The organism is Aeromonas sp. QDB56 (genome assembly GCF_027705505.1).
GTDB classification, from domain to species: Bacteria; Pseudomonadota; Gammaproteobacteria; order Enterobacterales; family Aeromonadaceae; genus Aeromonas; species Aeromonas caviae.
In genome coordinates this window covers 1-47,405 of record NZ_JAPDBZ010000013.1, presented here as the reverse complement: position 1 = coordinate 47,405, position 47,405 = coordinate 1, and the positions used below count along the sequence as shown (strand labels likewise).

The 47,405-nt window shown below is 61.9% G+C and carries 42 protein-coding genes and 4 pseudogenes; 19 read left to right on the top strand and 27 right to left on the bottom strand.

Annotated features, from left to right (window positions below; genetic code table 11):
* Window positions 1-107 precede the first annotated feature (107 nt).
* A pseudogene (locus tag OKB81_RS03855) lies at window positions 108-986 on the bottom strand (HAMP domain-containing protein); the annotation flags it as partial.
* A 164-nt stretch (window positions 987-1,150) separates the two neighbouring features.
* Between OKB81_RS03855 and OKB81_RS03850 the strand changes: the two are divergent.
* The gene (locus tag OKB81_RS03850; RefSeq protein WP_029314220.1) at window positions 1,151-1,783 is read left to right on the top strand and encodes a LysE family translocator; all 633 of its coding nucleotides are present in this window, start codon (window positions 1,151-1,153) and stop codon (window positions 1,781-1,783) included.
* 126 nt (window positions 1,784-1,909) lie between these two features.
* Here OKB81_RS03850 and OKB81_RS03845 read toward each other — a convergent pair whose 3' ends face one another.
* The 6 genes from OKB81_RS03845 to OKB81_RS03820 form a co-directional block, all read right to left on the bottom strand.
* Window positions 1,910-3,013, bottom strand: a complete 1,104-nt coding sequence (locus OKB81_RS03845) for a beta-N-acetylglucosaminidase domain-containing protein (RefSeq protein ID WP_160836882.1) — start codon at window positions 3,011-3,013, stop codon at window positions 1,910-1,912.
* A 45-nt stretch (window positions 3,014-3,058) separates the two neighbouring features.
* On the bottom strand, window positions 3,059-4,786 hold the full coding sequence (locus OKB81_RS03840) for a potassium/proton antiporter (protein WP_270805128.1): 1,728 nt from the start codon (window positions 4,784-4,786) through the stop codon (window positions 3,059-3,061).
* A gap of 271 nt (window positions 4,787-5,057) precedes the next feature.
* Complete coding sequence (locus OKB81_RS03835) at window positions 5,058-5,204, bottom strand: hypothetical protein (protein WP_010674048.1); 147 nt, start codon at window positions 5,202-5,204, stop codon at window positions 5,058-5,060.
* Window positions 5,204-5,890, bottom strand: coding sequence for a M15 family metallopeptidase (locus tag OKB81_RS03830; RefSeq protein ID WP_128342928.1), 687 nt, complete (start codon window positions 5,888-5,890; stop codon window positions 5,204-5,206). Before OKB81_RS03830 ends, OKB81_RS03835 begins: the two co-directional genes overlap by 1 nt.
* A gap of 29 nt (window positions 5,891-5,919) precedes the next feature.
* Window positions 5,920-7,047, bottom strand: coding sequence for a succinyl-diaminopimelate desuccinylase (gene dapE, locus OKB81_RS03825; protein WP_010674050.1), 1,128 nt, complete (start codon window positions 7,045-7,047; stop codon window positions 5,920-5,922).
* A gap of 22 nt (window positions 7,048-7,069) precedes the next feature.
* Window positions 7,070-7,444: an ArsC family reductase gene (locus OKB81_RS03820; RefSeq protein WP_029314225.1), complete on the bottom strand. Its 375-nt coding sequence runs from the start codon at window positions 7,442-7,444 to the stop codon at window positions 7,070-7,072.
* 243 nt (window positions 7,445-7,687) lie between these two features.
* Here OKB81_RS03820 and OKB81_RS03815 point away from each other — a divergent pair, with 243 nt between their 5' ends.
* The 5 genes from OKB81_RS03815 to OKB81_RS03795 all read left to right on the top strand — a co-directional run bounded on the left by OKB81_RS03815 (window position 7,688) and on the right by OKB81_RS03795 (window position 12,164).
* A complete protein-coding gene (locus tag OKB81_RS03815) occupies window positions 7,688-9,391 on the top strand; it encodes a recombinase family protein (RefSeq protein WP_171280323.1) in 1,704 nt (567 codons plus the stop codon).
* Entirely contained in the window at window positions 9,388-10,359 is a 972-nt protein-coding gene (locus OKB81_RS03810) for a hypothetical protein (protein ID WP_043851303.1), read from the top strand. Before OKB81_RS03815 ends, OKB81_RS03810 begins: the two co-directional genes overlap by 4 nt.
* A gap of 378 nt (window positions 10,360-10,737) precedes the next feature.
* Window positions 10,738-10,875, top strand: a complete 138-nt coding sequence (locus OKB81_RS03805; RefSeq protein WP_010674054.1) for a hypothetical protein — start codon at window positions 10,738-10,740, stop codon at window positions 10,873-10,875.
* 113 nt (window positions 10,876-10,988) lie between these two features.
* Complete coding sequence (locus OKB81_RS03800) at window positions 10,989-11,528, top strand: recombinase family protein (protein ID WP_043851304.1); 540 nt, start codon at window positions 10,989-10,991, stop codon at window positions 11,526-11,528.
* A gap of 69 nt (window positions 11,529-11,597) precedes the next feature.
* The gene (locus tag OKB81_RS03795) at window positions 11,598-12,164 is read left to right on the top strand and encodes a hypothetical protein (protein ID WP_043851305.1); all 567 of its coding nucleotides are present in this window, start codon (window positions 11,598-11,600) and stop codon (window positions 12,162-12,164) included.
* A gap of 533 nt (window positions 12,165-12,697) precedes the next feature.
* Here the strand turns inward: OKB81_RS03795 and OKB81_RS03790 are convergent.
* Complete coding sequence (locus tag OKB81_RS03790) at window positions 12,698-12,967, bottom strand: hypothetical protein (RefSeq protein ID WP_270805127.1); 270 nt, start codon at window positions 12,965-12,967, stop codon at window positions 12,698-12,700.
* Window positions 12,968-13,252: 285 nt separating this feature from the next.
* On the opposite strand from OKB81_RS03790, the gene dcuC reads away from it, so the two are divergent.
* Together dcuC and OKB81_RS03780 are read left to right on the top strand one after the other, a co-directional pair.
* Window positions 13,253-14,629 carry a C4-dicarboxylate transporter DcuC gene (gene dcuC, locus OKB81_RS03785; protein WP_119196835.1) on the top strand — a complete coding sequence of 459 codons (1,377 nt, stop codon included), beginning with the start codon at window positions 13,253-13,255 and terminating at the stop codon, window positions 14,627-14,629.
* Window positions 14,630-14,769: 140 nt separating this feature from the next.
* Window positions 14,770-15,909 (top strand): M20 family metallopeptidase, encoded by a 1,140-nt coding sequence (locus OKB81_RS03780; RefSeq protein WP_124813947.1) that lies wholly within the window; start codon window positions 14,770-14,772, stop codon window positions 15,907-15,909.
* A 70-nt stretch (window positions 15,910-15,979) separates the two neighbouring features.
* Here the strand turns inward: OKB81_RS03780 and OKB81_RS03775 are convergent, their stop codons facing one another.
* The 3 genes from OKB81_RS03775 to asnS all read right to left on the bottom strand — a co-directional run bounded on the left by OKB81_RS03775 (window position 15,980) and on the right by asnS (window position 19,802).
* A complete protein-coding gene (locus OKB81_RS03775) occupies window positions 15,980-16,636 on the bottom strand; it encodes a hypothetical protein (RefSeq protein WP_010674060.1) in 657 nt (218 codons plus the stop codon).
* A 124-nt stretch (window positions 16,637-16,760) separates the two neighbouring features.
* Entirely contained in the window at window positions 16,761-18,104 is a 1,344-nt protein-coding gene (locus OKB81_RS03770) for an anaerobic C4-dicarboxylate transporter (RefSeq protein ID WP_124813852.1), read from the bottom strand.
* A 297-nt stretch (window positions 18,105-18,401) separates the two neighbouring features.
* A complete protein-coding gene (gene asnS, locus OKB81_RS03765; RefSeq protein WP_119196832.1) occupies window positions 18,402-19,802 on the bottom strand; it encodes an asparagine--tRNA ligase in 1,401 nt (466 codons plus the stop codon).
* A gap of 251 nt (window positions 19,803-20,053) precedes the next feature.
* Between asnS and OKB81_RS03760 the strand changes: the two genes are divergently transcribed.
* Window positions 20,054-20,338 (top strand): hypothetical protein, encoded by a 285-nt coding sequence (locus OKB81_RS03760; protein WP_270805126.1) that lies wholly within the window; start codon window positions 20,054-20,056, stop codon window positions 20,336-20,338.
* On the opposite strand, the gene OKB81_RS03755 is transcribed toward OKB81_RS03760, so the two are convergent.
* Both OKB81_RS03755 and bioA read right to left on the bottom strand, forming a co-directional pair.
* Window positions 20,326-21,147, bottom strand: a complete 822-nt coding sequence (locus OKB81_RS03755) for a HAMP domain-containing protein (RefSeq protein ID WP_119196830.1) — start codon at window positions 21,145-21,147, stop codon at window positions 20,326-20,328. The two genes, OKB81_RS03760 and OKB81_RS03755, sit on opposite strands and share 13 nt — an antisense overlap.
* Window positions 21,148-21,282: 135 nt before the next feature.
* The gene (bioA, locus tag OKB81_RS03750; RefSeq protein WP_270662115.1) at window positions 21,283-22,557 is read right to left on the bottom strand and encodes an adenosylmethionine--8-amino-7-oxononanoate transaminase; all 1,275 of its coding nucleotides are present in this window, start codon (window positions 22,555-22,557) and stop codon (window positions 21,283-21,285) included.
* 193 nt (window positions 22,558-22,750) lie between these two features.
* On the opposite strand from bioA, the gene bioB reads away from it, so the two are divergent.
* From bioB to htpX, 5 genes are all read left to right on the top strand, one after another.
* Window positions 22,751-23,839, top strand: a complete 1,089-nt coding sequence (bioB, locus tag OKB81_RS03745) for a biotin synthase BioB (protein WP_270805125.1) — start codon at window positions 22,751-22,753, stop codon at window positions 23,837-23,839.
* A complete protein-coding gene (bioF, locus tag OKB81_RS03740) occupies window positions 23,836-25,032 on the top strand; it encodes an 8-amino-7-oxononanoate synthase (RefSeq protein ID WP_119196827.1) in 1,197 nt (398 codons plus the stop codon). The genes bioB and bioF overlap by 4 nt, the downstream gene beginning before the upstream one ends.
* Window positions 25,022-25,825, top strand: a complete 804-nt coding sequence (gene bioC / locus OKB81_RS03735; protein ID WP_160836876.1) for a malonyl-ACP O-methyltransferase BioC — start codon at window positions 25,022-25,024, stop codon at window positions 25,823-25,825. The genes bioF and bioC overlap by 11 nt, the downstream gene beginning before the upstream one ends.
* Before the next feature lie 108 nt (window positions 25,826-25,933).
* On the top strand, window positions 25,934-26,614 hold the full coding sequence (gene bioD / locus OKB81_RS03730) for a dethiobiotin synthase (protein ID WP_141116465.1): 681 nt from the start codon (window positions 25,934-25,936) through the stop codon (window positions 26,612-26,614).
* Between the two features lie 113 nt (window positions 26,615-26,727).
* A complete protein-coding gene (gene htpX, locus OKB81_RS03725; protein WP_160836874.1) occupies window positions 26,728-27,600 on the top strand; it encodes a protease HtpX in 873 nt (290 codons plus the stop codon).
* A gap of 80 nt (window positions 27,601-27,680) precedes the next feature.
* Here htpX and OKB81_RS03720 read toward each other — a convergent pair whose 3' ends face one another.
* Window positions 27,681-29,483 (bottom strand): hybrid-cluster NAD(P)-dependent oxidoreductase, encoded by a 1,803-nt coding sequence (locus OKB81_RS03720; RefSeq protein ID WP_160836872.1) that lies wholly within the window; start codon window positions 29,481-29,483, stop codon window positions 27,681-27,683.
* A 350-nt stretch (window positions 29,484-29,833) separates the two neighbouring features.
* Here OKB81_RS03720 and OKB81_RS03715 point away from each other — a divergent pair, with 350 nt between their 5' ends.
* Together OKB81_RS03715 and nifJ are read left to right on the top strand one after the other, a co-directional pair.
* Window positions 29,834-31,480: an NAD(P)-binding protein gene (locus OKB81_RS03715; RefSeq protein ID WP_160836870.1), complete on the top strand. Its 1,647-nt coding sequence runs from the start codon at window positions 29,834-29,836 to the stop codon at window positions 31,478-31,480.
* Window positions 31,477-35,052, top strand: coding sequence for a pyruvate:ferredoxin (flavodoxin) oxidoreductase (gene nifJ, locus OKB81_RS03710; RefSeq protein WP_270805124.1), 3,576 nt, complete (start codon window positions 31,477-31,479; stop codon window positions 35,050-35,052). The genes OKB81_RS03715 and nifJ overlap by 4 nt, the downstream gene beginning before the upstream one ends.
* Window positions 35,053-35,214: 162 nt before the next feature.
* Here the strand turns inward: nifJ and OKB81_RS03705 are convergent, their stop codons facing one another.
* The 6 genes from OKB81_RS03705 to OKB81_RS03680 all read right to left on the bottom strand — a co-directional run bounded on the left by OKB81_RS03705 (window position 35,215) and on the right by OKB81_RS03680 (window position 40,502).
* Window positions 35,215-35,430, bottom strand: coding sequence for a YdcH family protein (locus tag OKB81_RS03705; protein ID WP_005313020.1), 216 nt, complete (start codon window positions 35,428-35,430; stop codon window positions 35,215-35,217).
* 276 nt (window positions 35,431-35,706) lie between these two features.
* A complete protein-coding gene (locus OKB81_RS03700; RefSeq protein WP_160836866.1) occupies window positions 35,707-36,297 on the bottom strand; it encodes a hypothetical protein in 591 nt (196 codons plus the stop codon).
* A gap of 11 nt (window positions 36,298-36,308) precedes the next feature.
* Complete coding sequence (locus tag OKB81_RS03695) at window positions 36,309-37,655, bottom strand: MATE family efflux transporter (protein WP_160836864.1); 1,347 nt, start codon at window positions 37,653-37,655, stop codon at window positions 36,309-36,311.
* Window positions 37,656-37,776: 121 nt separating this feature from the next.
* On the bottom strand, window positions 37,777-39,600 hold the full coding sequence (locus tag OKB81_RS03690; RefSeq protein WP_041212698.1) for a SulP family inorganic anion transporter: 1,824 nt from the start codon (window positions 39,598-39,600) through the stop codon (window positions 37,777-37,779).
* A 70-nt stretch (window positions 39,601-39,670) separates the two neighbouring features.
* Window positions 39,671-40,255 carry a nucleotidyltransferase family protein gene (locus tag OKB81_RS03685; RefSeq protein ID WP_160836862.1) on the bottom strand — a complete coding sequence of 195 codons (585 nt, stop codon included), beginning with the start codon at window positions 40,253-40,255 and terminating at the stop codon, window positions 39,671-39,673.
* Complete coding sequence (locus OKB81_RS03680) at window positions 40,245-40,502, bottom strand: GNAT family N-acetyltransferase (protein WP_053288626.1); 258 nt, start codon at window positions 40,500-40,502, stop codon at window positions 40,245-40,247. Before OKB81_RS03680 ends, OKB81_RS03685 begins: the two co-directional genes overlap by 11 nt.
* Before the next feature lie 154 nt (window positions 40,503-40,656).
* Here OKB81_RS03680 and OKB81_RS03675 point away from each other — a divergent pair.
* Window positions 40,657-41,106: pseudogene (locus OKB81_RS03675) on the top strand (pyridoxal-phosphate dependent enzyme); the annotation flags it as partial.
* A 60-nt stretch (window positions 41,107-41,166) separates the two neighbouring features.
* Here the strand turns inward: OKB81_RS03675 and OKB81_RS03670 are convergent.
* A pseudogene (locus OKB81_RS03670) lies at window positions 41,167-41,430 on the bottom strand (SdiA-regulated domain-containing protein); the annotation flags it as partial.
* Between the two features lie 118 nt (window positions 41,431-41,548).
* Between OKB81_RS03670 and OKB81_RS03665 the strand changes: the two are divergent.
* A complete protein-coding gene (locus OKB81_RS03665; RefSeq protein WP_270670095.1) occupies window positions 41,549-42,574 on the top strand; it encodes an IS630 family transposase in 1,026 nt (341 codons plus the stop codon).
* Between the two features lie 11 nt (window positions 42,575-42,585).
* Here OKB81_RS03665 and OKB81_RS03660 read toward each other — a convergent pair whose 3' ends face one another.
* The 4 genes and pseudogenes from OKB81_RS03660 to OKB81_RS03645 form a co-directional block, all read right to left on the bottom strand.
* Window positions 42,586-43,287 (bottom strand): SdiA-regulated domain-containing protein, encoded by a 702-nt coding sequence (locus OKB81_RS03660; protein ID WP_270670093.1) that lies wholly within the window; start codon window positions 43,285-43,287, stop codon window positions 42,586-42,588.
* A 45-nt stretch (window positions 43,288-43,332) separates the two neighbouring features.
* Window positions 43,333-43,692, bottom strand: a complete 360-nt coding sequence (locus tag OKB81_RS03655; protein WP_003090764.1) for a TraR/DksA family transcriptional regulator — start codon at window positions 43,690-43,692, stop codon at window positions 43,333-43,335.
* Window positions 43,692-44,543: a universal stress protein gene (locus OKB81_RS03650; protein WP_003152676.1), complete on the bottom strand. Its 852-nt coding sequence runs from the start codon at window positions 44,541-44,543 to the stop codon at window positions 43,692-43,694. The genes OKB81_RS03655 and OKB81_RS03650 overlap by 1 nt, the downstream gene beginning before the upstream one ends.
* Window positions 44,544-44,557: 14 nt before the next feature.
* Window positions 44,558-45,004, bottom strand: a pseudogene (locus OKB81_RS03645) (STAS domain-containing protein); the annotation flags it as partial.
* Between the two features lie 157 nt (window positions 45,005-45,161).
* Between OKB81_RS03645 and OKB81_RS03640 the strand changes: the two are divergent.
* Window positions 45,162-46,361, top strand: coding sequence for a tyrosine-type recombinase/integrase (locus OKB81_RS03640; protein ID WP_270670091.1), 1,200 nt, complete (start codon window positions 45,162-45,164; stop codon window positions 46,359-46,361).
* A 96-nt stretch (window positions 46,362-46,457) separates the two neighbouring features.
* Here OKB81_RS03640 and OKB81_RS03635 read toward each other — a convergent pair whose 3' ends face one another.
* Window positions 46,458-46,712, bottom strand: a complete 255-nt coding sequence (locus OKB81_RS03635; RefSeq protein WP_442865979.1) for an IS30 family transposase — start codon at window positions 46,710-46,712, stop codon at window positions 46,458-46,460.
* Between the two features lie 158 nt (window positions 46,713-46,870).
* A partial coding sequence (locus tag OKB81_RS03630; protein ID WP_270668420.1) for an IS1634 family transposase occupies window positions 46,871-47,405 on the bottom strand: 535 nt, incomplete at its 5' end.

Genomic DNA, 47,405 nt, shown 5'->3' with positions numbered 1-47,405 from the left:
AGGTGTTCAATCAACGTCATAGCGCGTGCCTCCTGCATGGAGACGCGATTAGATCACAGACGATCTGCCTGTTCAAATTTCATTAACAAAGTGCGATCCCGCCCTGGCTGCTGCTGGGCGTTGACCTCTGCCTGGGTCATCACAGCGGCAAGCTCGGTGGCGGCGGAGGCCACATTGCCGCTGATGCCGGTCAGGGTCTGGATGGTGTTGGCAAGCTGGCTCAGGGTCCGGTTGATATCCCTGGCGAGCTGGCCCAGCTCGTTGTTGCCTTCGGCATTGGCACGCACGTTGAAGCGGCCGAGGGCGACGGCGTGCATCACCTCCTGCAACTGGCCGATGGGCTGCACGATGCGCCCGGAGATCCACCAGCCACCCAGCAGGGCCGCGATCAGGGTGCCCCCCATCAGCAGCAGGGTGCGCAGCAGGGTCGCGCGGTCGTGGGCCTGCTCCTCGGCAATCTCAGTCTGGGTCAGCTGATTGATGTGGACGGACATGGCATCGATCTGCTTGATGAGCGCCTCCCCCAGATCGCGAAAGTGCAGGCGGGCCTGCTCATAGGCGGCGGGATCGCCACTGCCTTGGTACTTGGCGGTCAGCAGGGGCAGCATGCTGCTGCGGGTATGGCCGAGGTAGGCCTGCAGGGCGGCCGCGACCTGACGGTTGTCCTGCTCGGCACCGGTGACAACCAGTCTGGTCAGGATGGCGCCAATCTCCTGTTCGGCGGCGGAGAGCTGGGCCGGCAACTGGGCGAAGAGGGCCTCATCGTAGAGGCCTTAGATGGCGTTGGTGCGCAGCCGGTAGGTGGCGTGGATCAGGGCCGCAATGTCGTCCTTGTGGCGGGTGACGCTGGCGGTGGTTTCATTCATGTCCTGAATGGCACCGTCGATTTCCTGTTTGCTGATCACGGCCATCAGCAGCATCAACAGGCTGGCGAGCAGGAGAGGGATAAGCACTTGAAGACGAATGGACAGATTATTCAATGACATGAAAGATCCTAACCCGAAAGAGGAGTGAGGCGGTATCTTACACAGACGCGACAATCCTTGTCACAGGGTTTTTAATGCTGAATTCTTGCTGAATGAAAAGGTTTTTCTTGTGTTAAAAGAGTGTGATAGGCAAGATCGTCTGCTTGTTACCCTGGAGGTGTAGTGTGTCCGACTGGATTGATCCCGCCATCTTGGCGCTCTTTATTCCCACGTTCTTTTTTGTCTCAGTAACCCCCGGTATGTGCATGACCCTGGCGATGACCCTGGGCATGAGTCTGGGGGTGCGCCGTACCCTGCACATGATGTGGGGGGAGCTTGTCGGCGTCGGCCTGGTCTCCGTGCTGTCGGTGGTCGGGGTGGCGGCAGTCATGCTCAACTACCCGGCCCTGTTCTCAGCATTCAAATATGTAGGTGGCGCCTACCTGGTCTGGCTTGGCATCCAGATGTGGCAGGCCAAGGGCAAGATGGCCATCCCGGCGGATCTCTCGGCGGGCCAGCAGACCAGCTCCATGGGGCTGGCCGTGCAGGGGTTCGTGACCGCCATCGCCAACCCCAAGGGGTGGGCCTTCATGGTCTCCCTGCTGCCCCCCTTCATCAATGCGGCCAAGCCGATGGCACCCCAGATAGGGGCCCTGGTCGCGCTCATCCTGGTCATCGAGTTCTCCTGCCTGATGCTCTATGCCAGCGGTGGCCGCACCTTGCGCCATTTCCTCGCCAAGAGCGGCAATGTCACTCTGATGAACCGGATCGCGGGCTCTCTCATGCTGTTTGTCGGGGTCTGGCTGGCCTTCGGTTAAACACCCGCTCAATCAGCCGCCCTATGTGACGCCATGGGGCACCTGAAGAGAGATGATGCAAAAAGGCCACCTCCCTGCTCGGGAGGTGGCCTTTTACATAGGCCCGTTTTTCATGGACTCATGGGGTCAGTCGGTCAGGCAGTCCGGATCGAACACGTATTCCCCGGCCAGCCAGCGCAGGATCTCGTTCACGCAGGCCTGATCCTGGAAAGGCAGGTAGCGGCTCTTGAGGTGGATGACCTGCTCGGGGGTGAGCTGGGTCAGACCGATGTCCTGGAAGAGCGGCAGGTCGGCCTGGATCATGGCGGAGATCTGCGGCCCGCAGGTGGCGTTGAGGGAAGCGTGCAGCGCCTTGTCAGGATCGTACTGCTTGCCGAGCTTGTAGCTCATGGGCAGGGTGGCGAGCGGCAGGGCCGAGAGGGCCGCCTGCTTCATGGGATTGACCGCATGGCCGCTCACGAGATCCGCCAGCTCTGCCGGACGGTTTTCGAAGGCGCGCAGGTGCAGGAAGCTGCTCGCCTTGCTGCCGTCATTGACCGGATAGTTGTCCCACAGGAAGGGTTTGCGATGGAGCCAGTCTGCGGCCTGTTTGAGGTGGGCAGCCGGATACTCGGTGGAGCAGACTTTGGGGCCGGTCCAGAAGACATCGATGCGCTTGTCGAGCCCCTGACCCAGATCCTGCAGATAGTGGGGGGGCATGGCACCGAACACCTTCTCCAGCACGGGATCCGTGCTGTAGTAGCTGGGGCAGAACAGCAGGCGGCCTGCATCGGTGTGGGCCGCGATGTCGTGGGCGATGGTGAGCTGCCAGTGGGCGAGATCAGGGGTGTCCCCCTTCATGTCGTCAAACAGGATCGCCAGGATATCGGGCTTGAGCGCCTCCTCGATGAGCCTCACCTTCTCCAGCAGGGCGGGTCGCTGGCGGGCATAGTCGTGATGGGCCCCCATGGGGCTCAGGCCCACCCCGAAGGCCAGACCGTTCTCCCGGCACTGGCGGGCGAGCTGGCACAGGGCTTCAAGCTGGTCGGCGGGCCAGGGTGTGGCCCAGTGCTTGCGCAGGTAGCCGTCTTCCTTGGGGGCGTAGAGGTAGAAGCCATAGCCGTGGCGGGGCAGCCACTGGGCGTAGCGGGCACGGGCTTCCCAGCTCCAGCCCTTGCCAAAGAAACCCTCGATGAGGCCCAGCTTGGGCGAGGGAGGATACAGACCGGACAACAGGGTTTGATAAGGCATGGTTCACTCCCTTCTCACACAAATGCGGGCTACGATGGCCGGCGCCTAGACGGGGTCTTCTTCCAGGAAGCGTACCCCTATCTTGCGGGGTTCACCCTCTTCCATTTCCGCCACCGTCCAGAGCAGTCCCTGCCAGGCGACATGGTCACCGACCACCAGATTATCGCCCAACTGATGGGCAATAAAATCGCCGAGGCTCTGATCCGCCACCTCGCTCACATCCAGCCCGTAGAGCGGGGCGAGATCCACCAGCCTGGCGTTGGCCTCCAGCAGGAAGTCACCGAAGAAGCGCGGGCCCAGATCCTGCTCCGGCGCCTGGCTGAAGAGCTGACCGAGGGCGGGCAGGTCGTGCTCGTGGCCGATGACGCACAGGATGTCATCGGATTGCAGGCAGGTACTGCCCGAGGGGTGGAGCAGCTCCTGGCCGCGGAACAGGGCGCAGATGCGGGTGCCTTGGGGCATGCGCAGCTCCCGCAAGGGCGAACCGATGCACCACTTCTCGGCGCTCAGGCGATAGACGAAGGTTTCCCACTGGCTGTCGAGATCGATTTCCAGCCCAGAGCGGTTGATGGGAGAGGGCGGTGCGGGCACCTCCACTCGCGCCAGCTTTGATGCCAGCGGCAGCGAGCTGCCCTGCAGGATCAGCGAAACCAGCACCACGAAGAAGGCGACATTGAAGTAGAGCTGGGCATTGGGCAGCCCCGCCATCATGGGGAAGACCGCCAGGATGATGGGCACGGCGCCGCGTAGCCCCACCCAGGAGATGAACCAGCGCTCGCGGGGCGCGAAGTTCTTGAACGGCAGCAGTCCAATCCAGACCGACACCGGACGGGCAAACAGGATCATCCACATGGCCAGTGCCAGTGCCGGCAGGGCGATGGGCAGCAGCTTGTGGGGCGAGGCGAGCAGCCCCAGCACCAGGAACATGCCGATCTGGCTGAGCCAGGTCAGGCCGTCCAGCACGGAGAGGGTGGTGCTGCGGCTGCGCAGGGAGAGATTGCCAAGCAGCAGGCCGGTGAGGTAGATGGCGAGGATGCCGCTGCCCCCCACCGCCGTGGTGAGGGCGAAGATGAGCAGGCCGCCGCTCACGGTGAGCAGGGGATAGAGACCGGGGGCGAGCTTGGCACTGTTGATGAGCTTCCACAGCAGCCAGCCCCCCGCAAGGCCGATGCCAGCGCCCAGACCAAACTGCTTGACGAGTTGCAGCAGCAGGAAGCCGGCATCCAGCCCCTGCTGGGCGGTGGCCAGCACCTCGATCAGGGTGACGGTGAGAAAGACCGCCATGGGATCGTTGCTGCCCGATTCAATCTCCAGGGTGGCGCTGACCCGCTCGTTGAGGCTGCGCCCGCCGAGCAGGGAGAAGACCGCCGCCGCATCGGTGGAGCCGACGATGGCACCGATGAGCATCCCCTGCATCAGGTTGAGGTCGAACAGCCAGGCGGCGGCGAGGCCCGTGAGGCCTGTGGTGATGGCCACCCCGACCGTGGCCAGCGAGAGCGCGGGCCAGAGCGCGACCCGAAAGGAGGAGACCCGGGTGCGCATGCCGCCGTCCAGCAGAATGATGGCCAGTGCCAGGTTGCCCACCAGGTAGGCGACCGAGTAGTCGGCGAAGTGGATGCCGCCGGGACCATCCTCACCCGCCAGCATGCCGACGGCGAGGAAGATGACCAGGATGGGGATGCCGACTCTGGAGGAGAGTGCGCTCAACAGGACACTGGCACCCACCAACAGGGCACCGATTAAGAAGAAACTGTTGACGGTGGTGGCATCCAATGGCGAACTCCTTATGGCGGGCTGCAAAACAGGCACATTATATGCAGATTGACCCCCTTTGTGTGGCTTAATTGTGCATTGTTTTGCAGTTTTTTACGTTTGTTGCGCAGTTTTCAAGCAGGGCGAGGGTGGAGTGCCCGCGCGGGAAAGCGCAGGGAAAGGGGGCAATGGATGGGGCTTTCAGTGCAGGCAGAGGGGGGCGGCAGAGGGCGAAAAAAAAATGCCGTGGACGGGAAGGGGGCAGGAGCGCCGACGGGCTCCTGCGAGGGGGTCAGTCGTCCTCGTCGTCCTTGACCTCCCGGATCTTGTCCTTGTACTTGGGCAGCTGTTTCTCGAGCTGCTTCATGTCCTTAATGGCGTTGAGAAACAGGCCGAGCAGAAACAGCAGCGGCAAGCCTATCCATAACCACAAGCTCATCAGAATCTCCTTTCGTGGTGTGCCGGGGTGACATAGCGGGCCAGGATCTCGTCGAGATGAGCCAGGATGCACTCCTTGCCTTCAATATCCGCTCGTTCCAGACAAAGCGCCAGCGCCGCCGGATCCAGGGCCAGCCCGTCGGATTCGGGCGCGAAGCTCAGGTGCCAGGGCTCGTAGGCCACCCCCTGATCCGGTTGCTCCCCTTTTGCATAGGGCAGGAAGAAGCCGAAGTCGTTCATGTGATCGTCCAGCCATTCGCGCAAATCGGCAAACCAGCCGTCCGCCTCGTACTCCCAGGGTTCCAGCGCGAGCCGGGTGCCGGCGGGCAGGCAGTCCGGATCGTAGATGTCGAGATCCGTGCCCCAGTGATGGCGGCTGGTGCCGGGCAGGGCGCTCCAGTGCAGGATGGCGTGCAGTCGCTCGGTCTCGCCCAGTTGCAGGGCATCGAGGGGCTGGTTGTGCGCATCCAGCAGAGGGCGCTCCCCGCGCCATTTGCCGTTCCAGATGGCGAGCTGGCGCTCGAAGCCGCGCCAGCTGGAGGCCGCCTGCAGGTTGAAACCGGCATGGGCGGCAGCCACCTGCATGTCGTTGAAGGCCGCCGCGGTGGCGGCGGTCAGACGATGGGGGCCGCGCCCCACCAGGATGAGGTGGCTCTCATCCAGCCCAAGCAGTTGATCCTGATTCATGGTCTGGTCTCTCTTGTCCGGAGCGCCGCTCATGCCAGCAGTCGTGCCAGCACCCCTTGGTACATGTCCGCCAGCAGATCCAGATCGTCCGCCTTCACGCACTCGTTCACCTTGTGGATGGTGGCGTTGACCGGGCCGAGCTCGATGACTTCCGCCCCGGTGGGAGCGATGAAGCGCCCATCGGACGTGCCCCCCGTGGTGAGCAGGGCCGGCTGCTGGCCGTTCACTGCCGCCACGGCGGCGACGGTGGCGTCCAGCAGGGCGCCGGTGTCCGTCAGGAAGGGCTGGCCGGAGAGGGTCCACTTCAGCTCGAAGTCCAGGCCATGACGGGTCAGCAGCGCCTCGACCCGCTCGCGGATAGCCGCATCGGTGAGCTCGGTGCTGAAGCGGAAGTTGAACTGGACCTGCAACTCCCCCGGGATGACGTTGGAGGCGCCGGTGCCGCCCTGGATGTTGGCGATCTGGAAGCTGGTGGGGGGGAAGTAGGCGTTGCCCTTGTCCCACTCGATGGCGGCGAGCTCCGCCAGCGCCGGGGCCGCCTTGTGGATAGGGTTGTCCGCCAGATGGGGGTAGGCGACGTGGCCCTGCACCCCGCGCACCAGCAGATCGCCGGTGATGGAGCCGCGACGGCCGTTCTTCACCACGTCCCCGACCTGGGCGGTGGAGGAGGGTTCGCCGACGATGCACCAGCGGATCTTCTCGTTGCGTGCCTCCAGGGTGTCGATGACGCGCACCGTGCCGTTGATGAAGGGCCCCTCTTCATCCGAGGTGATGAGAAACGCGATGGAGCCCTTGTGGTCCGGGTGCTCGGCCACGAAGCGCTCGGTCGCCACCACCATGGCGGCCAGAGACCCCTTCATGTCGGCGGCGCCCCGGCCATGGAGCATGCCGTCCTTGATGGTCGGCTCGAATGGCGGGGTGTCCCACTTCTCCAGGGGGCCGGCGGGTACCACGTCGGTGTGGCCGGCGAAGCAGAAGAGGGGACCCTCGCTGCCACGGCGTGCCCAGAGGTTGGTGGTGTCCTCAAAGACCATGGGTTCGATGACGAACCCCAGGCGTGCGAGGCGCTCCGCCATCAGGGTCTGGCACCCTTCATCCAGGGGGGTCACGGAGGGGCGGCTGATCAGATCCTTGGCCAGTGTGATGACGTCCGACATCGGTGTTCCTTAACAGAAAAAGTTAACGGGAGAAGAGGGATTGATAGAGGTCTGCCTTGAAGCCCAGGGTCAGGGTACCGTCCTGGTCCAGCAGCGGGCGCTTGATCATGGCCGGGTGGGCCAGCAGCAGGTCACGGGCCTTGGCGGTGTCGAGCCCCTGTTTTTCTGCTTCCGGCAGGGCGCGGAAGGTGGTGCCACGGGTGTTGAGCAGGGCTTCCCAGCCCAGCTTGGCGAGCCAGAGATCGAGCTGTTCCGGGCTCAGACCGTCGGCGCGGTGATCATGAAAGCGGTAATCGATACCCGCCTCTTCCAGCCACTTGCGGGCCTTCTTGATGGTGTCGCAGTTCTTGGGGGAAATGCCGTAAAGTACGACTTTACATTCGCTCTTGTTTTCCATGGGGTTCACCGTGTTCCGTTTGATGGGCTGTAGCATACAGACGATCTCCACGCATGGAAACGAGGCCGCTTTGGGTTAGCCACCATGGTAGAAGGCTTGCATTGGTCGATATGATCGATGTTTGGCAAAAAAAAACACAATGAATATTGTTAGAAGTGCCGTCATTCTGGTAGGCTCACCTCATCTTAGTTCTCAGCCTTGTTCACTACTTCCTGAATGTGGGCCAATGTAAAAGGAGTTGTCATGAGCCGTCCCCCGAAGGCGTATTCCTACATTCGATTCAGTACCCCAAAGCAGGCACAGGGAGACAGTTATCACCGTCAGCTTCAGAAGGCTACCGACTACTGTGCCAAGCACAATCTCCAGCTTGTAGAGAAGACGATTGATGACCTTGGTACGAGTGCATTTCGTGGGGCTAACATGACGGAAGGAGCCTTGGGTCGCTTCTTTGATGCAGTGAAGAGTGGAAAAATTGAGCAAGGTTCTTATTTATTGGTCGAGTCAGTAGACCGCCTAAGTCGACAAGCTGTTGAGGCAGCTCTAAGTCAATTCCTTGCCATCATTAGTGCAGGCATAGTGATCGTTACCCTTGATGATAATGCGGTGTATCGCTCAGGGCAGGTTGAGACTCAAAATCTATTGCTTTCTATTATGTTCATGGTGCGTGCTAATAACGAGTCAGAAACTAAGAGTGACCGTAGTCGCAAAGCTTGGGACAAAGGCCGCAAACAGGCCAGAGACAACAATCAAGTAATGAAAAACTCTCGTCTTCCCTCATGGCTGAAATGGGAGGAGGGTAAGATCATGCCAATCCCCGAACGAACAGCCGTTGTGAACGAGATGTTTGAGTTGGCCAAATCCGGCTGTGGCTATGAGCAAATAGCCAAGATCTTTCTGGATAAGGGTTATAAGACTTTTGGAAAAGAAACTGACTGGCGTCCAGCAGGCATTCAAGCGGTTATTAAGAGCGAATCTGTGATTGGGGTATTTCAGCCACATCAAATAAAGGATGGCAAGCGAATTCCGGAGGGTAGCCCTATCTGGGGATATTATCCGGCAATAGTCGAGCCAATATTATTCAACGAAGTGCAGCATATTATCAGCCAGAGAAGTAATCATAGTGGTTCCTATCGGAAAGGCACTTATAACAACCTCTTTAGCGGTATACTTCGTTGTCAGTGTGGGGAGGCGTTACGCTACCAAAATAAAGGACGAGTAGGGAGCCCTCGCAACTATCTTGTTTGTCCTAAGCAGAATATCACAGGGTGCAATCTGCCAAACATGCTCTATAACAAAGTTGAGCCTCAGTTATTACAAGCAGTCTGCATTCTATCAGAAGTAATGCAAAGACGGGTGGGGGAGAATGAGAAGGTTTTATCTCTAAAAGAACAGTTGGCCACATTGACTGCTCAGCTCGATGTTGAGAGTAGAAAGAAGAGTAAAGCAGCTCAATCCATATTAGATTTTGATGATGATGCTACTTTTCGAAAAGAATTTGTAAAGATTAAAGCTAACTGCGAAGCCTTAGAGGAAAAAATACACGAAATTGAGAGCGAGCTCATGAGCCTAGAGCTGTCAGAAAAAACTATTCTCAATCTACTGAAACCAGAAGAACTGATCAGCACTGAGCAGCGTCAACTATTTAATAGCCAATTGAAAGCAGTGCTGAAAGAGATCAAATTTAGCTACGATGGTTATGATCTGGCCGCAGTATTTAAGGGGCTAGATGATAAATTCATGCTAGAGCAAGCTTTCAAACCCAAGCTGGCAGGTAGTAGCGTTAGAGATCTCAGTGGTGAGGAGTTGTTAAGGACAACCTCAGAGGCTCCCTATATTGATGCTGCGTGGGTGAAGGGTGAGACCGATGAGTATGAGTCACATCGGAAAGATGCGTCCAGCGGTCTGGATGATGAGTTTGAGGACTTGAGTTTACAAGAGTCAAAGTGAAGGCATTACAAGGGGAGTTGGACGTGGTAGGCATCTTTGTTGGGCACCACTCACAGAGGGGCATCGACCCAAAAGCATTGCTCTCGCAGATTCCTGGATTCAGTCAGCGAAGCACTCGACGATTCAGTCAGTACGTCAAGCGGGCAATCGCCAACATCCAGCAGGTGCAGGGACTCGACCTTCCGGAGGTTCCCGAACCGGATAATGGATTGGGGACGTGGACTCCCTTACAAGCCTTGGCTGTGTTGACCTATGGCCCCAGCTCTCACTTAAACCTGAGGCTAATAGCGGAGATCGAGCAGCTTACCGGGCTGGAGTTACCACATGATGAAAGGCAAAGCCGCCATGAGGCTGCATTTTATGTGGAATACTTGGCCCCGCTGGTTACTTACTTTCAAATGCAGCAACCGGGTTTGCGAATGGAGGTGATCCCGCAGTTCGATTGCGACCCTTACCGGGTGGATTTTCGGGTAGATTTGCAGTGGTTCGACCCAAACGGGAAGTATTTTGACAAACCGATCCGGCAGGAGGTGTACTTGCTGGAGTTTGATGAAGCCTATCATCTGGAGCCAGCGAACCGCCAAGCAGACCACCAGCGTGATGCCTACATCGAGCAGCAGACGGGCCTCAGACCGCTCAGGATACGGCACGAGGAACAAGAGCTGTGGGCCACCATCTGTCGTGCTCAGGGACGCATCCTAAGCGTGGAGGAGTACCTGCAAGGGCTGTTGATGGCTATGGCAGAGCCGGGTGATGGCCGACATCTTGATATCACGCGAGATTCTGCCCAGAGTGCTTATACCTGCGATCCAGCCGGGTATCTACGATATCCAGCTCAGCCGGGACGAGACCTTAAAGCGATAGCAGAGCGGCTTGGCTGGCGGTTGAGTCAGAGGCATAGCGGTAATCTGGCCTATCACCGTCTGACCCCGCCGCGAGTGACTGCCAATCGACACATTTCGGGGTGATGTGTCTGGTCGATTTGAGTCTCATCGACACATCCGACAGCGTGTTCATGGGCTTTTCGGTGGTATGTGTCTGGTGTTCCAGCTGTTCCAGCCCGATATATATACCCGTTTAGTTACACTGACTCTTATCTATTTACTGCACCGAGGGGGGAGCTTACCAGCCACCCGAAGGAGAGATTCCGAGAAGATTGCAACGATCTTGCCCGGTTGATTGCCCGGCAAAAACAATCCCAAACCCCACCAGCACAAGGAAAACGAGCAGGCAACATTCAGACCAAACGCAGGTATAAGCCAGATGAGACCAACACCATAGGAGAATCCCATGGAATACATCACATCTGGCCCCTTGTCGGGAGCCATCCAGCAAGGAGAAGGCGTATGAATGAGCAGCAAGGAAACCCGTTACTGAAAGCGTTGGAGGCGGCACTGCTGGCAGCCTTGGGCGTCCTCATTAAGGAGGCCGTCAACTCGATGCAGACACCGCCGCCCCCGCCGAAGGAGCCGGACGCTCAATAGACCATGCCCGTGTGACAGACCGGAAGCCCCCCCGGCAACCCCTGTCACACGGGTTGGTTTTCGAGTTTTGACACGTTTTTCTTGCAGGGTCTTGAGCCTATTGGGAGGCCATCATGGCAATCATCGGGTATGCCCGTGTCTCGACCACGGGGCAATCGCTGGAGCAGCAACTGATAGCTCTGGCGGAGTGTGAAAAAGTTTTTCATGAGCAGGTCAGCGGTAGCAAGACGGATAGGCCGCAACTACAGGCGATGCTCGAGTTCGCCCGGTCTGGGGACGTGCTAAAAGTCACCAAGTTAGATCGACTCGCTCGAAACACTAGGCACTTGCTGGAGATCACAGACCAGCTACACGCCAAAGGGGTAACATTGCAGATCCAGAATTTGGGCATCGATACGGCTACCCCGACAGGTAAGCTGATGTTGACCATGATCGGAGCTATCGCCACGTTCGAGCGGGAAATCATGCTGGAGCGTCAGGCGGAAGGGATTGCCTTGGCTAAGGCAAAAGGGGTCTACAAGGGCCGAAAGCCGACCGCGATGGAGAAGCGGGACGAGGTGCTGCGTCTTCTATCGCAGGGCATCGCTAAGGCATCAGTGGCAAAGCGGTTGGGTATCAGTGTGTCAAGTGTTCACCGGATACTGCATACATAACCATACTGCTATTATTTGGTGAGGGAAACCTCACTTTTAGCTAATCAAAACAATAATTTAGGGATGAAGATGAAAGCTGTTTTTGGGGCTGCCATGCTGGCAGTTGGATTAATAAGTGGGTGTGCGTCACTGAGTGAGCAACCATCCGGAGATGTGGTTGTTAAAAAAGACTCTTTCGAGGCGGAAAAGACAATAGTATCCGTAGATAGCATTCTGGGAATGGGTGAACAGTACAATTTGTTTATCAATCTGGAGTGGCATTCGGGTAGTAAGGATGTGTATCTGGACGCGATTTACCCTCAGATAGAGAATGTGGTAGCACTGAAAATCAATGCTGATGGTCAGATGATTGATGGGCGGGTTTGTAGTGCACATACAGACTTCGGAGCAACCGTCTACTCTGGTTTGATGTATGTATCTGTCCCTAGCTTTTCACTCCGTCGGTTCTGTATTTCTACGAAGGAATACGAAAAGATCGCTCAGTCTAAGCTTGTGAAGATGAAAGTCTCAACCTACACGAAGTACATGGTAGCTAGCTTCTCACCTGTAGGTAGCAAAGATGTATCCAACTCATCTACACATGCAAAAGCGTTTAGCGGGTTCACAACTGCGTTACGCCAGAATGGTGCTTTCTAATTGATTTTCCAAGCTTTAAGTAAATCAGTAAGCCTGTGGTTACCTCAGGCTTTTTTGTGGTTCTTCCATAATTAACCTCTCGCAGTTCTTGATGCCATAGAGGGTGGTGGCCATGGGGGATCCTTTGTCTGCGGGCCGGCGGCCCTGAAATCGTGCAAGGGCCCGATTCTGGCATTGTGGCCCCCCCATGGCAACGCTCATGGCCGGATGGGCTGGTTTTACCAGTCAGGCCGAGTGGAGAAGGGAGGGGCCGCGCACCAGCACACGCTGGTCTGGGACGGGATGCGCTGCGGTATCAAAGGGGGAGACCGGGGGCAGGAGGCCCTTATGCTGCACGCCTGGCCGGATAGGACGACAGGGGGCAGGGCGCCTCACAGGGAAGCACACCTGGCCGGATGGGGCCGCTGGGGCCGGGGAAGAAACGGCGGGGGCCAAAAACCAGAACGCGCCTGCTGGTCTGGGCACGTTCCGGATTCAGGGGGCGGCACTCAGTGCAGGGTGGTCCACTCGTGATCGAAGACCCGTGCCCGCTCTCAGGGGGCATCCGGCAGGCTGGAGGAGAGGCCGGCGTATTTGCCCACGTCATCCATCACGATGGCGGAGAGAATGGGCAGGTGATTTTCGGTGCAATACATGCGGATGCGTTGCAGCAGGGTACGCAGTTCATCCTGGCACTGCTCCAGCCCGGCCTGCCTGGCCAGTTTGGAGTAACGAATGGTGGTGCGTTCCTTTGCAGACTCGACGAGGATGTCCCACAGCTTGCAGTCGCAGGTCGGGGTGCCTGCGGTGGCTTGGTTTGTCATAACTCTCTCCGGTGCGAAATGGTCGCTCTGTGTCGACGGGCATCTTGGCCAGTTCACCCCGGCGGGATGTTGATCCAACGCAAACAAAGTGGCGGTTGTCGGTCAGGGATACCCTGGGGAGCATTCTAGATCCAGTTCTGTGATGTTAAATGTCGTTTTTAGTTTTATTTTTGGAATAAAAATCTACAAACGTTTGCTCTTTCCATCTTTATTGATGGTGATCAAGAGGAAAGGGGAGATCCACCACTAGATTGCGCTTCTCGATAATCTTGTCAGGAGTGCACCTTGGAACTCGTCTTCGTCTTGCTCGTGCTGATCGCCGTGGTCTACGGCATCATCAAGGATTACAACCCGCAGGCGGTGCTGGCGCTGGCGGGCATGGCCCTCTTCACCGTCGCCTACTGGCTGGGACTGCACCCCATTCTGCCCGCCGACAAGAGCACCGGCTTCGCCCTGTTCGACCTGTTCGAGGTGTTCAAGGGGATCTTCTCCTACCGTGCGGCGGGGCTCGGCCTCACCATCATGGCGGTGGCGGGCTTTGCCACCTACATGTCCCATATCGGCGCCTCCCAGGCCCTGGTGCGGGTGGCGGTCAAACCGGTGGCGGGCATCCAGTCCAGCTACCTGATGCTGGCCATCTGCTACCTGGTGGCGGTCTTCGTCTCCCTGTTCGTCACCTCCGCCACCGGCCTTGGCCTGCTGTTGATGGTCACCATGTACCCTGTGATGCGCAACCTCGGCATCAGCCCGGCTTCCGCCTGCGGCGTCATCGCCACCTCCCAGGCGTTCGAAATCGGCCCGACCCAGACCAACGCCATCTTCTCCGCCGGTCAATCCGGCATGGATCCCACCAGCTACTTCGTCGACTACCAGATCTGGCTGGTGGCCCCCATGCTGCTGGTGACCATGGTGCTGCACTTCTTCTGGCAGCGGCACTGTGACCGTCAGGAGGGCTGGGATCCGGCCCTGCATCGCGGCGAGCACGCGGAGCTTGACGAAAAAGGGGCGGACGAGGTGGCCGCGCCAACCTGGTACGGCCTGCTGCCCATCATCCCCTTCGTACTGATGATGACCTTCTCCAAGCTCCTGGTGACCAGCATCAGCGTCAGCGTGGAGGTGGCCATGCTGCTGTCGGTCTTTATCGGCATGCTGTGCGAGCTGCTGCGCACCCGCTCGGTGCGCACCGCCTTCGCGGGGCTGTCGAGCTTCCTCGACGGCATGGGCAAGGTGTTCGGCCCCGTGGTGGCGCTCATCGTCTGTGCCGAGCTCTTCGCCGAATCCCTCAAGGCCATCGGCGCCATCGATACCCTGCTGCACTCTGCCAGCAATGCCGGCATCGGCAGCGGCCTGATGACCCTGGTGATGGTGGGGCTCATCATGGTGGCGGCGGTCATCATGGGCTCGGGCAACGCAGCCTTCCTCAGTTTCTCCTCCCTGGCCCCCGCGGTGGCAGCCAAGTTTGGCGTGCCAGCGGTGACCATGCTGCTGCCGATGCAGCTCGCCTCGAGCATCGGCCGCACCGTCTCCCCCATCGCGGCGGTGCTCATCGCCTGTGCGGGCATCGCCAAGGTCTCTCCCTTCGTGGTGGTCAAGCGCACCAGCGTGCCCATGGCGGGGGCCCTGGTGACGGCGCTGCTCCTCAACTATCTGCTGTTCATGTAAAGGCTCTGGTGTAGTAGAGGCGGCGGCCAGTTGATCCACGCTGGCCGACCGCCGTTGACGAGACGGCGTCGAGTGCCCGCCCACTCTTATCGTTGCAAAAACAGTCTGTGTTTTACGCAGATTGTTCCATGGAGAAGACAATGAACGACCTCACGCGCCCGTTTTCCCTCGATACCTATCTGGCGGATCTCGCCCCGCTCATCAACCTCGACTGCGGCACCCGCACCCCGGCCGGGGTGGCCCGGGTCGCCGACATCATGACCGAGAAATATGAGGCCATCGGCTGGCAGGTGACCCGCCACCAGTTCGCCGCCGAGTGCGGCCCCTGCCTCGAGGCAACCAATGCCCCGGGGGCGGATCACTACGACGTCATGCTGGTGGGCCACATGGACACCGTCTTCCCCGAGGGGACGGCGGCCAAGCGACCGCTGAAAATCGAAGGCAATCAGGCCTTTGGCCCCGGCGTCTCGGACATGAAGAGCGGCCTGCTCTCTACCTGGTATGCCTTGAAAGAGCTGGACCCGGCCGTGCTGGCCAGGCTCAAGGTGCTGGTTTGCTGCAACTGCGACGAGGAGATTGGTTCCCCCTGGTCCAAAGCGTGGCTGGTGGAGCGGGCCAGACAGAGCGGCTGCGTGCTGGTGGCCGAGGCGGCCCGCCCGAGCGGGGATCTCATCAGCGCCCGCAAGGGCAATGCCAAGTACCGCATCACCTTCCACGGCAAGGCCTCCCATGCCGGTTCGGCCCTGGCACAAGGGATCTCCGCCATCACGGAGCTGGCCCACTGGGTGCTCGCCATCAACCAGCAGGTCAACATGGAAACCGGTACCACCATGAACGTGGGGGTGGTGCAGGGGGGGACCGGCGTCAACGTGGTGCCCGACTTTGCCGAGGCGATCGTGGATCTGCGCTTCTGGCGCAACGAAGAGGCGCAGGCGGTGCACGACCGGCTCACCTTCATGGCCAACAACCCCTTCCTCGCCGGTTGCCGGGTCGAGGTGGCGCGCCAGAGCTTCAAGCCCGCGATGCGCCCGAGCGGCGACACCGAGGCCCTGATGGCACTGGTGGAGGCGGCAGGCAGGGAGGAGGGAGTCCCTTTCACCTGGCTGGAGGCCGGTGGCGGCTCCGATGCCAATTTCACCGCGGCGGCCGGGGTGCCGTCCCTCGATGGCTTCGGCCCCATGGGGGGGGGCTTTCACTCGGAGGCGGAGTTCCTGCTGCTGGACAGCATCGAGCCGCGCATCCGCCTGCTTAAGCGGGTGCTGGGCAAGCTGGCCAACTAGGTCAACGTTAAGGACAAGCAAAACGGGAGGCCAGCGCCTCCCGTTTTTTATGTGTCGCCCTCGTGAGAGGTCATTCCTCGTCCTCCAGCAGATAGGCGAGGTGCTCCTGGCGCGCCACCTGCCAGTGGCCGAGTGTCAGCGGCGCCGCAAACCCGGGGCCGTCGGTCACCATGGTGTGGTACTCCCCCTGCTCGCCGCAGGCATCGAAGCCCCGGGTTGCCGCCAGTTGCTGCAGATCGCTGAGGGTGCCAGCATCGAGCCTGCGCCCCACCCACTCGGTGGCCAGTACCCGGGTATCGACGCAGGAGAGGTGGGCGACGATGCCGCGGGCCAGCATGTCCGCCAGCAACGCCTCGCGGGGTTGTTGCCAGAGCGGGGTGTGAACGGTGAGCCCCAGGGGGCGACAGCGCTCGCGGATCCAGTTCGGCGCGCCCCCCACGCTGTCGATGTCGCCGGTGACGACCCCATCGAGTTGCCACTCCTCTTTCAATGCCGCCAGGGCCCGTTCATAACCGAGATCGAACGGCGCTTCGATGGTGACCAGCCGATGGGGCAGTGCGAGGGCCGCCGCCTGACGGCGAACCTGTGACAGGGGATGGGCGAGAAAGCGGGGCGCTGGCGGGGCAAAGGTGATCAGGGCCACCACCTGATGGCCCGCTTCCCGGGCGTGGCAGAGGGCCTGCATGGCATCTTTGCCGCCGCTCCAGAGCAGGATGACGCGAGACATGGGGGATTTCCGCAAAGAAAAGAGGGGTCATGCTACCCAGAGTGGGGGGCGATGGCAAAGCGCGGGCCGGGGATGCGGGGATAAAAGCGGCTCCCACGGGGGAGCCGCTCGCACTGGGTGCCTGTTACAGCAGGATGCTGGTCAGGATGAAGCCCAGGGTACAGGAGGTCACCACCCCGATGAGGCCGGGAATGATGAAGCTGTGGTTGATGATGAACTTGCCGATGCGGGTGGTGCCGGAGCGGTCGAAGCCGATGCAGGCGAGATCGCTCGGGTAGGTCGGCAGCACGAAGTAGCCGTAGCTCGCCGGCAGGAAGGCGATCAGCAGCTTGGGTTCGACCCCCAGCGCCAGCCCCATGGGGGCGATGGCGGTCAGCGCCGCGGCCTGGCTGTTCACCAGCTTGGAGATGAGGAAGAGCACCAGGGCGTAGGTCCAGGGCTGGGCCTGCACCACGTGGGCCAGGGTCTCTTTGAGCAGCGGCATGTGGGCCTGGAAGAAGGTTTCGCTCATCCAGGCGACCCCGAACACGGAGAAGATGGCGACCATGCCCGCCTTGAAGACGGCACCGTTGGCGATCTCCCCCGGCTTGACCTTGCAGCGCATCAGTATGATGGCGCCGGCGATCAGCATCATCATCTGGATCACCAGGTTCATGGAGAGGGGGCCCGTCTTGTCCTTGATGGTAAAGACGGGGCGCAGTGCCTCATCAGCCCCCAGCAGCACCACGGCGGCGATGGCGGCGAAGAAGATCCAGGTCGACCAGTAGGCCTCTTTCGGGAACTTGGTATTGAGCAGGGTCTCGCCACCGCCGTAGATGAAGTCGCGCTGGGCGGGGTCCTTGATCTTGGCCTGGAACTCCTCGTCCTTGTCCAGATCCTTGCCGCGGCGCAGGCTCCACAGGGCCGCGACCATGACGCCGGTCAGGGAGGAGGGGATGGCCACCATCAGGATGTCGAGCAGACCGTAGGCCTGACCCACGCCGTGGGCCGCCGCCAGGATGGAGACCATGGAGACCACGGCCACCGACACCGGCGAGGCGCAGATGGCCATCTGGGAGGCAACGGAGGCCACCGCCATGGGGCGCTCGGGGCGAATGTTCTTTTGCAGCGCGATGTCGGCGATGATGGGGAACATGGTGTAGACCACGTGGCCGGTACCGCACAGGAAGGTGAGGGTCCAGGTGGTGAGCGGCGCCAGCAGGGTGATGTACTGGGGGTGGCGGCGCAGCAGGCGCTCGGCCACCTGCATCATCAGGTTGAGGCCACCGGCGGTCTGCAGGGTGGCGGCGCAACCGATCACCGCGAGTATGGTCAGCATCACCTGCACCGGCGGTTCGCCCGGCACCAGGCCGAAGACGAAGGTCAGCAGGAAGAGACCGATGCCGCTGATGAGACCCAGCCCCATGCCACCAAAGCGGGTTCCCAGCAGCAAGCAGCCGAGTACCACCAAAAATTCCATCAAGATCATTCCATTACCTCGTGTGGTTGAATCCATGTCCCCATCGGCCAGGGCCCCGGGATCATCTGCCGTTATTTACCCCTTTAGGGAGTGATGTCATTCTGCCCTCCCTAAAGGGGTAAAAATTTGCGTTGCTTCAACAACTCGCCTTTTTCCGATTTAAGTGCATAAAAACTACGGCAGACTCGCTTTACCGGGGCCAAATCTGGTCCTGCTTCAGGGGCAATGGGAATACGAAGGGGAAACGACGGGCACAAAAAAGCCGACCCAGGGATCGGCTTTATGCGATTCGCGTGTTGTCCGCGATCAGAACTCGGCGGTACGGGGGGTACGCGGGAAGGGGATCACGTCGCGCACGTTGCCCATGCCGGTCACGTAGACCACCAGACGCTCGAAGCCCAGGCCGAAGCCGGAGTGCGGCACTGTGCCGTAGCGGCGCAGGTCGCGGTACCACCAGTAGTCTTCCTTGTTCAGGCCCATCTCGGCCAGACGGGCATCCAGCACCTCGAGACGCTCTTCACGCTGGGAGCCGCCGATGATCTCGCCGATGCCCGGGGCCAGCACGTCCATGGCGGCAACGGTCTTGCCGTCGTCGTTGAGGCGCATGTAGAAGGCCTTGATGTCTTTCGGGTAGTTCTTCACCACCACCGGGGACTTGAAGTGCTCCTCGGCCAGATAGCGCTCGTGCTCGGAGGAGAGGTCGATGCCCCAGGAGACCGGGAACTCGAAGCTCTTGCCGCAGTTCTTCAGCACTTCGATGGCGTCGGTGTAGTCAATCTGGGCGAAGTCGGAGGCAACGAAGCGCTCCAGACGGCCGATGGCGTCCTTGTCCACGTGCTGGGCGAAGAACTCCAGATCGTCGCGGCGTTCCGCCAGCACGGCGTTGAAGACGTACTTCAGCATGGCTTCGGCCAGGGCGGCGTTGTCTTCCAGGTTGGCGAAGGCCACTTCCGGCTCCACCATCCAGAACTCGGCCAGGTGGCGGCTGGTGTTGGAGTTTTCGGCGCGGAAGGTCGGCCCGAAGGTGTAGACCTTGGACAGGGCGCAGGCGTAGGTTTCGACGTTCAGCTGGCCGGACACGGTCAGGAAGGTCTCCTTGCCGAAGAAGTCCTTGTCATAGTCCACCTTGCCTTCGGGGGTGCGCGGCAGGTTTTCCATGTCCAGGGTGGAAACGCGGAACATCTCGCCGGCCCCTTCGGTGTCGGAGGCGGTGATCAGCGGGGCCGCGATCCAGAGGTAGCCCTGTTCGTGGAAGAAGCGGTGAATGGCCTGGGAGAGGCAGTTGCGCACCCGGGTCACGGCACCGACGATGTTGGTGCGGGCACGCAGGTGGCCCTGCTCGCGCAGGTACTCGATGCTGTGGCGCTTGGCAGACATGGGGTAGGTGTCCGGATCTTCGACCCAGCCCACCACCTTGACCTCGGTGGCCTGCAGTTCGAACGCCTGGCCGCTGCCCTGGGACTCGACCACGGTGCCGGTCACTTCGACGGAGCAAGCTGTGGTCAGACGTTGCACTTCATTCTCGTAATTGGCCAGGGTATTGGGGGCGACAGCCTGCACCGGATGGAAGCAGGAGCCATCGGAAACGGCCAAAAATGAGATCCCCGCCTTGGAATCGCGGCGGGTCCTGATCCACCCTTTCACAGTCAGGGTGGTGCCGACCGAATACTTACCGGCCAGCACATCAACTACGGATGCGTGCGTCATCGAAATATTGTCTCCAGCTTGTTCTTGCAGCGCTATTTGCAACACTAGGGGTCTGGCCCGGGCGCAGTTGGCCCACCATGGCAGACTAAGCCGTTCATCTTACCCGCGCAGGTTTGATAAACAAGCAAAAATGTCGGACCCTTGCGGGGATTTCCCCATGCATCGTGCATGGATCATGGCGGCTGGACGGGGGTGAGGGTGAAGGAGCGCAGGCGGGGGCCGGATGGCTGGATACGGGTGTTGCAAGGCTTGTGATCCTCTGCTGGGGCGGCTTTGTCGCCCTGCTCTCCCTCTATCACTTCGCCCGGCCAGAGGTGGCTTACGGCTTTCTGGTCTATGGGGGCGTCAAGGTGCGCCAGAGCTGGGATCCCCTGCTTACCCCCTGGCTGGAGCGCGGGCTCTGGGGTTGCTGCCTGCTGACCCTGATGGTGCTGGCCCGTGGCCGCAGCCGTCGGCAGGAAGATGCCCGCCACGTCAATCTCTTCATCCTGCTGCTGATCCTGGTGGCCTGCCTGCTACTTTACTACCGGGGCTGAGGGCCGTCGCCGTCATCCAGCTCCTGAGAGGCGGGGCGCTTGCCTATCTGGCGCTCCACGCTGTCGAGCATCTGGTTGTAGGCGAGCGCCACCCGGCCAATCTCGTCCCCTTCATCCCCCTCCAGCCTGTGGCCGAAGTCGTTGCGATCGGTGGCCTCCTCCATGGAGCGGGTCAGCTGGTTGAGGGGGCGGACTATCCAGGTGCGGATGACCCAGAGGGTGAGCAGGAGTCCCAGCCCGAAGATGAGGGTGAGGCTCAGGGCCGAGGTGAGGATGTTCTGCTCCACCCGGGTAAACAGGGTGTCGAGGGAGTAGTCAAAACGCACCGCTCCCAGTACGGTGTTTTCCGGCACCTGGTGGCAGCTGGTGCAGTCGGTACCGCGAAAATCCTTTCTGGCCAGCAGCGGGCGGGTCACCACCAGCCGGCTGTGCATGCCCTCATGCTCTACCTCCAGGCTCCCCTTGCCCGCCAGCGCCAGGGCATCGTACCTGTCCTTCGGGGCCTCGACGTCACGGCCCGGCCCGTACTGCTTGTTGACCGCCGCCCCGCGCACGATGCGGGCATCTTCCACGTGGGCGTGATGGAGAAACTTGGCGCGCAGAGTATCGCGGGCGTCCATCTTGCCGGTCAGCATCAGCATGTTGAGGCCGTCGAAGTAGGCCTCGGTCTGCTCGCGGCTCTGTTCCTTGATGAGGGTCAGGATGAGGTCACGCTCGCGCACCGCCTGATAGGCCGCGGAAAACACCAACACCATGGAGAAGATGAAGAGCAGGAAGAAGTTGATCTTGGCAGCAATGGAGAGGCGCATGGGACTGGTACATCTGTTGGGTAAAACCCGCGCAGTCTACTCTCCTCGCCGGACGGGTTTTGGTGTCTTGCTCACATTCTGATGAAAAAGCGCCGAAAGGCCCTGCGTTCTCATGCAGGGCCCGTTCAACCGGACTCAATATTCGCCGCTGGTGATGGCCTCGTGGATGGCGCCGGTCAATACCCGCAGCTCTTCAGGGGTGATGACGAAGGGGGGCATCAGGTAGATGAGCTTGCCAAAGGGACGGATCCAGGCGCCCAGCTCCACGAACTTGCGCTGGATGCGCGCCACGTCCACCCGCTCCTTCATCTCCACCACCCCGATGGCGCCGAGCACCCGCACATCCGCCACCGCCGGGTGCAGGGTCAGCTCCACCAGTTCGGTTTTGAGTTGGTGTTCGATGGCTTGCACCCGCGCCTGCCACGGGGAGGCGAGCAGCAACTCGATGGAGGCGTTGGCCACCGCGCAGGCGAGCGGGTTGCCCATGAAGGTGGGGCCGTGCATGAAGACGCCCGCCTTGCCGTCACACACGGTGCGAGCCACATGCTCGGTTGTGAGCGTGGCCGACAGTGTCAGGTAGCCGCCGGTGAGCGCTTTGCCCAGACACATGATGTCGGGGCTGATGCCGGCCCAGTCACAGGCAAACAGCTGGCCGGTGCGGCCAAAGCCGGTGGCGATTTCGTCGGCAATCAGCAGCACGCCGAACTCGTCGCACAGGGCGCGCACCCACTGCAGGTAGCGGGGGTGATAGAAGCGCATGCCGCCCGCCCCCTGGACGATGGGTTCGAGCACGATGGCGGCAATTTCCTCGTGATGATCCGCCACCAGGGTGGCCAGCTCCACCACGCTCTGCTCGTCCCACTGGGCGTGGAAACGGCAGCTGGGCGCTTCGACGAAATGGTGTTCGGGCAGGAAGCCCTGGTAGAGCTCGTGCATGCCGCCATCGGGATCGCACACGCTCATGGCGCCGAAGGTGTCGCCGTGATAGCCGCCCCGAAGGGCAACGAATTTGGCGCGGGGCGTCCCTTTGGCATGCCAGTACTGCTGGGCCATCTTGAGGGCCACCTCCACCGCCACCGAGCCGGAATCCGCCAGAAAGACCCGATCCAGCCCCTTCGGGGTGATCTCCACCAGTTTGCGGCAGAGCTCGACCGCCGGGGCATGGGTCAGGCCGCCAAACATCACGTGGGACATCTTGCCGAGCTGGGCGGCGGCGGCCGCGTCCAGTTCCGGCACCTGATAGCCGTGAACGCAGGCCCACCAGGAGCTCATGCCATCCACCAGCTCGCGCCCGTCCGTCAGGGTGAGGGTCACCCCTTTGGCGCTGGCCACTTCATAGCAGGGCAGGGGATGGGTGAGGGAGGTATAGGGGTGCCAGACGTGGTGCAGGTCGAATTCTTGATTGGTCATTTTATGTTCTGTTGTCAATTGATTTGATCTGGTCGGTGTTGACAGTCTACGCGTGCTCTCTACACTAGCCAACAATTTCAGCCACTTGGCTTCGCGCACGCCCTGGCGTCGCGCTGTCCAGCTGGCGGGTCTTGCGGCGAACGCTCTCTTGAGCGCGGCGCAGGATCCCACCAATAACAACCGGAAGCCATGTATGAATGCTCTCACCGCGGGTGCCCACGCCCTTCGTCACGACTGGACCCTGTCCGAGGTTCAGGATCTCTTTGCCCTGCCATTCAACGATCTGCTGTTCCAGGCCCAGACGGTGCACCGCGCCCATTTCGACCCGAACGAGGTGCAGGTAAGCACCCTGCTCTCCATCAAGACCGGGGCCTGCCCGGAAGATTGCAAATATTGTCCCCAGAGCGCTCGCTACCACACCGGGCTCGAGACCGAGCGGCTGATGGAGGTGGAAAAAGTGCTGGAGCGGGCCCGGGAGGCCAAGGCCAACGGCTCGTCCCGCTTCTGCATGGGGACGGCCTGGCGCAACCCGAAAGAGAAGGACATGCCCTATATCCTGCGCATGATTGAAGAGGTGCGCGGGCTCGGTATGGAGACCTGCATGACGCTCGGGATGCTGACCGCCGATCAGGCGGCGCGTCTCGGGGCTGCGGGGCTCGATTACTACAACCACAACCTCGACACCTCGCCGGAGTTCTACGGCGACATCATCACCACCCGCACCTATCAGGACAGGCTCGACACCCTGGAGCATGTGCGCGGCGCCGGCATGAAGGTCTGCTCCGGCGGCATCGTCGGCATGGGGGAGCAGGCGAAAGATCGGGCGGGCCTCTTGATGGCGCTCGCCAACCTGCCCCGCCACCCGGAGAGCGTGCCCATCAACATGCTGGTCAAGGTGAAGGGGACGCCCCTGGAGAACCAGGAGAACCTGGACCCGTTCGAATTTATCCGCACCATCGCCGTGGCGCGCATCATGATGCCGGCCTCCCACGTGCGCCTCTCCGCCGGGCGGGAGAAGATGAATGAGCAGATGCAGGCCATGTGCTTTATGGCCGGGGCCAACTCCATCTTCTACGGCTGCAAGCTGCTGACCACCCCCAATCCGGACGAAAACAGCGACATGCAGCTCTTCAAGCGCCTCGGCATTCGCCCCGCCCAGCGGGCCCAGAAGCCGGATCAGGTTCAAGAGGAGGAGCTGCTGGCCGAGGTGAACCGCCAGAGCGAGCCGAGCGAACTCTTCTACGATGCCACCCGTTCCCGCGCAGATGTCCTCCGTCCATGATGACGCCCGTTGTTATCGGCCCCTTTGCCCTGGGGGAGGCGCTGGCCGAGCGTGAACAGGCCACCCTGCTGCGCCGACGCACCCCGGTGGATGTGGCGAACGGCGGGCGGATCCGGGTCGGGGGGCGCGATTACCTCAATGTCTCTGGCAACGACTACCTGGGCCTTGCGGGTCACCCCGCCATCAAGGCCGCCTTCACGGCGGGGGTGGCGCAATATGGCGCGGGGGCAGGCGCCTCGCCCCTGGTGACTGGTTACAGCCGCGCCCACCAGCAGCTGGAAGAGACGCTTGCCGACTGGCTCGGCGTGGAGGCGGTGCTGCTGTTCAACTGTGGCTTCTCCGCCAATCAGGCGGTGCTCAAGGCCCTGCTCGGCAAGGATCACCTGCTGTGGCAGGACAGGCTCAACCACGCCTCCTTGCAGGAGATGGGGAGCCAGCTCCCCTGCAAAATGAAGCGCTTCGGCCACAACGACATGGCGGCCCTTGAGCGGCTGCTTGAGCCAAACCGGGGCCTGATCGTCTCGGAAGGGGTCTTCAGCATGGACGGGGATCAGGCCCCCTGGGCTGAGCTGGCCACACTCGCATCCCGAAGCGGCAACTGGCTGATGATTGACGATGCCCACGGCCTCGGCGTGCTGGGTGCCGAGGGGCGCGGCACCCTGGCGGCCCAGGGGGTGAACCCGGCCAGCGTGCACATCCAGATGGGGACCTTCGGCAAGGCGCTCGGGGTGGCCGGCGCCTTTGTGGGCGGCAGTCGCGAGCTGGTGGAGTACCTGGTCAATTTTGCCCGCCACTATGTCTACAGCACCCATATGCCCCCCGCCCAGGCGTGCGCCGTGCGCCAGAGCATCGAGCTGGTACGCGTAGCCAACGAGGCCCGTGCCCACCTGGCTCGCCTTGTCGCCCGGTTCCGGCAGGGGGCGCAGGCGCTCGGCTGGCGGCTTGGGGCAAGCGATACCCCCATCCAGCCGCTGCTGGTGGGGGAGAGCGTCGCTGCCCTGCAACTGGCCGAGCGCCTGCGGGAGTGCGGTGTCTGGGCCGGTGCCATCCGCCCGCCCACGGTGCCGGTCGGCACGGCGCGCCTTCGCATCACCCTGTGCGCTGCCCATGGCGAAGATGACGTGGATCGCCTGCTCGAGGCCCTGGGGCCCAGCCCATCCACTGACGAGAGAGGGGGCGCCCATGGTGCATGAGCGTTTCCAGTCGGTCGACAAGGCACAGCTCGCCCGCCGCTTCGGGGCGGCGGCCCGCCACTACGACGCCCACGCCCGCTTCCAGCAGGAGGTGGGGCAGTCGCTGCTGGCGCGCATGGACGAGGGGGGCGTGAAAGAGGTGCGCTCAGGGGTCGGGCTGGATCTGGGCTGCGGCACCGGTTTCTTCCTGCCTGCCCTGGTGCCGCGCTGTGAGACGCTGACCGGGCTGGATCTCGCTCCCGGCATGCTGGCCCAGGCGGCCCTTCGCGGCAGCGGAGCCCGCCTGGTGTGCGGCGATGCGGAGGGGCTGCCCTTTGCCGACCAGAGCCTGGACTGGGTCTTCTCCAGCCTGGCCCTGCAGTGGTGCGAGCGGCCGGCCCAGGCCTTTGCCGAGCTCAACCGGGTGCTCAAACCCGGTGGCCAGGTCTTCTTCTCGACCCTGCTTTCGGGGTCACTGTGGCAACTGCGGGAGGCCTGGCGGGCCGTGGATGGTCGTGACCATGTCAATCGCTTCCTGACGTTGCCCCAGTTGCAGCAGGCGGCCCGTGACGGGGGCTTCGAGGCCCCGGCGCTCTGCCCGCTGACCTGGTCCCTCGCCTACCCGGCGCTCAGCGGACTGCTGCGCGACCTCAAGGGGATAGGCGCGAGCCAGGTCAACGACGAGCGGTCTGCGGGTCTGGGTCATCGCCAGCGCCTGGTGCGACTGGGGGAGGCCTACGAGCGCCACCGTCAACCGGACGGCCTGCTGGCCGCCAGCTACGAGGTCTGCCTCGGGCGCCTGGTGCGGCGCTGACACAAAAAGACCCGGCGCACCCACCCCTTCAGCGGCAGGACGTGCGCCTGCCTTTCACCATGGATATCGGGGCGCCTCTGCGCCCCTGCACTGCATCGAGGAATCATCATGGGGACATCCTATTTCATCACGGGCACGGACACCGACGTGGGCAAGACCCTGGTGGCCCGCACCCTGTTGCTGGCGCTTGCCGCCAGAGGCATTCGCTGCGCCGGGTACAAACCGGTGTCGGCGGGCTGCACCCACACCCCGGAGGGGCTTCGCAATCTGGATGCCTTGCTGTTGCAGCAGGCGGCCACGGTTGCGCTGCCCTACGAGCAGGTCAATCCCTATGCCTTCGAGCCGCCCATCGCCCCCCATATCGCCGCCCGTGAGCGGGGGGCGAGCATCCCCTTCGAGGGGCTGTCCGCCGGCTTGCGGGAGATTGAGGGAGCTGGGGCCGATCTCGTCATTGTCGAAGGGGCGGGGGGCTGGTTCCTGCCGCTGGATCACCAGCGTCTGCTCTCGGAGTGGGTCGCCCAGGAGCGGCTGCCGGTGATCCTGGTGGTGGGGGCCAGGCTGGGCTGCCTCAACCATGCCCTGCTCACCGTCAGCGCCATTCGCCAGCAGGGGTTGACCCTGGCGGGCTGGGTCATCAACCGGGTGGATCCGCACATGAGCCGCTACGAGGAGAACCTGGACACCTTGAAAGCCATGTTGCCGGCCCCATTTCTGGGGGAGCTCCCCTTCGTGGACGCGGTGAATGAGGTGGATTTGCACCACTGTCTTGATGTGTCGCCCTTGCTCTGAGGCCAGACATTCAGCAAACATTCATCGAGTCTGTCTATTATCTGGGGCAAGTGTGGCATCGGTCGCCCTTGGGGCGCCCCGAACCATGCATCCATATCTCACAAGGAGTCAATATGAAGCGAATTATGCTATTCCTGGTGACCAACCTGGCCGTCATGCTGGTGCTGGGGGTGGTACTCAATATCCTGTTCTCGGTTCTGGGGATCAACAAGTCCAGCATTTCCGGTCTGTTGGTGTTCTGCGCCGTGTTCGGTTTTGGGGGTTCCTTTATCTCCTTGCTGATGTCCAAGTGGATGGCCAAGCGCAGCTATGGCGTCCAGGTCATCGAGCAGCCCCGCAACGAGACCGAGCACTGGCTGGTGAGCACTGTTGCCCGTCAAGCCCGTGAGGCTGGCATCAAGATGCCGGAAGTGGGGATCTACGACTCCCCCGAGATGAACGCCTTTGCCACCGGCGCCCGCCGTGACGACTCCCTCGTCGCCGTCTCCTCCGGTCTGCTCTACAGCATGAGCCGCGACGAGGCGGAAGCCGTGCTGGCCCACGAGGTGAGCCACGTGGCCAACGGCGACATGGTGACCCTGACCCTGATCCAGGGGGTGGTGAACACCTTCGTGATGTTCTTCGCCCGCATCGTGGCCGGCGTCATCAGCAACTTCTTCAGCTCCAACAACGAGGAAGAGAGCAGCAGCACCGGCGGTTTCGCCTACATCATCACCGTGTTCGTGCTGGAGATGGTGTTCGGCGTGCTCGCCTCCATCATCGTCATGTGGTTCAGCCGTCAGCGCGAGTTCCGTGCCGACGCCGGTGCCGCCAAGCTGGCCGGCCGCGACAAGATGATTGCCGCGCTCCAGCGTCTCGCCCGCGGTGCCGAGCCGCAGACGGAGGGTTCCATGATGGCGTTCGGCATCAACGGCAAGCGCTCCATGAGCGAGCTGTTCATGAGCCACCCGCCCATCGAGCAGCGCATCGCCGCCCTGCGTGGCTGATAGCCAGTCATCTAAAGAAAACGGCTGCCCTCGGGCAGCCGTTTTGCATTCCGGGGACAGGGTTTTGCCCCCCGATCACCCTATTTGATCACCAGATCCGTCAGGGGCACGGCGCAGCAGGCGAGGATCTTGCCCTCGGCCCGCTCGGCGGCGCTGATGGCGGGGGCATCGGGGTGATCCACCTCGCCCGAGACCAGGGTCTGCTTGCAACTGCCGCAGATGCCGGCACGGCAGCTCCAGGGCAGCTCTACCCCCTGCTTGTTGGCCTGATCCAGCACGGTGCCCTGGTTGTTGCCCGCAAACTCCCGCTCGCCGATACGCAGTTGCACCGCCTGATGGGGGCGGGCCACCGAGAGCAGGGCCCCGCCAAAGCTCTCCTGGCGGATGCGCCCGGCCGGTACGCCGAGGGCGGTCAGCCGGTTGGCTGCATCGGCCATGAAGCCGTGGGGGCCGCAGATGAACACCTCCCGTTCGGTGAGCTGCTTGACCTGTGCGAGGTGCTCATCGCCGAGTCGTCCCTTGAGCCCCTGCCAGTGCGCATCGGGCTGGCTGAGGATCAGGGTGAGGGTCATTCCCTGCTGCGCCATGGCGTGCAGCTCGCTGGCGGCAGGAATATCCGCCTCGCTGCGACATAGGTGCATGAAGTGGACGTCACCGAGCTCCCCCCGTAGTGCCAGAGTGCGGGCAATGGAGAGCATGGGGGTGACACCGGATCCCGCCGAGAGCAGCAGCAGCCTGCGCTCGGACCCTAAGTGAAACTCGCCGGCCGGGGGGGCGGCCAGCAGGTGATCGCCCACTTTCAGCTCATGGTGCAGCCAGGGGGAGAGGCGGCCATCGGCCAGCTTCTTGACGCTGATGCTGTAACGCTCGGGCCGCTCCGGCGTGGAGCTCAGGGTGTAGCGGCGTTGAACCCGTGTGTTTTTGATATCGAGGCTGATGGGCAGGTGCTGGCCAGGCAGGTAGTCGGGCAGGGGCTCGCCGTCGGCGGCCTCGAACCAGAAGGTTTCCAGATCCCGGGCCAGGGGTTCCCGGGCGACGCACACCAGCTCCCGCTTTTTCGGGGCCGCGTTGGGGTAGACCGGCGCCCGGGCCCGCTCCAGCACCTCGATCTCGCTGCCCGCTTCAATCCACCCCTCGTTCAGGGCCACCAGATTCTGGCCGAAATAGACCTCACCATCTTCGCCACGGCGGTAGCGGGTGAGGGTAGCCAGCGGCTCTTTCAGGGCATTGAAGCGCTCCGAGCCTGCTTCCACCGTGGTCATGATGCAGCGGCTGCACGGCTTGTCCACCCGAAACTCCACCTCGCCGATGCGGATCCGCTTCCAGCCATCCTCTTCGAAGGGGCGGGTGCCGCTTGCCACCAGGTTGGTACGAAACTGGCTTATCTGGTGCAAGGCATCGGATCTCAGGTTGAGATCCTCAAGGGAAGCCTGGCTGATGAGCAGCAAGGGGTAGCCGTCCGCAAAGCTCACCCGGGTGCCGGTCTTCTCCCGAAAACGATCGGATGCCTCCCCGAGCCAGAGCAGGCGCACCGGCTCCCTCGCCACCCGGCTCAGCCACTCATCGGCTTCTGGCCCGGTGTGCAGGGCGGTAAAGCGATCCCCCCAGACACCGGTGTGCTGAGGGGCGCGACTGAACGCCGCCTCCATGAGAGCAAGGGGGGGCAGACCCGGATAGCGCAGTTGCAGCCCCCCCTCGACGGGGGTGGCCACCACCTGCTGCAACTGGGGATGGGTGCGGGCGGTTATAAAGGTGCCATCCGGTTTGACCACCATGTAGCGGCGATCCCCGGCAAGTCCCTCCTGGGTCACCCGGGCGCGCTCCAGCGGCATGCCTGCCGTCGATTTGATGGGGTAGAGATGTATGCTGGCGAGGGTCGGCATGTCCTGGTCCTTGTGCTGTGGCGATTCCTGTGAAGAGGGGAAGATAACGATTCCTGTCCCGGGCGGCAATCTTCTCCTGCTGCCCACGTCGAGGGCGGCGAGGGGGCTCGGGCGACAGGCCCGAATGGCTGCGGGGTGTGACGAGGATCCGGTTGTGAAGGGGGCGACCCATAAAGCGCAACATTTATTGATCCTGATCCACCATGTCGTACAAAAAACGGCCCATTATCGGGCCAGCTTCCAGTTTCTGACGCTTTCGCTTCTTCCCTCTCCGGCCACCGTCTGCCCAGGCAAAACGGTATCAAGCGCATTCGGATGGGGCCTGTCACACAAAAAGAAGAAAGCAATGTATGAGCAAACAACTGGATATGACCCCACAGCCGGATCTCTCCCAGAAAACGGGAACAGGCCCGGTCCGTACCCGGCTGCCCGTCTGGCGGCCGGCCCTGCCACCTTGCAACCATGCCTGCCCGGCTGGCGAGAACATCCAGGCCTGGCTTGCCCTGGCCGAAGCGGGCCGCTTTGAAGCGGCCTGGCAGACTCTCATCGAAGAAAATCCCCTGCCTGCGGTCCACGGGCGGGTCTGCTATCACCCCTGCGAAACGGCCTGCAACCGTGCCCAGGTGGATGATGCCGTCTCCATTCACGCCATCGAGCGCTTCCTCGGCGACGAGGCGCTGGCCCGCGGCTGGCTGCCTGCGCCCCCCGCACCCGCCAGCGGTAAGAAGGTGCTGGTGATCGGTGCCGGTCCCTCCGGCCTCTCCTGCGCCTGGCACCTCAATCGGCTAGGCCATCAGGTGGAGATCCGCGAAGCGGGGCCGCTGGCCGGCGGCATGCTGCGCTTCGGTATTCCCGCCTACCGCCTGCCCCGTGACATGCTGGACAGGGAGGTGGCCCGCATCGTCGCGGCCGGGGTGACGCTGACTCTCAACCACAAGGTGGAAGACGTGCTCAAGGCGCGCGACGAGGGGGGCTTTGACGCCGTCTTCATGGCCATCGGCGCCCATCTGGCCAAGCGGGTCGATATTCCGGCCCGGGAGGCGGGCAAGATCCTCGATGCGGTGAGTTTCCTCGAGCAGGCCAGTCTTGCCGAAGAACAGGGCTTGCCACCGCCAAAACTGGGACGGCGGGTGGCCATCTACGGTGGCGGCAACACCGCCATGGACGCGGCCCGTACCGCCCGTCGCCTTGGGGTGGAAGAGGCGATGATCATCTACCGCCGCGACCGGGATCATATGCCGGCCCACACCTTCGAAGCCGATGAGGCCGAGGAGGAGGGGATCAAGATCAACTGGTTGCGCACCATCCGCCAGCTCGACAGTACCAATATCGAAGTGGAGGTGATGGCGCTGGATGCTGAGGGCAAGCCGGTGCCCACCGGCCAGTTTGAAACCCTCGAAGCGGACTCCCTCATTCTGGCGCTCGGTCAGGAGGTCGACCTCTCGGTGCTGGAGAGCATTCCCGGGGTACGGGTCAACAAGGAGGGGGTGGTGCAGGTCGGCGAGAACCTGATGACGGATGTGCCGGGTCTGTTTGCCGGCGGCGACATGGTGCCTTCCGAGCGCACCGTCACCATCGCCACCGGTCACGGCAAGAAGGCGGCGCGCCACATGGATGCCTGGCTGCGCGGTCGCCTCTACCACAAACCGCTTTCCTATTCATTGGTGGGGCCGGAGCAGTTGCAACTCTGGTTCCAGACCCACGCGCCCGCCAGCAGCCAGCCGGTCAAACCGGCGTGGGCGCGGGACGACTTTGGCGAGATCATCGGCGGGCTGGATGAGGTGGCAGCCCGCTACGAGGCGGCGCGCTGCTACTCCTGCGGCAACTGCTTCGAGTGCGACGGCTGCTATGGCAGCTGCCCCGAGCAGGCCATCGCCAAGTTGGGGCCGGGTCTGGGGTATCAGGTGGATGCCGAGCGCTGCACCGGCTGCGGTGCCTGCCACGACCAATGCCCTTGTCACGCCATCGAGCTGCGCCAACCGGAGGAGTCCCAATGAAACATGAACTGATCATGGTTGACGGCAACGAAGCCGCGGCCCGGGTGGCGTATCAGCTGAGCGAAGTGTGTGCCATCTATCCCATCACCCCGAGCTCGACCATGGCCGAACTGGCCGATGCCTGGGCGGCAGAAGGGCAGACCAACCTGTGGGGTAACATCCCTACAGTGGTGGAGATGCAGAGTGAAGGGGGGGCGGCCGGCACGGTACACGGCGCCCTGCAGGCGGGGGCGCTCGCCACCACCTTCACCGCCAGTCAGGGACTGATGCTGATGCTGCCCAACATGTACAAGATCGCCGGTGAATTGACTTCGGCGGTGTTCCATGTGGCGGCCCGATCCTTGGCGGCGCAGGGGCTGTCGATTTTTGGCGACCATCAGGATGTGATGGCGGCGCGCAGCACCGGCTTTGCCATGCTCGCCTCCGGCTCGGTGCAGGAGGCGCAGGACTTGGCCTTGGTTGCCCACAGCGTCACCTTGCAGTGCCGGGTGCCCTTTATCCACTTCTTCGACGGCTTTCGCACCTCCCACGAGGTGAACAAGATAGTCGCGCTGCACAAAGATGAAATTCGCGCCCTTATCGACAACGACTGGGTACGCGCCCACCGTGCCCGGGCGCTCAACCCGGATCATCCGGTGATGCGTGGCACGGCCCAGAACCCGGATACCTATTTCCAGTCCCGCGAGAGCGTCAACCCCTTCTACGAGGCGGTACCGGCGCGGGTGCAGCAGTGCATGGACAACCTGGGCGAGCTGACCGGCCGCCACTACCGGCTGGTGGAGTATCACGGCGCGCCCGATGCCACCGACGTCATCGTGCTGATGGGCTCGGGGGCGGCCACCGCCCGCACCACCGTGGATTGGCTCAACCGGCAGGATCGCAAGACCGGTGTGCTGGTCATTCGCCTCTATCGCCCCTTCCCGGTACAGGCGCTGCTTGATGCGCTACCGCAGAGCGTGTGGCGCATGGCGGTGCTGGATCGCACCAAGGAGCCGGGCGCCGGTGGCGAGCCGCTGCTGCTGGATGTGCAGAGCGCCCTTATCGACGGCTTGCAGCGCGGCCTTATCAAGCGGCTGCCGTGGCTCAGTGGCGGCCGCTATGGCCTCTCTTCCAAAGAGTTCACCCCCGCCATGTGCGCTGCCGTGTTCGAGGAGCTGGCATCCGATGCGCCGCGCCCGCGCTTTACCGTGGGGATAGTGGACGATGTGTCGGGCCTCAGTCTGGCCTGGCACCCCATCGGCGATCTGGAGCCCGCCAGCCGGGTGCGGGCGCTCTTCTTCGGCCTCGGTGCCGACGGCACCGTGGGCGCCAACAAGAACAGCATCAAGATCATCGGCGAGCTGGAGGGCTTCCACGCTCAGGGCTACTTCGTCTACGACTCCAAGAAGTCGGGCTCGCGCACCGTCTCCCACCTACGCTTTGGCCCCGAGCCCATCGACGCTCCCTGGCTTATCGAGCAGGCGAGCTTTATCGGCTGCCACCAGTGGGGCTTTGTCGAGTCGGTAGACCTGCTGGAGCATGCCGCCGAAGGGGCGACCCTGCTGCTCAATGCTCCCTATGAGCCTGACCGTGTCTGGGCCGAGCTGCCCGAGCGGCTGCGTGCCCGCATCCGCGCCCTCGATATCCGCCTCTACTGCATCGATGGGGATCGGGTGGCCGAGCGTAACGGTATGGGCAATCGCATCAACACCATCATGCAGACCTGCTTCTTCGCGTTGGCTGGCATCTTGCCGCGGGATGAGGCGATTGCGCTGATCAAGGAGAGCATCGAGAAGAGCTATGCCCGCAAGGGGCCCGAAGTGGTCGAGCGCAACTTCGCGGCGGTGGACGACACCCTGGCCCACCTCCATCAGGTGGCCATCCCGGCCGGTGAGGAGCAGATCAGCGACTATCCGCTGCCATTGGCGCCGGGTGGCAGCGAGTTTGTCCAGCGCGTCACTGGCGAGATGCTGGCGGGGCGCGGCGATTTGATCCCCGTCTCCATGTTGCCGGTGGACGGCACTTACCCCACCGCCACCAGCCGCTTCGAGAAGCGCGATATCGCCCGCGAGGTCCCGATTTGGCATTCGGATATCTGCATCCAGTGCGGCAACTGCGTCTTTGTCTGTCCCCATGGGGTGCTGCGGGCCAAGTTCTACCACCAGGACTGGCTGGCGAGCGCCCCCGAGGCCGCCCAGTCGGTGCCCGTCACCGCCAAGGGCTTCCCCGACAGCCGCTACACATTGCAGCTCTACCCGGAAGATTGCACCGGCTGCGGCCAGTGCGTGCAGGCCTGTCCGGTGCGGATCGGGGCAGATGAGAGCCATGAAGGCGAGCGCGCCATCGCCATGATGGACAAGGGGCCGCATCTGGCCGGCCAGAAACAGGCGCTCGGCTGGTTCGAGAGCCTGCCGTGGCCTGCCCGCGAGCGGGTGGATTTCTCCACCGTGCGCGGTGCCCAGTTCCTCGAGCCCCTGTTCGAGTTCTCCGGTGCCTGCGCCGGCTGTGGTGAGACCCCTTATCTCAAGCTGCTGACCCAGCTCTTTGGCGATCGCATGCTGGTGGCCAACGCCACTGGCTGCTCCTCCATCTACGGCGGCAACCTGCCGACCACGCCGTGGGCCAAGAACGGCGAAGGGAAGGGGCCGGCCTGGTCGAACTCATTGTTCGAGGACAACGCCGAGTTTGGCTTTGGTTTTCGCCTCACCGCCGATCAGCACCACGGTCAGGCGGTGGCCGCCTTGCAGGCGATGAAGGGAGAGATTGGCGCAGAGCTGGTCGAGACGCTTGTCAGCGCCCCGCAGCGGCTGGAGTCACAGATCCGCGCCCAGCGTACCCGGGTCGCCCAAGTGCGGGAGCGGCTGGAAGAGGTGAAATCCGGCAAGGCCCGCGAACTGCTCTCCTTGATTGATCAGCTGGTGCGCCGCTCGGTCTGGATAGTGGGCGGCGATGGCTGGGCCTATGACATCGGCTCGGCGGGGCTCGACCATGTGCTCGCCTCCGGCCGCGATGTGAACGTGCTGGTGATGGATACCGAGGTCTACTCCAACACCGGCGGTCAGATGTCGAAATCGACCCCGCTCGGCGCCGTCGCCAAGTTTGCGGCAGGGGGCAAGACGCTGGCCAAGAAGGACGTGGCCCTGCAGGCCATCGCCTACGGCAACGTCTATGTGGCCCGCATCGCCTTCGGGGCCAACCCGCAGCAGGCGCTGCAGGCCTTGCGGGAAGCCGAGGCCTATCCGGGCCCGTCGCTTATCATCGCCTACAGCCACTGCATCGCCCACGGCATCGACATGGAGCAGGGGCTGACCCAGCAAAAACGCGCCGTGGCCTCCGGTCACTGGCCGCTGATGCGCTACAACCCGGTACTGCGCAGCGCGGGGCAGAACCCCTTCAGCCTCGACAGCCTGCGCCCCTCCATCCCCCTCGCTACATACCGCCAGGAGGAGACCCGCTACCGGGTGCTGGCCCAGAGCCACCCACAGGAGGCCGAGCGACTGATGCAGGTGGCGCAACGAGTGGCGTGGCAGAAGTGGGCCACCTACGAGGAGATGGCCACCCGCGAGGCCAGCCAGTTCCATCCGCCGGTGTGATCATGGGATGAAACAGGTATGACAAAGCGGGCCTGTTGGCCCGCTTCGTTTTCCGGTGCCAAGGGAAGTGGCCGTTGCCGCGCCTTGGGGCGGCCAACAAAAAGCCCGGCGTCGGGCCGGGCTGGCAGGATAAGTTGCTTATCCAGGTATTCGTCGAGGCGTCTAGTGTGGATGTTGTTTGAGGATGTCGTATATCTCCTCTTTCAGTTTAAGTTTCTGTTTTTTCAGATCCTTCACCTCGGAGCTGTAGTCGCTGGCGTGGTGTTTCTCCAGCTTTCTGATCTCCGCATCCAGGTCGTTGTGCAAGTCAAACTTCTTCTGGAAATGGACATCACTGCTCTTCAGTTTCGAGATGAGATCTCTGTACTCCGGAAACATGTAATGAAGCCTCCTTGTTGTCATTTGATTGTGCCTGCAAGACCAAAGTACCCCTTACTGCCGGGGAGAAACGTGATCCCGATCCAATTCGGGGCCACGGAATTGCTGCATGGGAAGGGTGATTTTTAACTGTTTGAATTACATGATGATTGCCTGCTGACCCTGGGGCAGCAGAGGAAAGAAGCGGGATCCGCTTCACATTCGGGAGAGGGGGGCTGCAACGGGGCGGGCAACAAAAAGGGGCGCGAGGCCCCTGACTGGAAACGGGTGAGCCGTTTACTCTTTTTTCTTTTTCTTCTCGGGCAGGGGCTTGCCGTCTCTGGCAATCACCTTGCCCGCCTCGAAACCGATCTGCGCCGCCAGCTCTTCCAGATCCGGCGCCTTGGCCTCGTTGCCGATGGCGTACTGGTAGTTGGCGATGGAGATCTTCTCCGCCACCGGTGTGCCCGGCACGATGGGTTCGCGCCAGCCCTGACCGATGTGGGCCACCAGGGTGCCGTTCATGATGAGCTCGCCGACGATCTCCTGGGTGGGGATGCCCTTGCCATAGGTGAGGCCCTGCGGGTGCTTCTTGCCGACCAGGGGCTCTTGGCTTGCGGGCATCAGCTTGGTGCGGATCAGCCACTTGGGCGATTTGGTCTTGCCCACCGCCTTGCCGGTCTGATATTCGTTGATCTTGATGGTCTTGATCATCTGGGCCGTGAACTCCTTGGTCAGGGCCTTCTGGGCTTCGCTGGTCTCGTCGATGACGATGGGGGCCACATACCAGGTCTGGGGAGCCTGCGCCTTGGGGGTCGTCGGGGCGGTTTGCGCCATGGCGAGCGGGCTGAGCAGGATGGCCGTCAACAAGAGTCCGATTTTCTTCATGGTGATTCCGCTTATGTTTCTACAAGAATTTTGTTTTGCCAGCGACGACTGCGCCAGCGCCAGAACATGGCCAGACCGCGCACCCACTCGTCGCAGGCGAGGGCCAGCCAGATGCCTACCAAGCCATAGCCCTGCATGATACCAAGGAAATAGGCCAGGGGAACGGCAATGCCCCACATGGAGACGAGCGCCATGTAGAGCGGGAAACGGGCATCCCCGGTGGCGCGCAGGGCGTTGATCACCACCAGATTGAAGGTGCGACCGGGTTCGAGGATGAGGCTGATGAGGAAGAGCTGCGCCACCTGGGTGATGATGTCGGCGTCGTCGGTGAACAGGCTGATGATGGCGCGGCCGTTGAGGGCGGCGGCGATGGCGATGGCGGCGGTGACGATGAGGCCGAGTTTCAGGCTCTTCATCAGTTGGCGATAGGCCTGATCGAAGCGTCGGGCCCCCGCCAGGTGGCCGATGATGATCTCGTTGCCAAGGCCGATGGAGAGGCCGAACAACAGGATGAACAGGCAGATCTGGAAGAAGTAGGACTGGGTCGCCAGCGCCTTGTCGCCGAGCAGGCCGACGAAGGCGGTCACCACCATGAACTGCAGCATCCAGGAGAGGTTCTCCCCCGCCGCCGGCAGACCGATGTGCAGCACCTTGTCCAGCATGGCGCGGCTTGGGCGGACGATCTCGGGCAGACGCAGCCGGATGCCGGTCTTGCGCGCCACCAGCCATACCAGCAGCGCCACCCCGACGATGCGCCCCGCCACCGTGCTGATGGCGACCCCGGCGACCCCGAGCTGGGGCAGGCCGAACCAGCCATAGAGCAGCAGCAGGTTGCCGACGAAGGTGATGAGGTTGACGATGAGGGTCACGTACATGGCCTGGCGGGTGTGGCCGTGGGCACGCAGGGTGGCGGCCAGACAGAGGGCCGCCGCCTCCGGCAGCAGGCAAAGCCCGATGATCTGCAGGTAGAGGCTGCCGTCGCTCATCAGGTGGGCAGGCAGGTTCATCAGCGCCAGCATGGTGCCGGCCCCCGCCATGACGCCGACCGCGGCCACCAGTCCCACCAGCAGGTTGAAACCGATGGCGGTGTGGATGACGACGCGGGCTTTTTCCTTGTCTCCCGCCCCCAGATACTGGGTGATCACCACGCTGGTGCCGATGCTGACGAAGCTGAACAGGGTGATGGCGAGATCGAACACCTGGTTGCCCACCGCGAGGGCCGCCACCCCCTGATAGGAGACGTGGCCCACCATGAAGGTGTTGAGGGCCCCGGTCAGAAAGTGAAGGGCCAGATCGATGAACAGTGGCCAGGTCAGGGCGAAGAGGGAGCCCGGGCCTGCGTGGGATTGAGTCTGCATGGGATATCCAGGTGCTGGCGATGGCCCTCGTCAGGGCCAACTGGAGGGGCATTTAACACCAAGCGGGGGCGGGGTGCAATCCTGGTCGCAGGAGGAGGGGCCTGTGACCGGGGGATGTCTCTCAGACCGGCGTGGCGCCGGCCTCCTGCTCGCTGGGGCGGGTGAGGCGCGCCGAGTCGGGCAGGTCGTCATCGTGCGGCCAGCGGGTGAGCAGGGCATCCGTGGTGCTCTCCACCCCCTCGTCGTCCCGGAACACCGGCTCCCGGTAGCAGCGGGTCATGCGCAAGGCCTGGTACATGTCGGGGCAGAGGATGATGCCATCCTCGCCGACCCGGATCCCCGCCTGTTTGAACCACTGGCTCATCTGGCCGTGCCGACCGGCCATCACCATGTGGATGCCGCGCCGCTTGAGCTCCTTGTGCAGCTCTCCCACCATGCTCATCACGCTGATGTCCTGATGGGTGAAGCAGGCCACCGCATCCACCACCAGGCACCTGGGATTGTGGGGATCCTGCACCAGCAGTGCCAGCACCCGCCGCTTGAAGTAGGGGGCGTTGAAGTAGGTGAGCGGGGAGTTGAAGCGATAGACCAGGATGCCGGGAATCGCCTTGGCCTGCTCGTTGTCCCCCAGGGTGCGCACCACGCCCTCGTCGTCCATGCCGAGCAGCTGGTCGGTGGGGCGCATCACGTTGCGCAGGAACTGGAACAGCCCCAGCAGGACTGCGAGGGTGATGCCCGGAATGACCCCCATGGTGAGCACGCTGACAAAGGTCACCAGGGCGAGCCAGAAGGCGGCGCGGTCCGAGTCGCGCAGGGCCAAGAGGCCGCGAAAATCCGTGAGCGACAGGGAGGCCATCACCAGCACCACGCCGAGGGCGGCGGTGGGAATGTATTGCAGCGGTGCCGTCAGGTAGAAGGTGACCAGGGCGATGACGGCGGCGGCGATGATGGAGACCAGCTGGCTTTTGCCGCCGTTGGCGTCGTTCACCGCGGTGCGCGAATCCGCCCCGCTGATGGCAAACCCCTGGGAGGCGGCCGCCGCCAGGTTCGCCATGCCCAGCGCCCTAAACTCCTTGTCCGCATCAATCTCGTAGCCATTCTTGGCGGCGAAGCTGCGGGCGGTGAGCATCATGGAGACGAAGCTCACCATGGCGAGGTTGAGGGCGGGCAGCACCAACTCACGGATAAGCCCGGGGGGAAAGTCCGGCATCTGGAAGGCGGGCAGCCCCGAGCCGATGGTCCCCAGGGTGGCGATGTCGACACGGCCGAGATTGAACAGCCACACCAGGGCCGCCGTCACCACCATGGCCACCATGGAGGAGGGCCAGGCCGGTCTGTAGCGCTTGGCCAGCAGCAGGGTGAGCAGGGCGGTCAGACTCATGGCCAGGGTGGGCAGATGGGTCTGGGTAATGTAGCTGGTGCCGTTCAGGATCCGCTCTATCAGGTAGCGCTCGCTGAAGGTGAAGCCGAAGATCTTGGAGAGTTGGCCCACCATGATGGTGATGGCCACCCCGTTGAGCAGCCCCATCAGGATGGGGCGGGAGAGAAAGTCTGCCAGCACCCCCAGTTTGAAGCGGCTGGCGATGAGGCACCAGAAGCCGGTCATGGCGGTCATGGTCATCACCAGTTGCCAGTGACGGGTGGGATCCCCGGCGGCGAGCGGCGTGACCACGGCGGCGATCACCGCGCAGGTGGCGGCATCCGGACCGACGATGAGCTGACGGGAGGTGCCAAAGAGGGCGTACACCACCATGGGCAGGATGCAGGAGTAGAGGCCGACGATGGCGCCCACCCCGGCGAGCTCCGAATAGGCGATGGCCACGGGCAGGGCCACGGCCGCGACCGAGAGGCCAGCGCGAAGATCCGGCATCAGCCAGGCCCGCTGGTATTGCAGCAAGGCGGCGAGCCCCGGCAGCCAGCGCTCGAGAGAGAAGAAATCGCGCATTATTTAACCCATTGAGTTACAAACATCTTTTTCTTAGTGTGCCCAAGGTTGTCGGCCCTTTGCAATCCGCTCATGGCCAGTTCACCACAAGGTCAGGCCAGATGCGTTGCCACTCCTTGGCCCTGACCCGTTCGCTAAAGATACGGCTCTCCTGGCGACAGCGCGGATTGGGGCTCACCACCAGGGACCAGTTGGGGGCAAAGCCGTAGGGGGCCAGCCACTCGAACGCATCATCTGCCAACAGGCGGACTCCGATGCAGGTGGGTATCTCCACCCAGTGGCTGAGGGCCGAGAGCGAGCTGGCAAAAGGAGGCACCTGCTGGCGCAGATGCATGCGGGCCTGGTTGCGCACCTCCCACTGCTGGCCCGGCATCCTGGCGGCGAGCCAGGCTTCGTGATCGGCCTCCTTCAATCCAGTCGGATCAGCGCTGTCCAGATAGATAAGGTCGATGTCGTTGAGCGGGGTGGGCTCGGCCTTGTCATGGAGGTGATCCCAGATGAGGTTGCGCACAAACCCCGCCCCCAGGGCCCAGTCGGGCAGAGCCAGCTCCCGCGCAGCCCGGAGGCAATCCATGCGCGGGTGATCAGCCCGCAGCAGGGCCTCGGTGCAGGCCCGCAGGTGTGCCTCCCGCAGCGGCCCTGCGTCAACCTGCATTGCGGCGCAACCAGACGTCGATGTAGCTGCAGCTCGGCACTATGGTGAGCCCCTCAGAGAGGGCCCAGTCGTAGAAGCGGCGGGCCAGCTTGTCGGCAATCCCCTGTCCGCGCAGCTCGGGGGGAACCTGGGTGCTGTAGGCGTCCACCGTGGTGGCGTCCAGCCGGCGATAGGCAAGGCGGGAGATCTTGCCGTCCACGGTGCAGACAAATTGCTGCTGATCGGCCTGGTGAAGGATGTCGCTCATCGGGGGTCCTCTTTGGGTGAATGGGAAGATCAGAACATGGCGGACAGGGTTTGCCAACGCCATTCTTTGCGCCCATGGCGGGCTCGCTTACACTGGCCGGCCTGCGAATGGTCGCAAGGCAAGGTATAGAACATTGAGAGAGGATGGATCCGTCATGGCCTTCGCCACCCTGGACGATCTGATAGGCAACACCCCGCTGCTGGCGCTGCGCCGCATCAATCCGCACCCCGGCGTCACCCTGCTGGTGAAGCTGGAGGGCAACAACCCCGCCGGCTCCGTCAAGGACAGGGCGGCGCTGAACCTCATCAGGCAGGCAGAGGCGAGTGGTCACTTAGCGCCAGGAGCCCGGCTCATCGAGGCCACCTCCGGCAATACCGGCATCGCGCTGGCCATGGTGGCGGCGTCCCGGGGTTACCGGATGCGACTCATCATGCCGAGCAACATGAGTCAGGAGCGGCGCGACGCCATGCAGGCCTACGGCGCCGAGCTGGTGCTGGTGGAAGAGGGCATGGAAGCGGCGCGAGACCTCGCCCTGGCCATGCAGGCGCGGGGGGAGGGGCTGGTGCTCGATCAGTTCAACAAGGGGAGCCCGCAGAATTCGGAAAAAATCGTACGCTAACAGTTCAAGCGTCCCGGCCACGCCTGACTGTAGCTTGTTGACTGGTCAATCTGTCTCGCGGGTAAAGCGATAGAACAAGTTCGGCTCGCTGACCACGTACAAATACCCTTCATCGTCGATGGTTACGCCTTCGGCTTGGGGTATACCTTTCAGCAAACCAGCAAACCCCCTCGCCAAGGAGCGGAAACTCACCACCTTGCCCTCGTCGGTCATTTCAATCAGCAGTTTCGACTCGTCGCTGAGCAGGATCAGATGGCCGCTCTGTTGATCGAATACAACCGAAGACAAGTCAGTGGCAAACACCTTGTCTTTTACTAAATAACTGTTCCGAACAGTAGATCACTTGAGGGAGGGAACTCGGCCTGATTTCGGCGATCAGATCGGTTGCGAATCCACACCAACCCCTCCACCAAGCCGAGCCCACGTCATGCTATCAGCACTGCCAGAAGACCTCTCCCCAGATCTCCGCCTACGTCTCAGAAATGTGAAAGCGGCCAACGAGCATCGCCGTCTGGTAGCCATCGCCATGCTCGTTAAGGGCCACAGCGTCTCCGCCATCGCTCGCCTGTTAGGCGCGGCCCGCTCGTCAGTGAATCGTTGGCGCCAGCGGTTCCTCACCGATGGTCTGGACGGCCTGCGCAATGGCACAACGGGACGGCGGCGCAGGTTGTGCCGGGACAAGCTCGCGACCTTCTTGCTGGCCCTGGTGGAGACATCGCCCCGAGACTGGCATTACCAGCGCAGCCGCTGGAGTTCCGAGCTGATGGCCAAGGTGATCCACGACCATGCCCGCGATTTCATTCACCCATCAACCATTCGGCGCCTGCTCCGTGAATTTGGCATCGTCTATCGCCGCGCATGCCCCACGCTCTGCATCAAAGCGCCTGATAAAGAACAGAAATTGGCAGACATTGCCGAGGCGCTGAAGCAGGCATCCACGACCCACCCGGTGTTGTTCGTCGACGAGGCTGACATCGATCTCAATCCGCGCATCGGCGCCGACTGGATGCGCCGCGGTGCCCAGAAGCGCGTTCCCACGCCGGGGCAAAATCGCAAGCATTACGTGGCTGGCGCACTGTGCGCGACCACCGGGAAAGTGACCGTCCGTTATGGTGACAGCAAATGTTCGGGGCTGTTCATCGACCTGTTGAAAGCCCTCAAGCGCCGCTACCGGGAGGCGGAGCGCATCACGCTAGTGCTGGATAACTACATCATCCACAAGAGCCGAGAAACCTGTGTCTGGCTGGCGCGTCATCCGCAGTTTGTCTGCCTGTTCCAGCCGGCCTACCACCCGTGGGTGAACCGCATCGAGCGGTTGTGGAAAGCAATGCATGACACCGTCACCCGCAACCACCAGCACCGCTCATTGGATAGTCTGCTGGTCGCGGTAAAGCGCTTTCTACGTACGGCTTCGCCTTTTCCCGGTAACCGCCACGCGATGGCCAAGGTGTAGCAGAGTTGGGATCAGTTATTTAGGTTGGACATGTCGCGGACGTGCAGGGAAACGCCTCCTTCCAGGCTGGCACGAAGGCCGCTCACTTCCAGTAATTGCCGGGGGTCACGCTCCTTGGTCACAAACAAACGATCACCTTTTAGGTCGTAGGCGAGCCCTTCAAGGCCTTTGTTGTCCTCCTTGCCAAGCGCCAAGGTTAGCGCTGAATACTGGTCTAGGCTCAATGGTCGATCAGGAGAAAGCTTACCGTATTCGTCGATGGGGATATCCACGATAACCAGGCTCTGCCGCCGCTCTTCGGCAATGACCAGTTGACCGTTGCCGGCATAGGACACCGCTTCCACGTCGTGGAAGCCATCCAGGCTGTAACGTCGCTCCACGTCACCGTCACGACTGAGGGCCAGCAGCTCGTTCGGGCCATTGGTAACCGCCCACAGCAGATTTAGGTCAGGATCGAAGGTCAGGCCCGAAAGGTTGTTGTCCACACCGGGAACCGCCTTAGCATCCAGCTCAACCCGATAGCCAGGCAGCCACACAGAGCGCTCCTGCCAATCGTCTGTGTGCCAGTGGGTCTTGATCCAAAAGTACAGACGATCATCAAGGTGATGAGTACGTACTTGGAATACGGTGAGCAACACAAGGCATACAAGCGCCCACATCCAAACACTTACTTTCCGTGTTCGGCCCAGCCAGTTTTTAGCCATCAAATACATTAGAAGCCTCGTTAAATCAGACTGACGCCACGAGCCGTGATGGTTTCAACCCGACTCGGCGCGGCTGGCACAGGTGATACACAACGGCGTGGCCGGATCGAACTCCAGACGGCCCGAGGCGATCAACTCGCCGCATTGGTTACACCAGCCATAGTCGCCCTCGTGCCAGCGCTTGAGGGCCAGTTGGAGACGGACACGTTCATGCCGTGCACGACTGCGGATCGCATCGTTCATCGCTTGTTGCTGGAGTGCGTCCATTCTCGATAGACGCCCCACCTTGCTTTGATCCAGCTCTACCGATTGCGAGCGAGACTCAGCGTCTCCCAGCAATCGATCCAGCTCGGCAGCCCGCTGTTCCAGTAGGGTCTTGAAATGGGCAAGATCGAGGGCGTCGTCCAGGCTCATTAGCGCAGCAGTAACAGCGGACTGGTGGTGGTACGGAGCATGCTGGTAGTGGTGCTGCCGACCAGGAACTGCCGGATACGTGAGTGTCCATAAGCCCCCATCACTAGCAGATCGATGCCATGCTCTTTCTGATAGGCGTGCAGGGTAGGTTCTATTTCACCGCTCCGAGTCTCAGCGCGAACGGTAAATCCGGCGTTGATCAGCACTTTCTGCGCCCAGTCCAGCTGCGCGGACGCTTCGTCGTTCACGGGCCCAACCATGACCAGATGGATCGGCAGCCCCTTCAGCAGCGGGCTGGCTGCCAGCATCTCCACACCCTTGCGGGTTGTAGCGCCGCCATCGAATGCCAGCATCGCGCTCTTGGGCTTTTGGAAGTTGGCCGGGGTGACCAGGATTGGCCGGTGCATGATACGAATAACGCTTTCCAGCTGGCTTCCGACATGCTGACTCAGACCGCCACTAGACTCGCCCTGGCGACCGATAACCAGCAAGCGCGTTTCACTTTGCAGCTCTTGCAAGCTCTCCAGTAAATCGCCATGTCGCTGCTTGGACTCCGGTGCGCGCACACCATCATTCACGGCCCGTTCTTTCGCGGCTGCAAGCATGATTCGCCCTTGTTCAAGGGCCAACTTGCCGCGCTGTTCATCCAGGGAAGCAAGCTCATCAAGCAGGTGCTCGCGGCTGCCAAGGCCAATGTTGCCACTCAAATCTGCTGCAACCGGATACTGGCGCTGATCCAGCACATGCAGGAAGGTCAGCGGCGCTTCCAGGCTCAGACTGGCCCAGGCCGCGTAGTCGCAAACAGCTGGAGCCGAGGTGGAACCGTCGATACAGGCAATTACGTGGGTCATTGTTGTTCTCCTTCTCAGTGGCCCATGAGTTGATCAATGGCGTCAGGTTTATCGTGAACACCAAAGCGATCCACGATAGTGGCGCTGGCCTCGTTTAAGCCCAGCACTTCGACTTCAGTACCTTCACGGCGGAACTTAATGACTACCTTGTCCAGGGCTGCAACAGCGGTGATATCCCAGAAGTGTGCACGATTCAGGTCGATGGTTACCTTGTTCAGGGCTTGCTTGAAGTCGAAGGCTGCGACGAACTTGTCAGCCGAGCTGAAGAACACCTGACCGGTGACGTTATAGCTACGATGCTCGCCGGCTTCGTCCAGCGAAGAACTGATCGCCATGTAATGGCCAACCTTGTTGGCGAAGAACATCGCAGCCAGTAGCACGCCGGCTAACACGCCGAAGGCCAGGTTGTGGGTGGCCACCACGACCACCACGGTGACGACCATGACAATGTTGATCGATAAGCAGCATCGGCTTCTTGTGGTGTCCGTTGGCGTCTACGCTACCCCTTCAATCCCAGGAATTACGAGGGTTTCACGTTTGTTGACGTCCATGCCGTCCGTTGGCATCTACGGATAATGCGGGTATCGTTGCGGGTATCAATGCCCGGATACCCGCACTATGCCTCTAACCGATGCCAAGATCCGCAACACTAAGCCTGCCGATAAACCTCTAAAGCTCACCGACGGTGGTGGGCTTTACTTGGAGGTTCGGCCGACTGGTACCAGGCTGTGGCGTTTGCGCTATCGCATAGACGGTAAGGAGAACGTATTTGCAATCGGTGGTTATCCGGAGATCGGCCTGGCGGATGCGCGTGATGCGCGGGAAAAGGCCAAACCGCTGATTCGTCAGGGCATCCATCCATCGCACAATCGGCAGGCTGAGCGGCTGGCTAACAGTGCTGCCAATGCGAACACCTTCGAAGCAGTCGCCCGCGAGTGGATCAAGAAAAAAGCCCCAAGCTGGACGCCGTACTACTTACGGCAGGTTGAGCGGTTCATGGCGGCCGACGTCTTTCCCTTTGTGGGGAAGTTGCCGATACGCAATGTTTCTGCTGCGCATCTGCTTGAGATCCTCAATCGAATTGAAGGGCGAGGGGCCGCCACAGTTGCCTTGCTCGTAAGGCAGTGGTCATCGGCAGTGTTTCGATATGCCGTCGCGACACTGCGTGCGGATGCTGATCCGGCTGCCGCTCTGAAGGGGGCTATCCACCGCCCCAGGGTGCAGCACCACAAGCCGCTCACCCGTGATCAGATAGCGGAGTTCTCTAAGGCCTTGGAGCAATACGGTGGCTACAGAGCCACGGTAATCGCGCTACGTCTGATGCTGCTCACATTCGTTCGCACTGTAGAGCTGCGCAAGGCGGAGTGGAATGAATTCGACCTGGATCGTGCTGAATGGCGAATCCCGGGTGAGCGCATGAAGATGCGTGAGCCGCACATCGTTCCTCTATCGAGTCAGGCAGTTGAACTGCTGCGTGAGCTGGCCACCCATACGGGCGGTCGTCGCCAGCTTTTCCCGAACCTTCGCAATCCGAGCGAATGCATGACGGCAACGACGCTGAACCGTGCGCTTGAGCGCATGGGATTCAATGGGAAGGACAGTATCGGTTTTTCGGCTCATGGCTTCCGCGCAACAGCTTCGACAATGCTGAACGAGATGGGCTATCGCGCAGATGTTATCGAGCGTCAGTTGGCGCATGCCGAGAGAAACAAGGTGCGCGCAAGCTACAACCAGGCTGAGTATCTGGAAGAGCGACGCCAGATGATGCAGGCGTGGGCTGATGATATTGATATGAATATTTCAAAAGGGCGCCGTTGAGTGCTGGCGGTTGCAGGAGCTGAGTGCAACACGGTTATTGAATTGAAGCCGGAGCATCATGCCGCATCGCCATGGCATTTTGCATGACCTCTCCCATCACCTCGATGGGGCACTTGATTCGAAGCGCTTGCGCGGTCGCATGTTCAGTTGCAGCGCAATGGCGTCCAGCTCCTCCTGGCTATGTACCGACAGGTCTGTGCCCTTGGGCAAGTACTGGCGAATCAGTCCATTGATGTTTTCGTTGCTGCCGCGCTGCCAAGGGCTGTGTGGGTCGCAGATGAGGGTCGCCACACCTGTTCTCTGGGGTGGTCTCAGCGTGCCGCGCCATCTCCCGCCCTGGTCGTAGGTCATGCTCTGCGCGTCACTAGCGGTATTCAATTGAGCGCTTAACCACTGGTGCGCTCCACCGGTACTTGCTTCAAGCCAGTAAATCTCTGCGTTTGCCGGGGCTAAAGGTCGCGCGGAGGCGAGTTAAAGCCTGGGTATTTATCCGACATTCCGCACCTGATTTAGGAATAAATTTGCCGATAGCGCTCACCCAATACCTCCAAAATGATCTGCTGGTCTCCTGTTAGCTCCGTTACTTGTGGCGGAGCTTCTCCCAGTCGATATTCATGGATGCCACCAAAGCGCAAAAAGATCCAACGGGCCGTCGGCTGCTGGGTCGGTTTCTTTTTCATATCCGCCACACTGCGATTCTGCTCCACTAATCCCTGCCGGATCCGGTGCTCCAACGCTGCGTAAATCATCAGGCTACAGGTCATCACCATGAGCAACGCTTCAATCCGCTCCGGCTTTTTCAGGTACAGTGAGGAGGTTAAAAACTCCGGGCTCTTGAGAAAACGAAAGCCCCGTTCGACATTCTGCTGCGCTTTATAGGTGGCCAAAAGTTCGGCCATGGTCAGCGTATCGCTGTGGTCATTGGTCGCCAGGATGAACACCCCGGTCTGGTTGCGGGCCTCTTCAACGCAAGCCAGGCTAGTTGCCGCCAACCCAGTGATTTGAAACTGATGGCCAATTGGCTCTTCGCCACGCTTGGGTCTG

Excerpts from the sequence above, each read along its gene's own strand:
- OKB81_RS03795 (WP_043851305.1), top strand. The coding sequence starts at position 11,598 with ATGAAAGCTGTTTTTGGGGCTGCCATGCTGGCAGTTGGATTAATAAGT.
- OKB81_RS03655 (WP_003090764.1), bottom strand. The coding sequence starts at position 43,692 with ATGAGCCTGGACGACGCCCTCGATCTTGCCCATTTCAAGACCCTACTG.
- bioC (WP_160836876.1), top strand. The coding sequence starts at position 25,022 with ATGGTGCATGAGCGTTTCCAGTCGGTCGACAAGGCACAGCTCGCCCGC.
- OKB81_RS03715 (WP_160836870.1), top strand. The coding sequence starts at position 29,834 with ATGAGCAAACAACTGGATATGACCCCACAGCCGGATCTCTCCCAGAAA.
- OKB81_RS03820 (WP_029314225.1), bottom strand. The coding sequence starts at position 7,444 with ATGGAAAACAAGAGCGAATGTAAAGTCGTACTTTACGGCATTTCCCCC.
- asnS (WP_119196832.1), bottom strand. The coding sequence starts at position 19,802 with ATGACGCACGCATCCGTAGTTGATGTGCTGGCCGGTAAGTATTCGGTC.
- OKB81_RS03775 (WP_010674060.1), bottom strand. The coding sequence starts at position 16,636 with ATGTCTCGCGTCATCCTGCTCTGGAGCGGCGGCAAAGATGCCATGCAG.
- htpX (WP_160836874.1), top strand. The coding sequence starts at position 26,728 with ATGAAGCGAATTATGCTATTCCTGGTGACCAACCTGGCCGTCATGCTG.
- bioD (WP_141116465.1), top strand. The coding sequence starts at position 25,934 with ATGGGGACATCCTATTTCATCACGGGCACGGACACCGACGTGGGCAAG.
- OKB81_RS03640 (WP_270670091.1), top strand. The coding sequence starts at position 45,162 with ATGCCTCTAACCGATGCCAAGATCCGCAACACTAAGCCTGCCGATAAA.
- OKB81_RS03830 (WP_128342928.1), bottom strand. The coding sequence starts at position 5,890 with ATGAATCAGGATCAACTGCTTGGGCTGGATGAGAGCCACCTCATCCTG.
- OKB81_RS03665 (WP_270670095.1), top strand. The coding sequence starts at position 41,549 with ATGCTATCAGCACTGCCAGAAGACCTCTCCCCAGATCTCCGCCTACGT.
- OKB81_RS03805 (WP_010674054.1), top strand. The coding sequence starts at position 10,738 with ATGAATGAGCAGCAAGGAAACCCGTTACTGAAAGCGTTGGAGGCGGCA.
- nifJ (WP_270805124.1), top strand. The coding sequence starts at position 31,477 with ATGAAACATGAACTGATCATGGTTGACGGCAACGAAGCCGCGGCCCGG.
- OKB81_RS03705 (WP_005313020.1), bottom strand. The coding sequence starts at position 35,430 with ATGTTTCCGGAGTACAGAGATCTCATCTCGAAACTGAAGAGCAGTGAT.
- OKB81_RS03635 (WP_442865979.1), bottom strand. The coding sequence starts at position 46,712 with ATGACCTACGACCAGGGCGGGAGATGGCGCGGCACGCTGAGACCACCC.
- OKB81_RS03770 (WP_124813852.1), bottom strand. The coding sequence starts at position 18,104 with ATGATCTTGATGGAATTTTTGGTGGTACTCGGCTGCTTGCTGCTGGGA.
- OKB81_RS03660 (WP_270670093.1), bottom strand. The coding sequence starts at position 43,287 with ATGTATTTGATGGCTAAAAACTGGCTGGGCCGAACACGGAAAGTAAGT.
- OKB81_RS03695 (WP_160836864.1), bottom strand. The coding sequence starts at position 37,655 with ATGCAGACTCAATCCCACGCAGGCCCGGGCTCCCTCTTCGCCCTGACC.
- OKB81_RS03685 (WP_160836862.1), bottom strand. The coding sequence starts at position 40,255 with ATGCAGGTTGACGCAGGGCCGCTGCGGGAGGCACACCTGCGGGCCTGC.
- OKB81_RS03800 (WP_043851304.1), top strand. The coding sequence starts at position 10,989 with ATGGCAATCATCGGGTATGCCCGTGTCTCGACCACGGGGCAATCGCTG.
- OKB81_RS03790 (WP_270805127.1), bottom strand. The coding sequence starts at position 12,967 with ATGACAAACCAAGCCACCGCAGGCACCCCGACCTGCGACTGCAAGCTG.
- OKB81_RS03845 (WP_160836882.1), bottom strand. The coding sequence starts at position 3,013 with ATGCCTTATCAAACCCTGTTGTCCGGTCTGTATCCTCCCTCGCCCAAG.
- OKB81_RS03755 (WP_119196830.1), bottom strand. The coding sequence starts at position 21,147 with ATGCGCCTCTCCATTGCTGCCAAGATCAACTTCTTCCTGCTCTTCATC.
- OKB81_RS03815 (WP_171280323.1), top strand. The coding sequence starts at position 7,688 with ATGAGCCGTCCCCCGAAGGCGTATTCCTACATTCGATTCAGTACCCCA.
- OKB81_RS03690 (WP_041212698.1), bottom strand. The coding sequence starts at position 39,600 with ATGCGCGATTTCTTCTCTCTCGAGCGCTGGCTGCCGGGGCTCGCCGCC.
- OKB81_RS03650 (WP_003152676.1), bottom strand. The coding sequence starts at position 44,543 with ATGACCCACGTAATTGCCTGTATCGACGGTTCCACCTCGGCTCCAGCT.
- OKB81_RS03835 (WP_010674048.1), bottom strand. The coding sequence starts at position 5,204 with ATGAGCTTGTGGTTATGGATAGGCTTGCCGCTGCTGTTTCTGCTCGGC.
- dapE (WP_010674050.1), bottom strand. The coding sequence starts at position 7,047 with ATGTCGGACGTCATCACACTGGCCAAGGATCTGATCAGCCGCCCCTCC.
- bioB (WP_270805125.1), top strand. The coding sequence starts at position 22,751 with ATGAATGCTCTCACCGCGGGTGCCCACGCCCTTCGTCACGACTGGACC.
- OKB81_RS03700 (WP_160836866.1), bottom strand. The coding sequence starts at position 36,297 with ATGAAGAAAATCGGACTCTTGTTGACGGCCATCCTGCTCAGCCCGCTC.
- bioA (WP_270662115.1), bottom strand. The coding sequence starts at position 22,557 with ATGACCAATCAAGAATTCGACCTGCACCACGTCTGGCACCCCTATACC.
- OKB81_RS03720 (WP_160836872.1), bottom strand. The coding sequence starts at position 29,483 with ATGCCGACCCTCGCCAGCATACATCTCTACCCCATCAAATCGACGGCA.
- OKB81_RS03780 (WP_124813947.1), top strand. The coding sequence starts at position 14,770 with ATGAACGACCTCACGCGCCCGTTTTCCCTCGATACCTATCTGGCGGAT.
- bioF (WP_119196827.1), top strand. The coding sequence starts at position 23,836 with ATGATGACGCCCGTTGTTATCGGCCCCTTTGCCCTGGGGGAGGCGCTG.
- OKB81_RS03680 (WP_053288626.1), bottom strand. The coding sequence starts at position 40,502 with ATGAGCGACATCCTTCACCAGGCCGATCAGCAGCAATTTGTCTGCACC.